53 protein-coding genes, 1 tRNA gene and 1 pseudogene (1 of these 55 running past the window's edge) are annotated in these 52,411 nt (G+C 48.2%); 45 read left to right on the top strand and 10 right to left on the bottom strand.

The window, feature by feature from the left end; translation table 11 throughout:
* Window positions 1-154: 154 nt before the first annotated feature.
* Genes A2048_01570 through A2048_01560 form a run of 3 tightly spaced genes read left to right on the top strand, consistent with a single transcriptional unit; the run spans window position 155 to window position 2,808 of the window.
* Window positions 155-682: a hypothetical protein gene (locus tag A2048_01570; GenBank protein ID OGP10474.1), complete on the top strand. Its 528-nt coding sequence runs from the start codon at window positions 155-157 to the stop codon at window positions 680-682.
* Window positions 683-731: 49 nt separating this feature from the next.
* Window positions 732-968 carry a hypothetical protein gene (locus A2048_01565; GenBank protein ID OGP10486.1) on the top strand — a complete coding sequence of 79 codons (237 nt, stop codon included), beginning with the start codon at window positions 732-734 and terminating at the stop codon, window positions 966-968.
* 10 nt (window positions 969-978) lie between these two features.
* Window positions 979-2,808: a ferrous iron transporter B gene (locus tag A2048_01560; protein OGP10473.1), complete on the top strand. Its 1,830-nt coding sequence runs from the start codon at window positions 979-981 to the stop codon at window positions 2,806-2,808.
* Between the two features lie 182 nt (window positions 2,809-2,990).
* On the opposite strand, the gene A2048_01555 is transcribed toward A2048_01560, so the two are convergent.
* Window positions 2,991-3,067, bottom strand: a tRNA-Arg gene (locus tag A2048_01555).
* A gap of 66 nt (window positions 3,068-3,133) precedes the next feature.
* On the opposite strand from A2048_01555, the gene A2048_01550 reads away from it, so the two are divergent.
* The 4 genes from A2048_01550 to A2048_01535 all read left to right on the top strand — a co-directional run bounded on the left by A2048_01550 (window position 3,134) and on the right by A2048_01535 (window position 6,784).
* Complete coding sequence (locus tag A2048_01550; GenBank protein ID OGP10472.1) at window positions 3,134-4,810, top strand: murein biosynthesis integral membrane protein MurJ; 1,677 nt, start codon at window positions 3,134-3,136, stop codon at window positions 4,808-4,810.
* An 84-nt stretch (window positions 4,811-4,894) separates the two neighbouring features.
* The gene (locus A2048_01545) at window positions 4,895-5,365 is read left to right on the top strand and encodes a hypothetical protein (GenBank protein ID OGP10471.1); all 471 of its coding nucleotides are present in this window, start codon (window positions 4,895-4,897) and stop codon (window positions 5,363-5,365) included.
* The gene (locus A2048_01540) at window positions 5,362-5,598 is read left to right on the top strand and encodes a hypothetical protein (GenBank protein ID OGP10470.1); all 237 of its coding nucleotides are present in this window, start codon (window positions 5,362-5,364) and stop codon (window positions 5,596-5,598) included. Before A2048_01545 ends, A2048_01540 begins: the two co-directional genes overlap by 4 nt.
* Window positions 5,599-5,602: 4 nt before the next feature.
* Window positions 5,603-6,784 carry a hypothetical protein gene (locus A2048_01535; GenBank protein OGP10469.1) on the top strand — a complete coding sequence of 394 codons (1,182 nt, stop codon included), beginning with the start codon at window positions 5,603-5,605 and terminating at the stop codon, window positions 6,782-6,784.
* Between the two features lie 46 nt (window positions 6,785-6,830).
* Here the strand turns inward: A2048_01535 and A2048_01530 are convergent, their stop codons facing one another.
* The 3 genes from A2048_01530 to A2048_01520 form a co-directional block, all read right to left on the bottom strand.
* A complete protein-coding gene (locus tag A2048_01530; protein OGP10468.1) occupies window positions 6,831-9,404 on the bottom strand; it encodes an ATP-dependent chaperone ClpB in 2,574 nt (857 codons plus the stop codon).
* 75 nt (window positions 9,405-9,479) lie between these two features.
* A complete protein-coding gene (locus A2048_01525) occupies window positions 9,480-10,796 on the bottom strand; it encodes a hypothetical protein (GenBank protein ID OGP10485.1) in 1,317 nt (438 codons plus the stop codon).
* A 142-nt stretch (window positions 10,797-10,938) separates the two neighbouring features.
* The gene (locus tag A2048_01520) at window positions 10,939-11,184 is read right to left on the bottom strand and encodes a hypothetical protein (GenBank protein ID OGP10484.1); all 246 of its coding nucleotides are present in this window, start codon (window positions 11,182-11,184) and stop codon (window positions 10,939-10,941) included.
* Window positions 11,185-11,516: 332 nt separating this feature from the next.
* On the opposite strand from A2048_01520, the gene A2048_01515 reads away from it, so the two are divergent.
* Together A2048_01515 and A2048_01510 are read left to right on the top strand one after the other, a co-directional pair.
* Complete coding sequence (locus A2048_01515; protein OGP10467.1) at window positions 11,517-12,299, top strand: hypothetical protein; 783 nt, start codon at window positions 11,517-11,519, stop codon at window positions 12,297-12,299.
* 50 nt (window positions 12,300-12,349) lie between these two features.
* Window positions 12,350-12,883 (top strand): hypothetical protein, encoded by a 534-nt coding sequence (locus A2048_01510; protein ID OGP10466.1) that lies wholly within the window; start codon window positions 12,350-12,352, stop codon window positions 12,881-12,883.
* 6 nt (window positions 12,884-12,889) lie between these two features.
* Here the strand turns inward: A2048_01510 and A2048_01505 are convergent, their stop codons facing one another.
* Both A2048_01505 and A2048_01500 read right to left on the bottom strand, forming a co-directional pair.
* Window positions 12,890-17,446, bottom strand: a complete 4,557-nt coding sequence (locus tag A2048_01505) for a hypothetical protein (GenBank protein OGP10465.1) — start codon at window positions 17,444-17,446, stop codon at window positions 12,890-12,892.
* 6 nt (window positions 17,447-17,452) lie between these two features.
* Window positions 17,453-18,307, bottom strand: a complete 855-nt coding sequence (locus A2048_01500) for a hypothetical protein (protein OGP10464.1) — start codon at window positions 18,305-18,307, stop codon at window positions 17,453-17,455.
* A gap of 421 nt (window positions 18,308-18,728) precedes the next feature.
* Here A2048_01500 and A2048_01495 point away from each other — a divergent pair, with 421 nt between their 5' ends.
* Entirely contained in the window at window positions 18,729-21,410 is a 2,682-nt protein-coding gene (locus tag A2048_01495) for a hypothetical protein (GenBank protein OGP10463.1), read from the top strand.
* A 132-nt stretch (window positions 21,411-21,542) separates the two neighbouring features.
* On the opposite strand, the gene A2048_01490 is transcribed toward A2048_01495, so the two are convergent.
* A complete protein-coding gene (locus A2048_01490) occupies window positions 21,543-22,754 on the bottom strand; it encodes a hypothetical protein (GenBank protein OGP10462.1) in 1,212 nt (403 codons plus the stop codon).
* A 138-nt stretch (window positions 22,755-22,892) separates the two neighbouring features.
* On the opposite strand from A2048_01490, the gene A2048_01485 reads away from it, so the two are divergent.
* Window positions 22,893-23,669 carry a hypothetical protein gene (locus A2048_01485; protein OGP10461.1) on the top strand — a complete coding sequence of 259 codons (777 nt, stop codon included), beginning with the start codon at window positions 22,893-22,895 and terminating at the stop codon, window positions 23,667-23,669.
* 57 nt (window positions 23,670-23,726) lie between these two features.
* Window positions 23,727-25,064 (top strand): hypothetical protein, encoded by a 1,338-nt coding sequence (locus tag A2048_01480; GenBank protein ID OGP10460.1) that lies wholly within the window; start codon window positions 23,727-23,729, stop codon window positions 25,062-25,064.
* Here A2048_01480 and A2048_01475 read toward each other — a convergent pair.
* Entirely contained in the window at window positions 24,977-25,606 is a 630-nt protein-coding gene (locus A2048_01475) for a carbonic anhydrase (protein ID OGP10459.1), read from the bottom strand. The two genes, A2048_01480 and A2048_01475, sit on opposite strands and share 88 nt — an antisense overlap.
* Window positions 25,607-25,697: 91 nt before the next feature.
* Window positions 25,698-26,069 (bottom strand): hypothetical protein, encoded by a 372-nt coding sequence (locus A2048_01470; protein OGP10458.1) that lies wholly within the window; start codon window positions 26,067-26,069, stop codon window positions 25,698-25,700.
* 225 nt (window positions 26,070-26,294) lie between these two features.
* Here A2048_01470 and A2048_01465 point away from each other — a divergent pair, with 225 nt between their 5' ends.
* Window positions 26,295-26,612 (top strand): hypothetical protein, encoded by a 318-nt coding sequence (locus A2048_01465; GenBank protein ID OGP10457.1) that lies wholly within the window; start codon window positions 26,295-26,297, stop codon window positions 26,610-26,612.
* A gap of 107 nt (window positions 26,613-26,719) precedes the next feature.
* Here the strand turns inward: A2048_01465 and A2048_01460 are convergent, their stop codons facing one another.
* A complete protein-coding gene (locus A2048_01460) occupies window positions 26,720-26,986 on the bottom strand; it encodes a hypothetical protein (GenBank protein ID OGP10456.1) in 267 nt (88 codons plus the stop codon).
* Between A2048_01460 and A2048_01455 the strand changes: the two genes are divergently transcribed.
* The 32 genes and pseudogenes from A2048_01455 to A2048_01300 form a co-directional block, all read left to right on the top strand.
* Complete coding sequence (locus tag A2048_01455) at window positions 26,977-27,192, top strand: hypothetical protein (protein ID OGP10455.1); 216 nt, start codon at window positions 26,977-26,979, stop codon at window positions 27,190-27,192. The two genes, A2048_01460 and A2048_01455, sit on opposite strands and share 10 nt — an antisense overlap.
* A gap of 4 nt (window positions 27,193-27,196) precedes the next feature.
* The gene (locus tag A2048_01450; GenBank protein ID OGP10454.1) at window positions 27,197-27,799 is read left to right on the top strand and encodes a hypothetical protein; all 603 of its coding nucleotides are present in this window, start codon (window positions 27,197-27,199) and stop codon (window positions 27,797-27,799) included.
* Between the two features lie 131 nt (window positions 27,800-27,930).
* Window positions 27,931-29,166: a DNA methylase gene (locus A2048_01445; GenBank protein ID OGP10483.1), complete on the top strand. Its 1,236-nt coding sequence runs from the start codon at window positions 27,931-27,933 to the stop codon at window positions 29,164-29,166.
* A 22-nt stretch (window positions 29,167-29,188) separates the two neighbouring features.
* Window positions 29,189-29,647 carry a hypothetical protein gene (locus tag A2048_01440; protein OGP10482.1) on the top strand — a complete coding sequence of 153 codons (459 nt, stop codon included), beginning with the start codon at window positions 29,189-29,191 and terminating at the stop codon, window positions 29,645-29,647.
* Window positions 29,634-31,532, top strand: a complete 1,899-nt coding sequence (locus A2048_01435; GenBank protein OGP10453.1) for a phage tail protein — start codon at window positions 29,634-29,636, stop codon at window positions 31,530-31,532. Before A2048_01440 ends, A2048_01435 begins: the two co-directional genes overlap by 14 nt.
* 6 nt (window positions 31,533-31,538) lie before the next feature.
* Window positions 31,539-31,739, top strand: a complete 201-nt coding sequence (locus tag A2048_01430; protein ID OGP10452.1) for a hypothetical protein — start codon at window positions 31,539-31,541, stop codon at window positions 31,737-31,739.
* 2 nt (window positions 31,740-31,741) lie between these two features.
* A complete protein-coding gene (locus tag A2048_01425; protein OGP10451.1) occupies window positions 31,742-33,214 on the top strand; it encodes a phage portal protein in 1,473 nt (490 codons plus the stop codon).
* Between the two features lie 108 nt (window positions 33,215-33,322).
* On the top strand, window positions 33,323-35,275 hold the full coding sequence (locus A2048_01420) for a hypothetical protein (GenBank protein OGP10481.1): 1,953 nt from the start codon (window positions 33,323-33,325) through the stop codon (window positions 35,273-35,275).
* 24 nt (window positions 35,276-35,299) lie between these two features.
* A complete protein-coding gene (locus tag A2048_01415; GenBank protein OGP10450.1) occupies window positions 35,300-35,623 on the top strand; it encodes a hypothetical protein in 324 nt (107 codons plus the stop codon).
* Between the two features lie 8 nt (window positions 35,624-35,631).
* The gene (locus A2048_01410) at window positions 35,632-35,949 is read left to right on the top strand and encodes a hypothetical protein (protein ID OGP10449.1); all 318 of its coding nucleotides are present in this window, start codon (window positions 35,632-35,634) and stop codon (window positions 35,947-35,949) included.
* Window positions 35,949-36,485, top strand: coding sequence for a hypothetical protein (locus A2048_01405; protein ID OGP10448.1), 537 nt, complete (start codon window positions 35,949-35,951; stop codon window positions 36,483-36,485). The genes A2048_01410 and A2048_01405 overlap by 1 nt, the downstream gene beginning before the upstream one ends.
* 9 nt (window positions 36,486-36,494) lie before the next feature.
* On the top strand, window positions 36,495-36,743 hold the full coding sequence (locus A2048_01400; GenBank protein OGP10447.1) for a hypothetical protein: 249 nt from the start codon (window positions 36,495-36,497) through the stop codon (window positions 36,741-36,743).
* A complete protein-coding gene (locus A2048_01395) occupies window positions 36,740-38,206 on the top strand; it encodes a hypothetical protein (protein ID OGP10446.1) in 1,467 nt (488 codons plus the stop codon). The genes A2048_01400 and A2048_01395 overlap by 4 nt, the downstream gene beginning before the upstream one ends.
* 40 nt (window positions 38,207-38,246) lie before the next feature.
* Window positions 38,247-38,615 (top strand): phage tail protein, encoded by a 369-nt coding sequence (locus tag A2048_01390; protein OGP10445.1) that lies wholly within the window; start codon window positions 38,247-38,249, stop codon window positions 38,613-38,615.
* Window positions 38,615-38,890: a hypothetical protein gene (locus A2048_01385; protein ID OGP10444.1), complete on the top strand. Its 276-nt coding sequence runs from the start codon at window positions 38,615-38,617 to the stop codon at window positions 38,888-38,890. The genes A2048_01390 and A2048_01385 overlap by 1 nt, the downstream gene beginning before the upstream one ends.
* A 93-nt stretch (window positions 38,891-38,983) precedes the next feature.
* Window positions 38,984-40,882, top strand: a complete 1,899-nt coding sequence (locus A2048_01380; protein ID OGP10443.1) for a hypothetical protein — start codon at window positions 38,984-38,986, stop codon at window positions 40,880-40,882.
* Window positions 40,882-42,144 carry a hypothetical protein gene (locus tag A2048_01375; protein OGP10442.1) on the top strand — a complete coding sequence of 421 codons (1,263 nt, stop codon included), beginning with the start codon at window positions 40,882-40,884 and terminating at the stop codon, window positions 42,142-42,144. Before A2048_01380 ends, A2048_01375 begins: the two co-directional genes overlap by 1 nt.
* Window positions 42,134-43,210: a hypothetical protein gene (locus A2048_01370; GenBank protein OGP10441.1), complete on the top strand. Its 1,077-nt coding sequence runs from the start codon at window positions 42,134-42,136 to the stop codon at window positions 43,208-43,210. Before A2048_01375 ends, A2048_01370 begins: the two co-directional genes overlap by 11 nt.
* Window positions 43,207-43,839, top strand: a complete 633-nt coding sequence (locus tag A2048_01365) for a hypothetical protein (GenBank protein ID OGP10440.1) — start codon at window positions 43,207-43,209, stop codon at window positions 43,837-43,839. The genes A2048_01370 and A2048_01365 overlap by 4 nt, the downstream gene beginning before the upstream one ends.
* 8 nt (window positions 43,840-43,847) lie before the next feature.
* Window positions 43,848-44,300, top strand: coding sequence for a hypothetical protein (locus A2048_01360; GenBank protein OGP10439.1), 453 nt, complete (start codon window positions 43,848-43,850; stop codon window positions 44,298-44,300).
* Window positions 44,287-45,339, top strand: a complete 1,053-nt coding sequence (locus tag A2048_01355; GenBank protein ID OGP10438.1) for a hypothetical protein — start codon at window positions 44,287-44,289, stop codon at window positions 45,337-45,339. Before A2048_01360 ends, A2048_01355 begins: the two co-directional genes overlap by 14 nt.
* Window positions 45,330-45,914 carry a hypothetical protein gene (locus A2048_01350; GenBank protein ID OGP10437.1) on the top strand — a complete coding sequence of 195 codons (585 nt, stop codon included), beginning with the start codon at window positions 45,330-45,332 and terminating at the stop codon, window positions 45,912-45,914. The genes A2048_01355 and A2048_01350 overlap by 10 nt, the downstream gene beginning before the upstream one ends.
* 12 nt (window positions 45,915-45,926) lie before the next feature.
* The gene (locus A2048_01345) at window positions 45,927-47,093 is read left to right on the top strand and encodes a hypothetical protein (protein OGP10436.1); all 1,167 of its coding nucleotides are present in this window, start codon (window positions 45,927-45,929) and stop codon (window positions 47,091-47,093) included.
* On the top strand, window positions 47,093-47,749 hold the full coding sequence (locus A2048_01340; protein OGP10435.1) for a hypothetical protein: 657 nt from the start codon (window positions 47,093-47,095) through the stop codon (window positions 47,747-47,749). Before A2048_01345 ends, A2048_01340 begins: the two co-directional genes overlap by 1 nt.
* A gap of 3 nt (window positions 47,750-47,752) precedes the next feature.
* A complete protein-coding gene (locus tag A2048_01335) occupies window positions 47,753-47,971 on the top strand; it encodes a hypothetical protein (GenBank protein ID OGP10434.1) in 219 nt (72 codons plus the stop codon).
* A complete protein-coding gene (locus A2048_01330; protein OGP10433.1) occupies window positions 47,968-49,527 on the top strand; it encodes a hypothetical protein in 1,560 nt (519 codons plus the stop codon). The genes A2048_01335 and A2048_01330 overlap by 4 nt, the downstream gene beginning before the upstream one ends.
* A complete protein-coding gene (locus tag A2048_01325) occupies window positions 49,502-49,762 on the top strand; it encodes a hypothetical protein (GenBank protein OGP10432.1) in 261 nt (86 codons plus the stop codon). Before A2048_01330 ends, A2048_01325 begins: the two co-directional genes overlap by 26 nt.
* Window positions 49,759-50,223 (top strand): hypothetical protein, encoded by a 465-nt coding sequence (locus A2048_01320; GenBank protein ID OGP10431.1) that lies wholly within the window; start codon window positions 49,759-49,761, stop codon window positions 50,221-50,223. The genes A2048_01325 and A2048_01320 overlap by 4 nt, the downstream gene beginning before the upstream one ends.
* A complete protein-coding gene (locus A2048_01315; GenBank protein OGP10430.1) occupies window positions 50,220-50,456 on the top strand; it encodes a hypothetical protein in 237 nt (78 codons plus the stop codon). Before A2048_01320 ends, A2048_01315 begins: the two co-directional genes overlap by 4 nt.
* Window positions 50,422-50,661, top strand: coding sequence for a hypothetical protein (locus A2048_01310; GenBank protein OGP10429.1), 240 nt, complete (start codon window positions 50,422-50,424; stop codon window positions 50,659-50,661). The genes A2048_01315 and A2048_01310 overlap by 35 nt, the downstream gene beginning before the upstream one ends.
* Window positions 50,658-50,954 (top strand): hypothetical protein, encoded by a 297-nt coding sequence (locus tag A2048_01305; protein OGP10428.1) that lies wholly within the window; start codon window positions 50,658-50,660, stop codon window positions 50,952-50,954. Before A2048_01310 ends, A2048_01305 begins: the two co-directional genes overlap by 4 nt.
* 588 nt (window positions 50,955-51,542) lie before the next feature.
* Window positions 51,543-52,411, top strand: a pseudogene (locus A2048_01300) (hypothetical protein) (it continues 400 nt past the right edge of the window).

The raw sequence follows: 52,411 nt of genomic DNA, 5'->3' as shown, positions 1-52,411 counted from the left end.
AAAAACTGGATTTACAGAACAATGAGTTCACGAAAAAATCAGAGTCTGGAAAAAATCATGAGTAAGAAAATGATTATTCCGACAGGCTCCTAGAGGAACCCAAATTCATTTTGATGACCATGATGGGGTTCTAATTGCTTCTGAGATTGGCTTTATGCCGGGTAAGTTGCATGATAATGCGCCCTACGGAAAATTTGCGCTTGGGGGGTGGGCCTATACTTCACGCTTTGATGATGTTTTCGACACGGATGCTTCTGGCAATGCTGTGCGGAGAGATGGTAATTTCGGTATTTATGGTTTTGGAGAATACACTATTTACAGGGAAAGGGATCCCACACAAGGCTTGGCACTTTTTAGTCGCCTTGGTTATGCAAATCCCGATTTGAATCAGATCAATTATTATTTGGGTGCCGGAGTTACTTACACTGGGTTAATTCCATGCCGTGATAAAGACCGGTTCGGTCTTGCTTTGGCCTCTATTTTCAATGGAGAAAAATTTAGGAAAGCCAATGCCGGAAACTCTGTAGAAAAAACGGAAATAAATCTGGAGTTGACTTATCGTGCTGTGCTTGCTCCTTGGCTGGCCCTCCAACCCGATTTTCAGTTCATCATCAATCCTGGGACTGAAGCAAGATTGGAGAATGCTTTTTTGGCCGGTGTGCGTTGGGAGCTCTCACTTTAGAATATTTAATAAAAAGGAGTTTATGATCCCCTTTGCTACACAAAAATTGATGAGCCTTTGGAACCTTAAGGAAAAGGAAATAGCGATCATTTGCGGTCTTTCTGAAAATATTCCAGACCGCTACCGGCGGCGCTTAAGAGAGTTGGGGTTTCATGTGGATGAAAAAGTGCTCTGTGTGAAACGGACTTTTGCCGGCGGGCCGCGGCTCTATCGGATTGGCAATTGCGTGTATTCGCTTGAAAGGGACATTGCGGATGCCATTGAAGTAAGAAAAGAAATCTTATGAGGAAGAATTTATGGAAGAGATTTTAATTGTTGGTAGCCCAAACTCCGGGAAAAGCCTTCTCTTTAACCGTCTGACGGGGCTTAGCCAAAAAGTGGCCAATTTTCCGGGTGTCACCGTGGAGGTGCATTCGGGAGCCGGCCGTAAAAATTCGGATATTGAATACATCGATTTCCCCGGGGCCTACAGTGTGAATACGCTTACCAAAGACGAACAGGTGGCGGTCCAGGCCATGGAAGACGCGCTAAAGAAAAAAAATGTCCGGTTGGTGATGTGTGTTCTTGATGCGACCAGACTCGAGAGAAGCCTCTTATATGGAGTGCAGGTACTTAAACGTGTGCACCAGCATGGACATAAGATGATTTTTGTTGCCAACATGCTCGATGAGTTAAAGATCAATGGGCTTAAACTAAATGCCGAAGGGCTTTCTAAAACACTGGGATGCCCTGTACTCATGCTGTCTGCCCGGACCCTTGAAGGGGTCAAGGACTTAGAGTCCTTTGTGGATGGAACAAATATCTTAAATGAAGTGGATCCAGAAATTCTGGCTCGCGACGATTTCTCGCTTACGCGTTTGGCTCATGAATTGGCAAGGCGTTTTGGGCCCAAAGGGGATGTGCTTTTAAAATCCCAATACCGGTTTGATCGTTTCCTGCTTTCCTCCACATGGGGGTTTATCGCTTTTTTTGCCATTATGTATGTTGTGTTCCAGTCCATTTTTACTTGGGCGGCGCCATTGATGGATGGCATTGAATCAGGTATCAGTTTTTTATCTGTATGGACCATCAGATTTTTGCCCGTTGGTTTTGTCTCTGATTTTATCAAAGACGCTCTCTTTGGAGGGTTGGGGGCTTTCATTGTTTTTGTGCCGCAGATTTTTGTATTGAGTTTCATTGTTGGTTTTTTGGAAGACTCCGGTTATTTGGCCAGGGCTGCTGTTTTATGCCACCGGCCTCTTCGTTTTTTTGGGCTGACAGGAAAAAGTTTTGTTCCCATGCTTTCGGGTTTTGCGTGCGCCATTCCTGGTATATATGCCGCCCGTACCATCGATTCCCCCAAAAGGCGTTTTCTCACCTATATGGCAATTCCCCTCATGGCGTGTTCAGCTAGGCTACCTGTTTATGGATTGCTCATCGCCGTTTTAATTCCTGCCAAGACATTTTTTGGAGGAATTTTTGGTTTGCAGGGGCTGGTGTTTTTTTGTCTTTATCTATTTGGGCTGGTGATGGCTCTTCTGGTGACGGGTGTTCTTTCACGTGTGGGTTATCAAAAGAAAGATGATGCCCCCTTTGTATTGGAAATGCCTCCCTACCGCATGCCCATGTGGGGCACGCTCCTACGACATAGTTGGGAAAAATCACTTGCGTTTGTAAGACGTGCGGGAGGCATTATTTTTTCGGTCACGGTGGTTGTCTGGTTTTTAGGGTATATGCCCAATCGGGGAATGAATTTGGGAGAGTCCTGGTTGGGGAGCATTGGTGTCTGGCTTGAGCCCTTGGTGCGTCCCTTGGGGTTGGATTGGATGTATGCCGTGGCGATCCTTAGCTCCTTTTTGGCGCGGGAAGTGTTTGTGGGAACCATGGGTGCCTTATTAGGAATTGCAAGGGCTGACGACGACGTAACCAGCCTTGTAGAACGCCTACAAGCCACCGGGCTTACTTTGGCCTCTGGCTTGGCCCTTCTGGTTTTTTACGCCATTGCCCTGCAATGCGTGGCCACTCTGGCCGTAATGAAGCGCGAAAGCGGATCATGGAAACTGCCCCTTCAAACTTTTTTTCTCTATACGTTTTTGGCCTACGGCGCAGCCTTGGCTGTTCACTTTATGGTGTCTTTTTTTGGGTGAGATTTTTTTAGAGAAAAAGAATGTTCTTTTGTAGATGTCGAGATTTTCGAAAGGAAAAGCCATAAAAACCTCTATTTTCTATTCTCCATTTTCTACTTTCTCGCCTTTTCGCCAGCTTAAGGGCACAGAAAATAGATAATTGAAAATGGAAAATAGAGGACGCCTTTTCTGGCGAAAAGGCGTTGCGCGCCCGGCATGATTCGAACATGCGACCACCTGATTCGTAGTCAGGTACTCTATCCAGCTGAGCTACGGGCGCTTTAAAAAGGGGGAAACGATTATCCCAAGACCCCCGCTTTGTCAAACATGATTCCCCTGCTTTACAATGAAGGGGTTTTTCTCTACATTCATCCGGGTGTCCATCCGAAAACACGCTTCCATTGCCACCATTGCCGTTATGTTCAGCCGTTTTGCCGGGCTATTGCGTGAAATGGTGTTTGCCTTTTTCTTTGGGGCGGGCCCCGTTTTAGATGCTTTTATCGCCGCTTTTCGCATTCCCAATTTATTGCGTGATTTATTTTCAGAAGGGGCGTTGTCCACCTCGTTTATCACTGTTTTTTCAAAAAAATGCGCCAAGGAAGGGGACAAACCCGCCTGGGAACTGGCCAACCAGGTCATGAGTTATATTTTGGTGGTTGTAGGGGGCTTGACTGTTTTGGGAATTATTTTTTCGCCCCTGTTTGTTCATTTGGTGGCCTCCGGTTTTACCGGTGAAAAATACACCTATACGGTTTTTTTAACCCGTTTTTTGTTTCCTTTCATTCTTTTTGTCTCCCTGGCCGCCCTTTGCATGGGCATGCTTAACACCAAGGGGAAATTTGCCCTGCCCCAGTCGGCTTCCACTTTTTTTAATATTACCTCCATCACCATTGGGTTGATAGCTTCCTATTTCTTTTCACCGGAATGGTTTCATACCGTTTGGCATTACGGGGCTGATGCGTCCAAGGGACTTGTTACGTGGAAAATGTCCACACGGGCCATGACAGGGATGGCTTTGGGAACCATGGCAGGAGGTTTGGTGCAGTGGCTTGTTCAAGTTCCTTCCCTTTATCGTTTGGGGTTTCGTTTTCGTTTTGGTTTCAGTTTTAAAAACAAGGATTTCAGAAATGTTCTTCAACTGACTCTTCCGGCTATTTTGGGTGGGGCCGCGGTTCAGATTAATGTGATGATCAATACTAATTTTGCCAGCTACTTGGTTGATGGAAGTATCTCGTGGCTTAATTATGCTTTCAGACTGATGCAGTTTCCCATTGGGGTTTTTGGGGTGGCTGTTGCCACGGCCACCACTCCTGTTTTGGCGCGCATGGTAGCGACTAAGGATACCCTTCATTTACAAAAAACCTTGGGCCAGTCCACTCAAATGGCTCTTTTTTTGTGCCTGCCTTCAGCCCTGGGGCTTATTGTTTTAGCCGAGCCCATCATGGCCCTTATTTATCAGCGGGGGCATTTTAATATCAGTGATACCCTCCAGTCAGCCCATGCTTTGCAAGCTTATGCAGTGGGGCTGGTGGCTTATGCTTTGGTCAAAATTTATCAGCCGGCTTTTTTGGCCTTTAATGATGCCAAAACCCCCATGATTATTTCGCTGGTTTCCATTGCGATTAATTTTGTGTTGAACTGGATTTTTGTATTTGTGTTGCATTGGGGGCATTGGGGGCTGGCTTTGGGGACTTCGGCTGTGGCTCTTTGGAATGCCTTCGCCTTAATCAAGATTTCGTCCAAAAATATTCCCCAGGTATGGAATAAAAACTTGTTTAAACAATTAACCAAAATTTTTATTTCTTCCTTGATTGCGGCGGTTTTTGCTTGGGGGACTTATTTCTATTTACTTCACTTAATGGGGAATTCTCGTCTGATTGACCGCTTTGTGCTCACCTTGGCCCCTATTGCCATGGCAGTAGGGATTTATGTAGTGACCTGCCTTATCTTGGGAGTGGAAGAGGCTCGTGCCATGACCACATGGACCAGTCGCAAATTCAAACCTTCCTCCAAAAATGAATAACCATTCATGTTTTATGTTGACAAAACCGTGATGAATCCTTCATTCTCCAAAAAATGAATAATCATTCATATTTTGGAGGTCCCCATGCAAGCTCTTAAACAAACACTTCAAACCTGGGCTTTTGCGCTTTTGAGAATTCCCATGATTCTTTTTTGTACGCCCAAGGTTATTTTTTTGGATGCCAACCGGTGTGAAGTTAAAATTCCCCTCAATTACCGGACACGCAATCATGTGAAGTCGATGTACTTTGGTGCGTTGGCTGTGGGGGCAGACTTGGCCGGTGGGCTCTTTGTGATGGAGGCGATTAAAGCTTCCAAGAAAAATGTGGGTTTTATCTTCAAGGATTTTAAGGCGGATTTTTTAAAACTGGCCAAGGGGGATGTGCACTTTCATTGTACAGAAGGGGCCAAGGTGAAAGCTGTTGTCAATGAGTGCCTCCGCACCAAAAAAAGGGCCAATAGAACGGTAAATATGTGGGCCACCACTCCTTCGGTCAGCGGGGATGAGCCTGTGTGTAAATTCACCCTCACTATTTCTGTAAAGGAACAAGCATGAATCAGGAAGCTTTTGGTCCTCTTTCATACATGGTGGCCCAAAAGCCCTGTATTTCGCTTTATATTAATACATCCTACGTCAGGCCAGTTCCCTGCAGCCAATCGCTGATTACAGTCGAGGTTGTGGTTAAAGAGAAAACAAAAAAATTTCTTTTTATGGATGGGGAAGCCCGCAATGCCGAAGGGAAACTTGTCGCCACAGCGACCACGCAGATGATGGTGGTGGGGGAGTAAAAAAATGATGGATCAAACTCAAGATTTTTTTCACAAAAAGGTAAAAAAGAGCGTTGCCTTGCTTCAAGAAAATATTTCAGGTTTACGGCAAACAGTCTTGCAAACAAAAAGGTTTCCTGAAGAAGTGTGGCAGGCGATGGCCCAGGTTGGGTTGATGGGCTGCCTGATTCCCAAGGAGTATGGGGGCAATCATCTGGGGCTTTTAGAGCTTGCTTGGGGAATGGAAAATTTTTCAACCTGTGCTTATGCCAGCCCCCTTCCCATGTTAACCAACATGGCCATTATTTGCCTGGTGCGCCACGGAAGTGACGAGCTCAAAAAGAAGTTTTTACCCAAACTGGCCAGCGGGGGCATTAAATCCTGTGTGGCGGCTACCGAAGAGGTGTCGGGGACCAATATGTTTCGGATTGAGACCCGTGCCGACAAAAAAGAAGGCCGCTATATCTTAAATGGTTCCAAAATTTACATATCCGGTGCCGATATTGCAGATAAAATGCTCGTCTTGGTCCGCACCAAGACAGCGGCTGAATGCCAAAAAGAAGGATTGCCAAAAACTTTTGGCCTGTCAGTTTTTTTTATTGATGTCCGGTCTTCGGGAGTCACTCTAGAAAAAATGCCCACTCGCGGGGAGGTAAGCCTTCAACAGAACATTATTCGATTCAAAGATGTAAAAATTTCTGAAGAAGACTTGATTGGCCCGCAGGATATGGGAGCCATGGTGATGTTTGATGCCATTAATGTAGAGCGTGTCTTGGGAACCGCTCTTGTTTTGGGTGTTAGCCAGCATTGTTTAGATGTGGCCACCGACTATGCAAAAAAACGCAATGTCTTTGGAGAAAAAACAATCGCCTCTTATCAGGCCATTCAACATCCCTTGGCTGAAACAAAGATAAGACAGGAAGCGTGTCGTTTGATGATGGAAAAAGCGGCCTGTTTCTTTGATGAGGCAGCTGATCCTTCCCAAGTTGGATTTTACGCCAATATGGCTAAATACTTGGGAGCCGAACTTGGCTTGAAGGCGGTAGATGCTGCCATTGAAACTTTAGGAGGAAAGGGGTTTCACGAAAACCACGATCTGATTCATCTTTGGGAACAAGCCCGCCTCTTCAAGACGGCGCCCGTGAGCAACAACATGATTTTGAACTTTATTGCCGAGCATACCCTTGGGTTGCCCCGTTCCTATTAATGACTGAAACCCTTCAAGAAGGCCCTTCAACCATTTTTAGGAAAAATTATTTAAATGTAATCTCCCCATTCTTGCCAAGCTTGACCTCAATAGTTGAACCTTCTTTGAAATTACCCGAGAGGATTTCCACCGAAAGCGGATCTTGGATGAGTTTTTGGATGGTACGTTTTAATGGGCGGGCTCCGTAAACCGGGTCATAGCCGACTTCTCCCAGATGGTCTGAAACTTCAGGGTCAATATCCAGGAAAAGATTTCTTTTTTCGAGCAGGGCTTTTAGTTTGGTTATCTGAACATCCACAATTTTCCGGATGCCAGCTTGGTCAAGGGCATTAAAGAAAACAATATCATCAATGCGGTTTAAAAATTCGGGTTTGAAGGTGGCCCTAAGCATGGTCAAAATTTCGCCCTCCACCTTCTTTTTGTCCTTGTGTTCCAAAATGGCCTGGGAACCCACATTGCTGGTCATGATGATGACCGTATTTTTGAAATCAACGGTCCGTCCCTGCCCATCGGTCAAGCGGCCGTCATCCAAAATTTGAAGGAGGATATTGAATACATCGGGGTGGGCTTTTTCAATTTCATCCAAAAGCAGTACGGAATAAGGGCGGCGGCGGACGGCTTCGGTTAAATAACCGCCTTCTTCATAACCCACATAACCCGGAGGGGCGCCAATCAAGCGGGCGACGGAATGTTTTTCCATGAATTCGGACATGTCGATGCGCACCATGGCCTGTTCATTATCGAATAAAAATTCTGCCAGCGCTTTGGCTGTTTCAGTTTTCCCTACACCGGTGGGGCCAAGAAAGATGAAGGATCCGATGGGACGGTTTAAGTCTTGCAGGCCGGCACGGGCCCTGCGTACGGCATTGGATACTTTAATGATGGCGTGATCTTGGCCAATCACACGGGCCTTCAAGCGATCTTCCATGTGTAGCAGTTTTTTGGCTTCACCTTCCAGCATTTTGGAAACAGGAATTCCCGTCCAGTGGGCCACAATTTCTGCAATGTCTTCATCACTGACTTCTTCCTTAAGCATTTTGACGTCTTTTTGAAGGGTTGCCAGTTTTTTATTTTCAGTTTCAAGTTGTTTCCCAAGCTCGTGGAGTTTTCCATATTTCAGTTCAGCGGCCTTGCTCAGATCGCCCTGGCGTTCGGCACGGTCGGCTTCAATCTTGGTTTGTTCAATGGTCTCCTTGGTTTGACGAATTTTTCCGATGGCCTCTTTTTCATTTTTCCAGTGTATTTTAAGCTTGGAGGATTGTTCCCTGAAATCGGCCAGCTCTTTTTCCAGTTTTTGTAGCCGGTCTTTGGAAGCAGCATCACTCTCCTTGGAGAGAGCCTGTTTTTCAATTTGCAGCTGGGTGATTTTACGTTCGATCTCGTCAATTTCCTGGGGCATCGAGGCAATTTCAATGCGTAGTTTGGAAGCAGCTTCGTCGATTAAATCAATGGCCTTGTCCGGCAAAAAACGGTCGGTGATATAGCGTTGAGATAAAGTGGCGGCGGCCACAATGGCTGTATCCTGAATGCGTACGCCGTGGTGCACTTCATATTTTTCCTTTAATCCACGTAGAATGGCGATGGTGTCGGCGACGGTGGGTTCACCCACAAACACCGGTTGGAAACGGCGTTCCAAGGCGGCATCTTTTTCGATGTGTTTGCGGTATTCATCCAAAGTGGTGGCCCCCACACAGTGCAGCTCGCCGCGAGCCAGTGCGGGTTTGAGCATGTTGGAGGCATCCATGGAACCTTCGGCAGAACCTGCACCCACAAGAGTGTGCAGTTCATCAATGAATAAAATGATTTCCCCGGCGGACTTGGAGATTTCCTTGAGCACGGCTTTCAAGCGGTCTTCAAATTCACCACGATATTTGGTACCGGCAATCAACGAACCCAAATCCAGGGACACGACGCGCTTGTCTTTGAGTGTTTCAGGAATATCCCCATTGGCAATGCGAATGGCCAAGCCCTCGACAATGGCTGTTTTCCCAACGCCCGGTTCCCCGATAAGCACAGGGTTGTTTTTGGTGCGGCGTGAAAGCACTTGCACCACGCGACGCACTTCCTCATCGCGGCCGATAACGGGATCCAGCTTTCCTTGTTGGGCAGCGGCGGTCAAGTCACGGGCATAGCGTTCAAGGGCCTGATATTTTTCTTCAGGGTTTTGGTCGGTTACGCGCTGATTTCCGCGCACATCAAGGAGCGCTTTAAAGATGGCGTCTTTGGTGATGTGGTTGGTTCTTAAAATATTCCCGCTTTTGGAATCTTTGTCCTCGGAAAGGGCGATCAGAAGATGCTCGGTGGAGACATAATCGTCCTTAAGACGTTCGGCTTCTTTGGTGGCTGTGTTTAAGAGAACACGAATTTTTGGGGAAATATACTCGCCAGCGCCCCCTTTGACCGAAGGAAATTTTTTAATTTCAGCTTCAACCTGGCTGAGAAGATGTGGGGGAGAAATCCCCATTTTCTGAAGAAGGGGAATGACAAGCCCGTCTTTTTGTTTAAGCAGAGCCAGCAAAACATGCTCGGGCTCTACTTGTTGGTGCTCATTTTCAAGCGCGATGTTTTGGGCATCTGCCAAGGCTTCCTGGGCTTTAATGGTTAATTTATCGGTACGCATGAATCCTCAACTTCGTTCGCTTCAAACAAGCTCAGTTAAAAAAAGATGGGTCACTGAGCGAAGTCGAAGTGACAGTTATTCTTTTCTAAAGGCAAAATAATAAACACTTCCATTTCGAACCAGATTTAATTTCACCACTTGTCCTTTTTGCACATTGGCCAATACTTTGGTTAAGTACTGCGTATTTTTGATGAGTTCACTATTGATTTCGATGACCAAATCACTGGGTTGAATGCCCGCCGAATGGGCCAGGCTCCCTGGTTTCACATCAATAACAACCACTCCCCCCGGAACACGTTGGGCTTCATTGGCGTTTAAGTCCCGTACGTACATGCCCAACACCTCGATGGTGTTTGATTTGTCCCCTGTGATGGAGGCTTGGGGGTTATCAAGTGACCCCAAAATAACCTTACGGGCATATTTCTTACCTTCGTGCATGAATCCAATTTCAACTTCGCTTTCCGGAGGTAATTTACCCACCATGGTGGGAAGCATGTGAGGATTGTCAATTTTGATACCATTAAATTCTGTAATAACGTCCCCTGGTTTGAGACCTGCCTTGTCTGCCGGCCCTCCGGGGACCGTTTCAGCAACATACACACCTGTATTTTCTGTTAGCCCCAGATGCTTCCAGTCTTCAGGGGCCAATTCCTTAAATGAAATTCCCAACCATCCGCGATCGACATGCCCACGGCTTATCAATTGAGGGATCACTTCCTTGGCCAAATTGATGGGAATGGCAAACCCAAGCCCCTGACCGCTGGCAAAGATGGCGGTGTTAATCCCCACCACTTCACCATTAATGTTAAATAAGGGGCCGCCACTGTTTCCCGGGTTGATGGAGGCATCTGTTTGGATGAAATCATCATAGGGTCCCGCTCCAATAACACGCGCCTTGGCCGAAACAATGCCTGCAGTGACTGTATGTCCAAGGCCAAAGGGGTTGCCTATGGCAATGACCCAGTTTCCCACTTCGAGGTTTTCAGAATCAGCCAGGGTTACATAAGGGTAATGATCTGTTTTGTCAGGACGCAAAACAGCAATGTCCAGGCGTGGATCACGTCCTATCAATTTGGTTTTCAATTCACGGCCGTCATCAAGCTTCACCCAGATTTCGTCGGCGCCTTCAATGACATGATTGTTGGTTAAAATATCGCCAGCTTCATTAATGATGAAGCCACTTCCCAGGCTATTCACCTTTTTTTCCTTTTGTACCACCGGCGGAGCGTTAAAGAAGGGGTTGGCCCATGGAGTTATCCGTGTTTGCATTTCTTTGGTGGTGTAAATGTTCACCACGGCCGGTTTTACTTTTTTTGTCAGGGTGGAAAAGTCATTGGGAGGATTAATGCTAAGAGCTGAAGGGATGGGGATGTTCAGCGAATCATGATAAATAGTCTGTGTTTCTTTATCATTATCTTGAGTGGGGGATGAGCGCGTAGACTGCGATTTCGGGGACGTGTCGAGATAACGGTTTCCCAAAAGATAACTGGCCAATAAGACAATTCCAAAAAGAACAAAAATTTTTTTTTTGTCGTTAAGCATTTGGTTTCCCCTTACTTTGTGCTATTTCAACATACTGCATACGTAGTTCAAAGAGAATTTGCTGCAATAAGTGGTCTTCTTCCTTGGAGAGATTTCCTTTTGTTTTTTCCTGAAGCATTCCTAAAATGTCGATGGTTTGTTTGGCCGAAGCCAGATTGACCGAAGTGGTATTGGTCACCGGGTTGGCAATGAGTCCCAGAGCCATTTGTACGGACGAAGCCAGTGAGATGACAAACATGGGAAAGTTAATTCCAGTTTCTTGGGAATATGCTTTTTGTTTTTGAAAGGAAGCATCCTTTTTGGGCTCTTCTTTAAAAGATGGGTGAGAGGGAGTTCTTTCCTCCGGGGCAGGGGGAATGTCATGACGCGACGTGCCATCAGCATTAAAAAGACGTTTATCAACCACTTTGTGGGTTGAATCTGGATTCTTTTCGTGGTTAGACATGGCTTTCTCCTAAAAAAAAGTAAGTAAAAGTAAACGATTAGTAGGGTTGAAAGGTTCTCTTGTCAAGGTTTTGAGTAAACAACCTTTTTTTGAAAAGAACGATAATAAAGAAGAGGGTGGAAATCATGAAAAAAGTTTTTTTGATTCTGTTTTTTTGTGGGTGGGTGGCGTGTGGGTCACAATCTGAAACCGCCAGTAATTCCGATGATCCTAATCTTGGTGAAGGTTCAGGGGGCGATGGGGCCAAAGCAGTGGTTGATTTTTCTTTGCGTGTGCAAACCAAGTCAACCGAGGATGAGGCACTCGATTTTGTGGTGAGCCTGCCCGATACTTTAAGCCTTCCTCTTTACATTCAGGAAAATGGGGCTGTCAGCGTGCTTGCAAAAGAAGTCCCCAAAATGGTGAAGCGTTTTAAGGCGTGCCCGGATGACCCTCGTGTGGATCGCAGCCGGTGCGATGTGGTGACTGATTTGGTGGATCATTTTGTGGAAGCCGATTTGGTGCTTGATTCATGTGGGATTGACCGTGACAACCACGCATGCGGACGAACAGATCCCACTTTTTATCGGGGCACTTTAACCAGTGATGGGAAATTGCAAATCAATAATTTGGCCATTCGTGCCCGGGTGTTTATTGTTGAAAATGGAATGACGGGGCACAATGCCACAACAAGCATGTCCGGTCTTGTGAATGTGGATCGCATCATCCTCAATCGTTTCACAACCGGTGTGGGTTCCACGGGGCTCCTTTCGGTAACAGGGGCTCCCATTCAGGAAAATACGGTTCGTTTGGTGAGTGCGGGAATTATCCCTGAGGATATTCCCACCATGGGAGGCGTGCATTTTACGGCTGTGGCCAGCCAGGCCCGGTTTGATGAAGCACCCCTTGATTTGTTGGATCAGCCATAAGTGATTTTGTTTTTTATTTCGAAGAAGGTTTCGAATAAGCTAAGGGGGAGATGCAAGTTTTTTTCATTTTTATCGATAATAAAAAAGGAAACTTTATGACCAGTCTGCGAAAAATTACAATTCTTAGCGAATATCAAAATCTTATTCGTGCTTCATTTGATTTGGGCGTACCTTTTGCGCCTGGAGAAAGTGTCTTTCAAAGCGCTGACTTAAGAGCACAACTTAAAAACCCCACTGATGTTGCTTCTGCAAGCCAAGTGACTGCGGTGAAAGGTTACTGCGAAGGTGGTGGAGATGACCAGAAACTTTGCGCGTTACAAAAAGTGATCGCACAAAAAGCTCAGTTAGCTGACTTAGCGAGAAATTGCATTGTGGCAAGAACTTCTGTGAATTCAAACCAGCAAGTGTCAGATGCAGAAGTGAATAAAGGTTTAGGCTTAGCTCATACCTTGTGGGGTTCTTTATTCAACCCTGTCAAAGCTGCACTAGAAAGTGGAAATATTGCAAGCGCTGAGCGCATGCTTGATGCTGCCATCCAAAGTGTAGCTCCAGAAAGTTGTGCAGCAACTTTAGCAAAACAATAAAGAGATTTATTGCTGGGGGTGGGGAATGGGAACATAATTTTGAAGGATAAAATTACCTGACCGATCTTCGTCGGTTGGTGTGCGATGAATGGTTTGAATAACGGAACGGGGTACTCTTCTATCCTCGTTAATCAAAAGGATACCATTAGGTGATGAATACCCGAAAGGATAAAAGTAAGGTTGATCTTCAAGCACACCTTCCACTTGATCAAAATCACCATGAGCTTGATTGGTAAGCGCATGACCAATTTCATGGGCAAGGACATCCTTGCTAAAGTCAGGAGCGTATACAAAAAGTGCTGCTGACCAATCGTCAAAAACCATCCCGGGCATTAGTGTAAAACCAACAGACATATTTAAAAAAGGGATTACAAAAGTATTTAAAATATCATCCGATCGAGGAAGGGTAGTACGAAATATATTTTTGTAAATTTCATCAGAAGAAAATGTCAAGAACATCCCATCATAATTACCATCGATGACCAATTGCATCTCTTCCCTGAGCATTTCCAGGGGAGGGTTTATGTACCTAATTTCATCCATCACCACATTAATGCATCCCTGCTGCCAGAGAATGTTTGCCGTATCAACCATCTGCTGGATTCTTGCTTGATCTAAAACAGGCCCACGAACCCCTGTATAGCTCATCACTGTACGGCCGTTAGCTTTCCCCCTATCCATAGTCGTCTGCTCGCCTTCCTGTCGAAAGGTGTCAGCAAAAGGTTCACATTCCCGTTCCATGGGGTCACATGTGCTATTGTTGTCCCTATCCGGACAATCGCACACACCATTCCCATTTCTATCTTCGAAGGTAAATTGGCCATCTCCTGCCCCCTCAAGAATGGGTGCCCCTCCCTCCTCATCTCCTACCATAACCCCATTGTCCAAAAAAAGTTCATTAAAAACAAACATTCGAAGATGAACAGTTTTGAGTTCACTTGCTAAACAAATCGGAACAATAGTCAGCTGTCTTGGTATGCCAGGAAATGGTTGATAGCGAATTTGCAGATAATCACTCACCGTTGCTTTATGAGTGCGATCATTTGGCTCATCATCCGCCACTCGTCCTGAAAAGCCATCATGAACCATAAAATTGTCATCGCTGCACTGCATGCTTACAATATCCCCTCTTCCATCACAATTCAGGAGGTTTTCTTCATAATCAACATCTAATGGGAGGACATCATAGGTTGTTAAAAGCTGTGATCGAGAAACAAAAACACCAGTACTATTCCCTGTTTCTTCAAGCGTTGTAGGTGTAAAGTCGTCAAAAATATTATTTCCTTGACCGCTTACTCTAGTGGCTATTTCCACATGCGAAGGTTCATTGGCCAAAATTCTTTCTCTTACATTAGGATCTTGATTTCTTTTGGGGTTGATTATGCGGACATAAAAACGTTCTGAATCACGATCAATAAAGTTTTGTCGTGGATCAGCCTCATTGTAAACTGAAAGTTGATTGCGGTCATTGACGAAATAAGCATGGTCCCACAAGCCAATACGAAGAGGATTGTCTCTATCTAAAGGAGGATTGCTGGCGTCAATGAGGCCAATCTCACAGTTTTCCCAGTTGGCATCACGATTTTCTGCACGTGCGACAATGCCACTGTCGTCACAGCCTATGATAGCGTTATTATCTCTATCTTTCACCACATCAACTTGGACAAGATTAAGGGGAAGAAATTTAGTTGCTAATGCAACCTGACGATTTCCTTGTGCGGCCATGAAGGAAGCCGCAAGATGCACCACTTGTTGCTGTGAAGTAACGGCAGAAAGTCCTTCTATGTAGAAGGTTGTTCCAGGGAGGTAAACTAAAGGAGGAGCCAAGGCTTGTTGTTTTTGTATGGAGGTCCAGAGTTTGACGCTTGGTGATGCGACATTTTGCAGATTGTTTTCCACATTGATATTCATCGTTCCAAGCAGCGGAGGATCTATGGTAGCTCGTAATCCTATCAGATCATTTTCATTATTGAGATTATTTTCCAAAAAATCTTTTGTCCAATTTGTATTATCATCATCATTGTTGATGTATAAAGAAAGCAGATCTAGGGAAGGGGTATCTTGGTTCGCCTGCGCTCCACCGCCTTGCTGTAGCGCGTTAGCAACTTTCGCAAAACGAATTTGATAAATTGTAAAACGAGTTTCGATGGGAATAGACTGTGGCACATTATTTTGGTCAATTACACTCGCTTCAAGAGTAAGGGTGTAAATACCAGGACTGGCAGGAGATGCATTGACCATGCCGTTCCAGCGAATGGAACCTAAATTTGGATTGGCACGGCCTTGAACCACTACTGCACCATTAAAACGAATAAAATAGTTTAAGGATTGCAACCGGCGAACATCACCTTGCAAAGAAAATCTCCCTATCTCAACAGAGATGTTTACGCCAAAATCATCACGATTGACGAAGGCAGGACTGTCGGGCCTGAAGGTTAGTGCGAAGGCAGGTACTGCCTGATCTTGGCAAGCATCCCCAATGCCATTATTGTCGCGATCTGCCCAGCCGGCATTTGCGACATTAGGACAATTGTCACAGACATCACCTCTGTGGTCGCGATCACGATCTTTTTGATCTTGGTTTGCCGTGTCTGGGCAGTTGTCACCATCATTAGGAACATTGTCATTATCGCGATCATCATTATCGTTGTCACAGGCATCGCCTCTTCCATCTTGATCCCGATCCGCTTGATCCCTATTAGAAACCTTTGGACAATTATCATTTCCATCTAATTTTGAATCATTGTCATCATCGATGTCGCAAAGATCCCCTTGTGCATCCCCATCCGTATTCACCTGCTCTGGATCTGAAGTTATGGGGCATTTGTCTGTTGCATCTAATACTCCATCGTTATCATCATCGGCGTCGCACAGGTCCCCTTGGGCATCCCCATCGGAATTTTGCTGTGGATGATATTGTCTTCCTAGGACCATTTGAATGAGATTGTTCGCCATGGCAGGACAGTTATCAACGGCAGCGTTGGTCGCTGGACAATTGGTTTGCGGCGGCCTCCGGGCAATGCCATCGCCGTCTTGGTCGGCCATTTGATTTTGGGGGTCAAGCGGGAAAGGATCAAGATTCGCGCATAGGGTATCCCCGTCACAATCATTCAAGTTATCTTGCGGACAAACGTCACAGGCATCGCCATCGCCATCATGGTCGCTATCTATTTGCTGGAGCTGAGCTGTGGGAAGTGGATTGTAGTGTTGGGGACAATTGTCACAAGCGTCATTAACGTCATCCATATCTGCATCTGCGGTATCAGCACAGAGATTGCCATGGGCATCCACATCACAGGCATCCCCTATCCCGTCATGATCACTATCCGGTTGGATAGCCGCTCGATGATGGGGAAATACTCTATTGTTAAGCATCCGGGGATTATTATGATTGGGGCAGTTATCGCAGCTTGCCCCAATTCGGTCCCCATCTGCATCCATATTTTGTTCTCCCCCTGGATTAGCCTCAAAAGGACAAGTATCCATGAGGCTACATACTCCGTCCCCATCCTCATCAATGGCTTGGTTATCCCAGGCACTGTGGCACCAAGTTTGGTCTCCTTCGGTGACATAATGGATCCCATAATTACCAGCTTCATAATCACATTCTCTCTCCGAGGCATCCTCATACCCGTTGCGTTCATAGCTATATCTTAAATCTGACTGATAATATTTATTCACCACATCTTGGAGGCAAATATCTACCTCAGGCCATTGGTTTTCATTAAATTGAACAAAGGGGGCCCCTCCAAATAGCGGAGGAACAAAAGTTCCTTCAATAATCTCTTTCTCATAATCAGCGCTATAATTTCTCTCTTCCAAACATCTTCTCATCTCACGCATCACAAACTCAGAATTAAAATACTCACTCTCAAAGACCTTGCTTACTTCTACCTCGCAAGCAGGGGAATGAACTGTCACATTCCGTCCGGAAAGAAGAGCTATGGCACTGATCACCCACTCTAAATCATTTGCGGCAGGAACATGAATAGGATCGGGCCGAGCTACGCATTCCGGTAAAAGCCATACCTCATTAGCGCGTTCTTCTGTTTCTGCACCCGGGGCGGGTACTGCTTGAGGGGGAAGAGGTGTCCCCAGAGGAGCTAATTGAAGGGAATAATCCCTCATCTTTCTCATCTCGGTTTGAAGACGACCTAAATCAGGTGACCCATCTTCATGTAAGTCGCTACAAAGGGTATTAAGATCGGAACAAGGATACTCTTTCCCATAAATACTTACGATGTTAGGCCAATACTTAACCTCATGGGCATAATTTCCACATCCACATTGAAAACTTTCTAAAGTCCTTGCCAAAGTATTAGGAGATAGATTCTCCAACTGCCAAGGTGAGAATTCAGCCTCCATTTTGCCTAAGACCTCATCGCCGCAATACCTACTCCGTACTAAATCCTCATCCGGAATTAAAAAAGGAAAAGAATAAGGTGGTCTCTCAGGATGAAGCTCTTCTACCGGTCCTCCGCATCCCACTGAAAAAATTCCCAAACTGCCCCCAGCAAGACTAAAAACGAAAATCAAAAACTGTAATAAAAAGTACCGTTTCATAAAGGATCATTTCCTCTTTAATGAAGATGAGGGTGTAGAAGAAGCCGGTGTCATCATCAACGGAGAGGGTATACTTTTTAGGGGGCAGGCTTGTTTCTCCAAAACCTTCTTTAAATAATAATTAAAATCCGAAAAAGGTTTTGGAGACGAAAAGCGAACTTTCTTTCCTTCAACAGCCATTCCAACCGGAGTAAAGCTCCTCATGGATACCCCATCTTTTTTTACGTTAAGAAGGGAGAAGGCACGGGTATGAAAATCTTCAAAGACATAAACTTGATCTAATCCCAATTCATAAAATATTTTATTATTTCTAATTTCCGGAGGGACCTCTGATAAATTTAGAGGTTTTAACGAACAGGCCTTTTGCCAAGAGTAAATTTTATTTAAATCTAAATCTTGAATAGAAACTTGATAACGGCTCTGTATTTGATTGGCGAAAGTCGTCTTTTGGCTTTCTGATGGATTATTGTTTCTACCCAAAAAAGTTTTCTTCTCTTCAAAAATCAATTGAGATGGATACTCGGCCTTGGGTGATGGCCCCCAAAACTCTCCCTCCCTTAACACCCCAAGCCTGACTGAATATTCCAAAATGGGATTTTCGATGAGCTTCCAAGAAGAAAGAATCTCATCATCGATAGTCATGGGTTTGATTTTTTTTTGCGGTTTTTTGTTGGCCACAGCTGTTACTGGTTTTTTTGACGGAATGACTATTTTATTTTGAGTGGGAGTAATCTGATTGCTTGGAATTTGACGAGCCGGTATTGTGGACCGTGGTGCAGCAATAGCTTTTGTTGGTACAGGAGTTGTAGGGCGAACTTGGGCTGTGGCACCCCAAGCCCAACTAAGAACCAAAAGTACCATGCCGATGGACCAATCTTTTTTCACAAGAGTTCTAAGCGTGCAACTTAAATGCCAAGGGGGGGATCTTTAAAAATTAAATGATTACAACTGGTTAAATGCTAAAACTTGCTTAAATCAGTCAAAATAAATATGAATTCTCCCTTTGATAAGGAAAAAATTGCCTTGGTTTATTATAGAGACTGTAATTTGGAAGGTCGTTGCCAAATATTGGCGTGCCTGATAACCCGATTGGTATTCATGTTCACTACCTAATATAGCGTAGAGGATTCTCAACTGATTCAAAATCTCGGGTGAAAATGGATTTTCGATCATGTGTTTTGTATTGTTCTGAGAATTCTAGGGGATTTGCTTGATGATCTCCCGCGTACAATTACACACAACTTTTCTCTCAAATTGCCGAAGTAAACAATAATACTTAATCATGAAATATGTCCCAACAAATGGCGCCTGGGATGCCCGGGAAGTGTGGCGGACGTTCCAAGCATTAGCCGGCCGTATCCCCCCAGCGAATCGTGAGGCAACTTTGACAGACCCCTCTGCTGAAGGGGCTGTGACGGATGTTGCATTACGCGTGGCTTTGGCCGACGGTAATGTGCATGATTTAACATCCCACGATATTCGTATTTTTGTGGCGGACTATTTAAGGGCCCAAAAACAGGGGCGTTCCCACCCTCTGACTTTTGCTCCTCCTGCTTTGGCTGCATTAACTGTGTTGAGTATTTTACAGGCAACACGCCAAGTAAATGATCATTTTATCGGGCAGTGGTTAAATATGGTTCCCGGCCCTTCAAACGGGGATATGGTAGAAGCTGATCCTGTAGGACTTTTGTTAAATAATATTACTCGTGAAATTTCTCCCCCAGATCCTCTTTCACAAGGGCTCATGTTTTTTGCAAATCTTGTTCCTCCTGTTTGGCGCGATGTTTTTTCTTACAAGGGAAAGCATAATTTTTTGGGTCATGGGGAAGTCAATGCCGATGTGCCCCTTCGTTATTTGGTAAGCCAGGCGCTTACAACAAGCCGCGCGTTAAATGAGTTTGTTGATTATAACGAAAGAAAAGGTGTTGCTCATTCTTTTGATCGAACAGGGATTCCGTTGGTCAATGCTAGACAAGAGGTGCAAGCAGTTATCAGTAGAGTCGAAGCGGCTTACGCCCAGTTTGATTCGGATCGGGCTTTTGCCGATGCCCTTCAAGAAAACCCCCAAGTTTTGGGTGATCTCAAAACCTTACTTAAATTCATTGTGGCCCATGGACATGAAACCGGGGCTGGGCGAGCCGCCGATGCCCTGATGAATTTGGATAATGGTTTGTATGTGCAAAGAGCCCTAGCTCCCAGAGCTGAAAATTTTCCCGAACATTATCAGATTGACGGTACCAACAAAGAAGAGGTGCTTGCTTTTTTGTCTCGTCTTTTGCCCCAAAACTTTGATCAAGAAATTGACCGCGAAGCCATTTGGCAAATCTGGCAGGATGCGTGGAATAATGGGGATGTCACCACCTTAAATACGCGTTTTGATCTGGATGACTGTGTGTGGGGTTTCCCCAAGGGAAGGATTCTTGATGGGGAAACCGTGAGTTTGAATCCTTTGGTTATTGCCATTGCGGCCATGGTGACACGGGATAAGCGCCCCATCGTTTTTAGAACCCATGCCTCGGCTTCCCGTATACGGGATTTTGTAAATCATCCAGAACTTGGAATTTTAAAATGGATTTTAACCTACAAGACAAATGAAGATCCTGCGGTGTCAGCTTATGATATTCAAGTGCAACGTGACACCAACCAAACTTACGAAGAATTGGCCTCATCGGATTTTAAGGCGTTGGAAGCATTGCGGGGTCATAACTACGATTTTGAAAAACTGGATCCAGAAATCCGTTTGCAGGCAGCGCTTAGTCTTATTGAGTGGCACATTAATGAAGCCTACCGGGGACAAAAGGGTTATGGGGGCAATGGTAATGGTTATATATTTTGCGATGACAAAATCGTGAATGCTGAAAACTATATTGCTTCCGGAGGGCGTGGGGCGGTGGTGATCGGCCGGCCTTTTACCGAAGAAGGTGTTGAACACAAGAAAAAGGGAACGCGTCATGTTCATCCCTCTGAAATTTTCAAGGCCATTGCCTTGATTCATCAACAAACCGAAGAAAATCCTGGGATCTTGGTTGATCTACGGTCCGCCCCGGTACGTCGTATCCAGGGTTCAGTGGGTCGGGTGTATGTGGATCATGAGTTCCGTGGTTTTTCAACGTCCTTTTCCCTGCCCACCATCAAACTTTTCGGGATTAAAAACCTGATGAGGGAAGAACTTCGTGTGCATGGGTGGCTTCCAAAACTTTTTGCCCTTCGATTACGCCTTTTAAGGAAAATGATGGGAAAAAATTATAGCCCCGACAAAACCTGGAAGGAAGTCATGAAAGAAGTCCAGGAAATCGTGGCTGAACATAAAAAAAGAATCGTTCCCATGGCCTTAAGGCCCCAACCTCCAGCAGAAGACGAGGAACAGGGCGCAGAAGTTCACTCCTTGGTTCCCTATGAACCAGCGGCCCAGAATTTTGTGGCTCGGATGACCCAACGTTTGCCTCGGAGATTTTGGAGGTTGTTAAAGGCGCTTAATCCTTGGCCACTGGCCCAACCCACCGTTCAAGAAACGGATCTGGCCACTCTGGCCCATGTATGGGGTGCTTTAGAAGTAATCCCGGACGGTTTGCATTGGGTTCTTGATGCCCATGAAACAACCGATGTGCAACCAACCATGATTAACAGAAAACCGCGGGCTGTTTCGATGGTTCATTTTAATGGGGAGGGAGAAAAGCGTTCGATTCAAAACATGCTTGATGCTTCTATGGATATTTTGGCTCTGGGAGGAACGGGATTTTTGTTTGCTGAAAACTTAGATGATGTGCATGCGGCCGCTCGTTATTTGGGTCAACAGAGAAAAAAAGTGGATATGGTGGCTTATTCCAAAACTCCTTTTGATACGCCAAAGAAACATGTAAGTCCCAAGGCGGCCCCACATAGGATTGCCCGTTATATGGTTTCCCCTGTAAAACTCAATGGGGGCTCAGCCAAAGTTTTTCCACTTGTTTTCCGCCGTATTTAAATGTTGATCCTTCGACTCAAACTCGGCCCCTTGGGGCCGAAATAAAAAAACGGATCAACCCTGAGCGATCCGCTTAAGGCGGAGAGTCGAAGGGTCGCTCAGGATGAAACTCGGGGGGCAGTTGTTCATAGCTTAGACGAGTTTTCCGATAAAAATCACGCGCATGGCGTCAGACAAGACGCGATCTACTTCATTAAGAGTTACAAATAATATTTTTGAGAAAGAAAATTTTTTCAAGAAACTGTAGGCACTTCCCAAATCATGGGGGGTCGGTGTGGTCCCGAGGATGGGAATCACGCCAAGGTGGTACCTATTCTTATCGGCATTGATCTGGATGGCAAGCGGTACATGAGCCCCTCCGCGGTTTCTATATTGAAAAAACTCCGCTTTGAGTTCTGTTTTGTAAATGAATTGCACCCTGAAATTGGCGAAGCAAAACCGCAGTAAATCATGGAGCTCATGGCTTTGCCCTTCCGATAAAAAGCTCGCTTCACCCTGGTCTTCCAAAAAAACGATGGGTTTTGTTTCGGTTCCCCGGGTTTTAAGCGTTCGAATCAGGAACATGGATTCCAAGGAGATTAATAGCTTTTTAGTTGTGGGGACCGAAATTCTCGATTGACGCGATAAATTAGTTAAGTCCAGGGGCAGCCCTTGCATTTTAGCGAGCGTAGCCAAAAGCAGCCGTAAGGTGGCATAAGGAAGCGTGGTTTGGACGATGAGTTTGAGATCGCGCTCCAGCATGGTGTTGAGTTGCGTTTCAAACTTTTGCTCGCGGATGGCAAGGTCGCATACGGAGAAAACCCCAGGGAGTCCCCCTTTTTGAAGGTACTCGGAATAGGCTTTGTGGGAAAAATATTTTGGGGATTTAAGGTCAAGACCGATAGTCTTGGCTTTCGCGATTTTCACCAAGGAGTCCGGCATGTCGTGCTCATGGAGCTCGCTCAAATCCATGGGTAAAAGGTCCCAGGCGATCATGCGGCCGGTGAGGGATTCTTTGATGGCCTTGCGGCTTGAAAATCTGACGGATCCGGTGAGTAAAAATTGTCCGGGCTTGGGATGTGTCCTGATACGCTCCTTCAACGCCGGGAACAAAGGCGGAGCCAACTGGCATTCATCGATAACAAAAGGCGTTTTTCCCATCTCATGGCCTTTTAAAAAACCTTCAGGGTCCCGGTTGGCGTAATCGAGGGCTAGTGCTTGGTCAAAAGTGCTGTATTGCCCGGCCAATTGGGCGACCAGCGTGGTTTTGCCCACTTGCCGATGGCCAAAGACGCCCGTGATGGGAGAATAGCGTAATGTCTTTTGGAGGAGCGGGGTAAGATGTCTATGGCGCGTATGAGGCATGGTTGGGAGATTAACATACCCTTGTAAAAATAGAAAAGGGGTTTTTTGTTTTTACAATGGTACATGAAGCCTTACTGTTATTTTTCCATCAGTATTTAAATACTGACATTGTAACTTTGTTTTGCTACTTCCCTTTTCATGACTTGGAAAAAAGAGCTATGTGTTGCCATTGATGTGGCCCTTAAAGCGGGGGAGATCATTGCCAAATATTATCAAACCGGGGTGGCTGTTCATCACAAATCAGCCGAACAACCTGTCACTATTGCTGATCGCGAAGCTGATGCCATCATAAAAAAAATAGTTTTATCGGCATTTCCAAATGACGGATGGTTTTCGGAAGAAACAACCGATAATGCCCAACGTCTTTCCAAAAGACGTGTGTGGATTGTGGACCCGCTTGATGGAACCAAGGAATTTATCGGGGGTGTTCCTGAATTTGCGGTTTCCATCGCTTTGGTCGAAAATGCCCGGCCCGTTGTGGGGGTTGTTTATAATCCGGCCACAAGCGAACTTTTTTATGCGTCAAAAAAGGGCGGAGCCTTTTTTGGGGAAAAGAGAATCCATGTTTCGGATGAAAAAGATTTTAAAAAATCCAGAATCCTGGCCAGCCGTTCTGAATTGGGTCGCGGGGAATGGAAAAAACATGAAGGCCGGTTTCAGATAGTTCCTTCGGGGGGCATGGCCTTTAAAATGGTGCAAGTGGCTTGCGCCCGGGCGGATGCCAGTTTTAGTTTGCAGCCCAAAACGGAATGGGATTTTGCCGCAGGCCTTTTGATTGTGGAGGAAGCGGGTGGGGTTGTTTCTCAAATTGATGGAAGTCGTTTTGTATTCAACAAAAAAGATCCCCTGGCCACCGGCATTGTTCATTCCAACCCCTTTTTATATTCAAACATCATGGATCTGATAAAAACGTAGGGGCGTATCCTGCCTGAGGCAGGCACGGCGTGATACGCCCCTATGAAAGGCCACCCTATGTTTTCCCCCGAACTTTTAATGCCCGCAGGCAATCTTGAAAAGCTTCAATATGCTTTTGCTTATGGGGCCGATGCGGTTTATGCCGGGATGCCGCAGTTTTCACTGCGTGCCCGTGAAAATGGTTTTAGGGAAGAAACCATTTTTGAAGGGGCGGCCTATGCGCATCAAAGGGGGAAAAAATTTTATCTGACGGCCAATATTCTGGGGCACAACCGGAAGATCCATCTTTTCCTTAAAAAAATGGATGAACTGATCAAGGCCGCACCGGATGCGCTTATCATGGCTGATCCGGGTTTGGTAAGTCTGGTCAAAGAACGGCACCCGCATGTCCCCATTCATCTTTCAGTGCAAGCCAATGTCATGAACTGGGCGGCCGTTAAATTTTGGCACAAGGTGGGGGTGAGCCGTATTATTCTTTCACGTGAATTGTCCATTGAAGAAATCAAGGAAATCAAAAATCAGGTTCCCGAAATGGAGTTGGAGGCTTTTGTCCACGGAGCCATTTGCATTGCCCATTCGGGCCGGTGCCTCCTTTCCAATTATTTTGGGCATCGCGATGCCAACCAGGGTTTGTGCACCAATGCCTGCCGCTGGCCTTATAAATTGTATGCAAAGCCGCAACTAGAAGAAGAAGACCCTCAAAATCGTCTGGAATTGTTGGCTGATTTTTATCTGGAAGAAAAAGAACGCCCCGGCCAGATGATGCGTATTGATGAAGATGAACATGGAACCTATATCATGAATGCCCGCGATTTGATGGCCATCGAACATTTAAAAGACATGTGGGAGGCCGGTATTGATTCCTTCAAAATTGAGGGGCGAACCAAGTCGGTTTATTATTTGGCCATTACCACTAAAACCTATCGTCGCGCCATCGATGACATGATGGCGGGGAAGGCGTTGAATGAGGACTTAATCCGCGATTTAAACAAAATTCACAACCGTGGTTATACCCCCGGTTTTTTGGTGGAAAAAACAGACAGCTCTCTACAACGATATGAATCGGGCATTACAGATATTTATTCCCAGGAATTTGGGGGAATGATTTTGGCTAGCCGCCCCGGAAGCTTGTTTGTCGCCCCCCGGAACAAATTAAGTTGTGGGGACAAGCTTGAAGTCATCACGCCGGAAAATAGTTTCCATTTTACCATCAATGCCATTCGCGATGAGGCCGGGCATTCTTTGGAGGCCATTCACGGGGGCAAGCTCCCTGCCTGGATTATGGGGGATGTTCCTGAGATTTCTTCCTATGCCCTTGTGTCCAAAGTTTGTGCATCTTCTACAGAAGAAATGCACAAATCGAGGCTTTTAATCAGTCCGTCATGCAGATCATAGACGACACCATGAACGGATAGCGGTTGGCCTTCCTTCCACGCCTTACGGACAGTTTCAGTGTGGCATGCGTTTCGAACCTGTTGATGAATATTCAGTTCGCATAATTTGCTGAGACGTTGATCAAAATCAGGAATGTTTTCAAGTTGGGCCTTGTTGCGCTTTGAAAGATCTTTGATGGGGGCAAGCCATTTGTCAATCAATCCCAGTTTTTTATTTTCAAGGGCCCCCTGAACGCCGCCGCAACCATAATGTCCGCACACAATGATGTTTTTTACCTTTAAAAACTCCACGGCAAATTGAATGACAGAAAGGCAGTTTAAATCGGAAGGAATTATTTGGTTGGCGATATTGCGATGAACAAAAACTTCGCCCGGGTTTAACCCCACAATCGTATTCGCCGGCACCCGCGCATCCGAGCACCCGATCCACAAATATTGGGGATTTTGAATCCCCACCAGGTCCTGGAAGAAATGAGGATTTTCCCTAATGCATTGCTTGGCCCAGGATTTATTATTGGCAAGAAGTCGATCGATGGGTTTCATTTTTTTGTGTCCTCGTAGTGAGAAGTAATCCTATGGGCATTTCAGGAATTAATCCAATTATGGGCAAATTCTTCGGCTTTGTCTTGAGCGATCATATATCTTTTCTCAAATCCTCCACCGACTTCACCAAATTCGTGAGCATTTTGGCGATGACATCGAGTTGTTCATAATAGCCGGAATATTGGATGTCGTTGATTAAATTTTTTCGGTGTAAAACTTGTATGATCGGAACACATTCGAAGGTAGATCCGCGAGCGATCCAGAAAAATTGGCGTTTTTCACCTTTGTGCCATCGGCCATTGCCTTCGGCGATGTTGAGGGGGATCGATAAGGCAGCGCGAGAGAGTTGGTCGATCAATGAGTAAGAGGTTTTGCCTTTAAGTGATTCACAGAGGGACTCAATGGCTTCGACCCAGTCTAGAGCTTTTTGATAGACTTCCAAATTTTCAAACTGAAATGGCATTTCTTAAACCTCTATTTTCTCGACTTTTCGCCAACTTCAAAGCACAGAAACACAGAAAATAGATAATTGAAAATGGAAAATAGAGGACGACTTTTCTGGCGAAAAGTCGTTGCGCTCCCGACTGGACGATTTTAGAACTGCGTGCGCCGAGCTGGCGTTAGCAGCCTAACTATCATATCGCCACTTTGTGTCAATTACTCCTGCTTTTACAAGGGGATGACACACATGGCAATCCAAGCAGCAAAGATTTCTGAAAGAGACATCACACGATCCATCCGCGATTACCTGACCATCCGAAAGGTTTTCCACTGGAAGGTTTTTCAGTCCCTCGGGGCGACCCCCGGCATTTCCGACATTCTTGGTATCCTTCCCTGCCGATGTGAGTGCGGTCGCAAGTACGGGCAGATGTTGGCAATTGAAGTCAAGACAGCCAAAGGCCAGCTTTCCGAACCACAGGAAAATTTCCTCCACAATGCAGAACAGGCCGGCGCTCTTACCATCGTGGCACGCGGGGTGACGGACCTGATTGAGAGGGGGATATGACCGCCCCCTTCATTACTCTAGTTTGTGGGAATTGCCGAAAACCATTTTCGGTCAGCCTCGCCCTTTACCGACAGAGCGTTGAAAGAAACTCCCCTCGCAGCTTTTGTTCAAGGCATTGCAGCGGCGCCGTAAGGCGGCGAATGCCGATAAAAATCAAATTCCGTCAATGGGCTGATTTTGAGGAAAAACTGCGGAGGGATATTTTGATTTCCCGGCCGGTGATCACGCTCAGCCAGATGTCCCCTGAAAAACAAGAGGAGATGAGGCGACTGTATAGTCGGCCAAGAGAGCAAGAAATCGATTGAAATGGATTTTATAGGTCTCACAATTATTTTTATACCGAACCACGTTATCAGGAGGGCAAATGCCGGCATCAAGACTTCTTCGAAAGGTAACGATTGAAGGTCGCGAGCTCGTAAATCTCGCCGCTCAAAAAGCGGGAGGCCTCGAGAAACTCGCCCAAGCAATCAACTACCGATACGATTCGCTCGTTTCCATCCGAAATGCAGGACTCTTAAGCCGGAAGCTGGAGAAAATTCTCTACGCTTATCTTCAACTAGATCAAAAAGAGGCGGCTTAATATCGTGGCTATCCGCATCCAAGCTAAACTCAACCGGCCTGAGCTCTTAAGATTCATGAACGCTATTGATGAGAAGACTCTTCGAAAGGTTGTCTCGCGTTCGCTTAACCGGACCGGCATCACTATTCGGAAGGAAGCCGCGCAACGGATTCAGAAAAAAATTAAACTTCCCTCCAAAGATATCAAAGACGCTCTTCCCATCCGGAACAAACCCAAGGCCAGCGAGCCCATTGATTCACAGGAGTTCACCATTGCTGCCAGCGCAAAGGGTATTTCCTTAAGCAAGTTCAAACCCCAACAAGTCGCCGCGGGTGTCAGCGTTAATATCACGGGCAAACGACAGGTCATCAGACACGCTTTTCTTATGAAAAAGAGAACGGAGAGCGGACGCTACCCTGTCATGAGGCGCGTTAAAGTGCGTGATCCCAACACCCAATCAAGACGCAGCGATAAGGGGGCGGAGCTGCCCATTGAGAAGCAGGCTTACAAAAGTATCGCGAGCATTCTGCCTGAGATCACGGATCAACTCGCTCCCATTGCCGAGGAGCGCTTCGCAACCGAGTTTGAGCGCAATTACAAATACCTCACCCAGCGAGGTGGCTCATGAAATCACGGGTCCTTCCCCGCCAAGATACAGTGCGGGTGGCCAAAGGCGCAGAATTTCGCCAGCGACAGGGAGAATTTTGACTTGTGGAAAAGCCAAATAAATCAAGAGTCAGTGACTCGCAGGTTCAGGAAATTATCGCCTGCAAGAAGATCGAGGTCGTGGAGATTAAAAAGCTCCGAATCAACGAGCGGAATGCCCGTCTTCACAGCGACGATCAGATTCGCCAGTTGATGAAGAGCATCGAGAAGTTCGGATTTACCGTTCCGATCTTGATCGACGAAAAGAAAATGGTGATCGCCGGCCACGGACGTCTCGAGGCTTTGAAAAGACTTGGGCACAGAAAGGCGCCGGCCATCCTCCTCAATCACTTAACCGAAAACGAAAAGCGAGCCTACGTCCTGGCCGACAATCAGATTCCTATGCTGGCGGACTGGGATCTCACCCTCTTGAAGGAGGAATTGGATTTTCTGAATCAGGAGGGTTTTGAACTTGAGGACATCGGCTTCGGGAATGAAGAGGTTCAAAATATTTTCGAGACGGAAGAAAAGGAATGGAAGAAAGGATTAACCAATGAGAACGACATCCCTGATCCTCCCAGCAAACCTAAAACCAAGCTGGGCGATATTTACCAATTGGGTTCTCACCGATTGATGTGTGGAGATGCAACCAATACCGGCCAGGTCGAGAAACTCTTAGGTGGCCTCAAGCCAGTGTTGATGGTGACCGATCCCCCTTACGGTGTGAACTACGAACCAGAATGGCGCAATGAAGCCGCGGAGAAAGGCAAGATCGCCTACGCCGCCCGCGCTCTGGGAAAAGTTGAGAACGATGATCGGGTTGATTGGACCGAAGCGATCCGCCTCTTTGATGGCGATGTCGCTTACGTCTGGCATGCCGGAGTTTACGCTGCCCAAGTTGCCGATAGCCTTATGCGGGCCGGCTACGAAATTCGCTCGCAGATCATCTGGGCCAAGCAAGGCTTGGTTATTTCCCGAGGTCATTATCACTGGCAACATGAACCCTGCTGGTACGCGGTCAAAAAAGGAAAGACCGGTCACTGGTCGGGGGACCGGAAACAAACCACTCTATGGCAGATCGCGAACCGCAATCCCCGTGGTGGCGAAATCGAGGATGCCAACACCGACCACCGCACCCAGAAGCCGGTTGAATGCATGCGCCGGCCGATCGTGAACAATACGAAGCGCGGAGAATCCGTTTATGATCCCTTTCTTGGAAGCGGCACATCATTGATTGCGGCCGAGAGCACAGGAAGAGTTTGCTACGGGATGGAGATCGATCCCCGCTACTGCGACATGATCGTCAAACGCTGGGAAGATTTCGTCGGAAAGAAGGCACAGTATGCCTAAAAAATCTCCCGACGGAAATTTGATGTCGATTTCAGCTTACGCGAGACATCGCAAGGTCTCGCTTGCGGCTGTCCAAGATGCCTTGAAGCGTGGACGGATCCGGTTTTCCGATTCTAATGGAAAATGGATCAACCCTGTTCATGCCGACAGGGACTGGTCCCAAAATACAGATCTCTCTAAGGTAAGAGACGATAACGAATCGACCAAAGGTTATGCCACGGCTCGGGCGGCCCGCGAGCATTACCTCGCCCGCCTGGCCAAACTCGAATTTGAGGAGAAAAGCGGAAAGCTCGTTGATGCCGAGAAAATGAAAAGAGATGCTTTTGAGATCGCCCGCACGGTCCGCGATCATATTTTGAATATCCCCGACCGGATCAGCGCGGAACTGGTCGGCATCACCGATCAGCCCACCATGCACGCTGTCCTGACACGCGAGCTCAATACCGCCCTCCGGGAGCTTTGCGACCATGAATCAAGATGACTGTTACCGAGAAGGTTTTTATGGCGGCTTCAGGCCCGATCCAATCCTGACGGTCAGCGAGTGGGCTGATACTTACCGCATGCTCTCACAGAGGGCCTCCGCCGAACCGGGGAAATGGAGAACGGAGAGGACACCCTATCTCAAAGAGATCATGGATTCACTTTCTGCGATGAGTCCTGTTCAGTCTGTCACCTTGATAAAAGGCGCTCAATTGGGAGGAACTGAAGCCGGCAGTAATTGGATCGGCTACATCATCGATCACGCGCCGGGGCCAGTGCTCGCCGTCCAGCCGACTGTCGAAATGGCCAAGAGAAATTCGAAGCAAAGAATCGAGCCTCTGATCCAGGAATCTCAAAGACTCCGGGAAAAAGTAAAATCCCCCCGTTCGCGCGATTCGGGAAATACAATTCTGGCAAAAGAGTTTCCGGGAGGACTTCTTGTCATGACCGGTGCCAACTCCGCCGTGGGACTTCGTTCACTTCCTGCCCGTTATCTTTTTCTGGATGAGATTGATGCCTATCCCGGCGACGTCGACGGTGAAGGAGATCCGGTATCTCTGGCCGAAGCGCGTGCGAGAACCTTTGCGCGGAGAAAAATCTTCAAGGTTTCCACACCTACTATCGAAGGCAGGTCGCGTATCCAGTCCTCTTACGAGGCTTCCGATCAAAGAAAGTACGAAGTCCCTTGCCCGCATTGCAGTTTTTTTCAGGAACTCATCTGGCCCCGAGTCAAATGGGAGAAAGGCAAAATCAGCACGGCTCACTATATTTGCGCCGGTTGCGAACAAGCGATCGGAGAACATCACAAGACGTCCATGCTTTCCAAAGGAAGATGGGTCGCCAAGAATACCAATCCGAATCCAAGGCACGTCGGTTTTCATCTGAACAGTCTTTATTCTCCCGTCGGTTGGTTTTCCTGGGCCGATGCTGCCGAACTATGGGAATTGGCCCAAAAGAATCCGGATCGGCTGAGAAGCTTTGTGAATACGGTCTTGGGAGAAACCTGGAAAGAAAAAGGAGATGCTCCGGAGTGGCAAAGAATTTTTGAACGACGTGAATCTCATGAGTTTAACCGAGTGCCCGCAGGTGGAATTTTTATCACCGCGGGAGTTGATGTGCAAAAAGATCGCCTTGAATGTGAAATCGTCGCATGGGGTGAAGATAGGCAAAGCTGGTCGATCGATTATCGGGTTGTTCCGGGAGACACCAACGAAGAGTCACCTTGGAATGAACTCTTCGGTTTCTTAAATGAGCAATTCACGTGTGAGACAGGCGGCGCACTTCCAATCCGGATGATGGCGATCGACTCCGGCTACAATACTCAAATTGTCTACAACCAGGTCCGCAAACATCCGATCAACCGCGTGATCGCGGTCAAGGGATCCGACTTTTCCCAAATGGTCATCAGTTCACCTTCTACCGTCGATGTAGATTTCAAAGGCCGGAAGATCCGACGCGGCGTGAAAGTCTGGACCGTCGGGAGCGGCATCGTAAAGACGGAACTTTACGGCTGGCTCCGCCTGGACAAGCCTACTACGGAAGGCGAACCTTATCTCGCCGGTTATTGTCACTTCCCCGAATACGACGAACACTATTTCAAAATGCTGACCGCCGAGCAGATGGTTGTCCGAGTCACCAAGAGTGGCGGCCGGCGGTATGAATGGGAAAAAATTCGGGAAAGAAACGAGGCTCTTGATTGCCGAATCTATGCCCGCGCAGCAGCGGCCCTTTCCGGCCTGGACCGTTTCACAAAAGATCAATGGCAGGTGTTGAAAAATCAAAGATCGATTGAAATAGGAAAAACTCGTCCTCAGAATCCTTCGCAGGACCATCAGAAGAAAAGAAAGGCTTCTCCTTTTTTAAAACAAGACCGGTCTTTCTGGTGAAACGATATGGCATTCACTCAAGCTCAAATCGATGCATTGGAAAAGGCGATTGCCGAAGGCACAACCCGCGTCAAATATCAGGACCGCGAAGTGACCTACCGCTCTCTTGAGGAGATGATGCAGATCCTGAACATGATGAAAAAATCTCTGGGACTCACCTCCGGGCAGATCAAGGTGATCAAACCGGAATTCGACAAAGGGCTTTGATAATGTCCGAAAAACATTGGATCGATCGCCTCATTTCCTATTTCAACCCCAAAGCCGGGGCAAAACGGGCGCGTTATCGGGCCGTTGAAGATCTATTTCAGAGTCCATCAAAACGTCGCTACGAAGCAGCAAGTATTGGAAGAAGGACCAAGGGATGGAACGCGTTGGATACCGGCCCCAACGCCGAGGTCAAACCTGCTTTGAACCGACTTCGCGCACGCTCGCGCGATCTGGTGAGGAATAACTCCTACGCGAGCCGAGCAATCCAAGTGATTTCCTCCAACGTGGTCGGCACGGGCATCATCCCACAGCCCAAGAATAAAAAAATCGACGAGCTCTGGAGTTCTTGGGGCGACACTCTTCAGTGTGACTCCGAGGGACAAAATAATTTTTACGGGATCCAAGCCTTGGCTCTGCGCGAAATCACGGAGGCCGGTGAGGTGTTGATCCGTAAAATCATGCGCCGGAATTCAGACGGATTCCAAGTGCCCCTTCAATTGCAGGTGATCGAAGCGGACTTTCTCTATGACTTGACCGATCGGGCAATTCCGGGCGGCGGTTTCCTCAAACAAGGGATCGAATTTGATTCTCGAGGAAACCGGGTGGCCTATCATCTCTACCGGCAACACCCTGGCGAGACGAGTTTTCCGGGAAACAATTTTGAAAGTGTTCGTATTCCGGCAAACGAGATTCTGCACATCTACCGGAAAGACAGGGCCGGACAGATCCGAGGTGTTCCGTGGGGATCGCCTGCACTGCTAAAACTCCGTGATTTTGACGACTATGACGACGCCCAATTGATCCGCCAGAAAATCGCCGCATGTTTCGCCGCTTTTGTGATGGATAAAGAAGCTTCGGATGGCCCCGGAACTGAGAGTGATGTCTTGGATAAAAAACTCGAGCCGGGTTTGATCTATGATCTTCCTCCCGGAAAAGAAATCACCTTCGGCAATCCTCCGGCGGTGGGCCTAGAATATGAACCCTACGCGGCCGTCACTCTTCGGGCCATCGCAACTGGATACGGTGTCACTTACGAATCGCTTACTCAGGATTATTCCCGGGTCAATTTTTCCAGCGGCCGTATGGGATGGATCGAGTTTCATCGGAATGTGGAGCAATGGCGTTGGAACATGCTGATTCCCAATCTTTGCGAGCCGGTCTGGGACTGGTTTGTAGAGGCGGCCGAGCTTGCTGGCCACGTTTCGGTGAACCGCGTCAAGAAAGCAACGTGGACTCCTCCGAAACGAGAGATGATCGATCCCGTCAAAGAGACGGAGGCCCAGGTCACGGCTATCCGCGGAGGCTTGAAGACGCTATCTGAAGCGATCCGGGAACAAGGAAACGATCCGGAAAAGCAGATGGAAGAAATGGCGCACGACAATGACCTGCTCGATCAGTACAAGCTGAAACTCGATTCGGACCCACGGAATTCCACTCCGTCCCAAAAAAATCCCACTCCAAACAATAATCCATAAAAATCGATTGCAACCCCGTTTCTCGTCCTCATGATGAACGTCAAAGAGGAACAACTCTTTCAAGGTTTTTAAACCATGCGGCGCGAGAATACTTTGAAGAAAACTCAAATCAATCTTCCCCCTCTCTTTTTTCGCGGAGGCTTTGAGCCGGAGACGCTGGACGCTGAAAAGCGCACCATCATGCTCCGCTGGTCGACCGGCGAGAAAGTTTTGCGCGGCGGTTTTTTCACAGACCCCTTTTACGAAGAGCTCTCTTTGAGTCCTGATTCGGTTCGTATGAACCGGCTCAAGAACGGAGCACCTCTTCTCAATACTCACTCCAATCAAAATGTCCTGGATCAGATCGGCGTCGTTGAAGACGCGTGGTTAGAGAATGGCAGCGGCTTTGCGCGCGTCCGCTTCAGCGAGCGTGCCGATGTAGCTCCCATCTTTCAAGACGTGAAAGCGGGCATCATCCGCAATGTCTCAGTGGGGTATCGCGTTTATCGCTTTCAAGATGTTTCAGGAGAAAATGACAAACTAAAAACGTTCCGAGCAACCGATTGGGAACCAATGGAACTTTCGATGGTGCCTGTTGGAGCTGATTCGGGAGCATCGGTCCGATCCCATGAAAAGGATTTAAACGCGTGCGAGGTCGTGGAGCGCACGGAGGAAAATAAAAATGAGGAGACACTTATGAAAGACCAGAACCAGCCCCAAAGGGGCGTTGAGGGGGAGGCTCTGCGGGCTTTGCCCGTGGAGGGGGCGACGCGAGCCCCTATAGTCAACCCGGAAGCGATCCGAAAGGAAACGCTCGAGCAAGAGCGTAAAAGAACTTCCGAGATCACCCAGCTTACCCGAAAATTCGGGATGGAAGAGGCGTTCTCCCGGAAGCTGATCGAAAGCGATGTGCCTGTCGATGAAGCCCGCCGGCAGATCCTCGATAAACTCGCCGAACGAAGCGACCAGAACAAAATTTTAAATCAAGTGAGTGGCATCGAAGTCACTCGTGACGAAGCAGATGTTCGTCGCGCTGGGGCCGTCGAAGCTCTGATGCATCGGTACGATCCCAAGGTCAATCAGTTGACCGAGAAGGCTCATCCCTTTGCAGGTATGAGTCTCCTGCGTCTTGCCGAAGAAATGCTTTTGAGGAATCACCAAAAAGTTTCAGGTCTTTCCAAGATGGAACTGACCAAGCGGGCTTTTTTATCCACGAGTGATTTTCCCGAAATTCTTTCGGCAGTCGCCAACAAAACACTCCGCCAGGCTTATGATATGGCACCCCAGACCTTCCGGCCTTTTGTCCGTCAGGTCTTCAATGCAGATTTCAAACCGGTTTCCCGGGTCCAACTGAGTGAAGCTCCGAAACTCGAAAAAGTAAATCAGAGCGGCGAATTCAAATACGGATCCATGAGCGATTCGGCCGAGAAGTACAACCTGGCCACCTTCGGAAAGATCATCGCGATCAACCGCCAGGTGATCATTGATGATGACTTGGAAGCCATGACTCGGATCCCGGCATTATTCGGTCGTTCCGCGGCCGATCTCGAGAGCGATCTGGTTTACGGTGTCATCACTGGCAACGCAGCAATGTCCGACGGCATCACTCTTTTTCATGCCAACCACAGCAACTTGGGTGTACCAGCGGCTCCCGGAGAAGCTGGATTTGGAGAAGCTCGCGAGAAAATGCGAACCCAGACCGGCCTTCAAAAAGGAAAAGATAAACAGTTTTTGAATGTCACAGCCCGCTATCTGATTGTGCCGGCGGCTTTGGAGACTGCGTCTCAGAAGCAATTGACCGCGATCACAGCCAACGTCGCAAATTCGGTGAATGTTTTTTCCGGGGCTTACGTCCTCATCACCGAACCGCGTCTGGATGCTGATTCGAAAAGGACCTGGTACATGGCGGCTGACCCTTCACAGATCGACACGATCGAGATCGCCTACCTGCAGGGGCAGGCCGGTGTTTACACAGAAACCGAACAAGGTTTCGATATCGACGGGATCAAGATCAAGGCAAGGCTCGATGTTGGGGTAAAGGCAATAGACCATCGTGGTCTTTTCAAAAACCCCGGCGTGTAATTTTAAAAGAGGAGGAGAAAATTTATGCAAAATTTTGTGCAAGAAGGAAACACGATCACGGTTGCATCACCGGCTATCGTCAAAAGCGGAGACGGTGTTTTGGTTCAAAACACATTCGGTATCGCAGCCTTTGACGCGAATCTGGGGGATCCGCTGGAAATCGTTTTGGAGGGAGTTTTCATCCTTCCAAAAGCCGCAGCAATGATCCCTCAAGGGGTAAAGGTCTTTTGGGATGATGTGGCAAAGAACGTGAACCCTGTCGCGGGAAATCTGGAGATAGGGATTGCCACAGCCGATTCGCCAGCTGTTGAATTCACCGTGAATGTTCGGCTGAACGGTTCTTTCTAAGATGAATTATGTCCTGGCTAGAAACATGCGGTCTTGTTCTGGGCAACTGTTTGACCACGTTCGGAGAGGACGTCGTTTACACACCTCAGGGACAAGCCGCCGTCAATATGACGGGGATTTTCGATGAGCTCTACGAGGGTGTTGATCCGAACACCAACGCGATCATCACTTCCCGGCAACCTATTCTGGGAATCCGGGATTCCGATCTCGGACAAACGCCCAGACAGGACGACCAGGTTCTCGTGAGAGGAATTTTGTATCGCGTGAAGGAAGTAGAAACTGACGGGCAAGGCGGAAGCAGACTGTATCTGCATAAGGTGGGCTGATGCATCCAAGAAAACAGATTCGAGACAAAGTGGTTTCGCTCCTCATCGGAAAAACAGATGCGGCGAACAATATCTTTCCCTCAAGAGTGAGGCCCATTGAAGAGCAAATGCTCCCGACTGTTCAAGTCTACGCGAACTCGGAGAGTACGGAAATCTGGCAGGAGGCTCCAAGGGAGTATGAGCGAAAGCTTTCCCTGTCAGTCCAGATAACGGCCAAGGCCGACGACAGTCTGGAAGATGTGCTCGATGCAATCGCGATCCAGGTCGAAGATGTTTTGAGACAGGACCATACGCTCGGAGAATTATGCAGAGACGTGATTTTATCGGGAACCGAACTCACGCTGAATCAAAACGGCGACACGCTGATTGGCTCCTGCAACATCACTTATGACATTTTGTATTACACCCAGGCGGTCGCGGATCGGATTCCTGAGAACGGGTACAACGATTTGAACACGATGGATATTAAATATCATACACCGACGACTCCTCAGAATCAGAATGATGCCGAGGATGTTTTGGATTTGTCGCAATAAGGGGGTTTCATGGAGATCAAATTTTTAAAGCCGGCCCCGGGCGTGAAAATACGGGATCCCAGGACAAAAGAATTCCTGCCCATCGATGGCCGCAGGGTCGAAATGACTGTTTATTGGAACCGCCGGATTCAAGACGGAACAGTGGTGGCTGTCGAAAATCAGATGGCCTTTCCGAAAACTGAAAAACTCACGATTGAAAAGTCCCCGGCTGACAAGTCTACGACCGACACATCTTCGAAGAGAGGAAGTGATCTATGACCATTTCATTCAACCAGATTCCTAATGATCGCCGTGTCCCGTTTGTCTACATCGAATTCGACAACACGCGGGCGGTGACTGGCCCACAGACGCAACCCTACAAGATTCTTCATATCGGCCAAAAGATCGCCGCAGGTAGCAAGCCGGTCTTGGTTCCCGTACAAATAACCAGCGTGGATCAGGCTGCGGACTATTTCGGGAATGGATCCATCCTCCACCGCATGCTGAAAGGTCATTTCGATAACAACACATCGACGGAGGTCTGGGCGCTTCCTTTGAATGATGACCAAGCGGCCGTCAAGGCGACTGGAACTTTACTTTTCGCGGGTCCCGCGACGGAATCCGGAACCCTCTATGTTTACATTGGCGGTGACAGAATCAAAGTTGGCATTACCTCCGGAGATACCGGCCCTCAAATCGCGACCGCTTTGAAAGCGGCCCTTGATGCGGCGACCTATCTTCCGATTACGGCAACCATCAATAACGATACTGTCACGGTAACGGCCAAAAACGGTGGTGATACCGGCAATTTTATCGACCTTCGCCACAGCTATTATGACGGAGAAAAAATTCCCTCGGGAGTGACGCTGACAATTACCCCGATGGCTGCTGGAGCCGGTAATCCCGATGTCGACGGAGCGTTCACCGCAATCGGCTCCGAGCAATACAACGTGATTGTCGTTCCCTATACCGATCAATCGAACCTGACCAAGATTGATACCGAACTTTCGGATCGTTGGGGACCGATCACCCAGAACGATGGATTTGCTGTCACCGTTTCGAATGTCGATTACGCAAGCCTGGTGGCTTTGGGAAACGGACAAAATTCGGAACATCTCTCGATCGCGGGAACTCCGAAGTTTCCAACCCTCCCGTGGCAAATCGCCGGTGCGCTGGGTGCCATCGTCGCCTATTACGGCTCCATCGATCCGGCCAGACCCTTTCAAACCCTTGCCTTAAACGGTGTCCTTCCTCCGCAGGTGGGAGAAAGACTCACCGACGATGAAAGGAATCTCCTTCTCTACGACGGGATTTCCACGCTCTTGATCGACGCCGGCGGCAAGGCACGGATCGAACGCATGATTACGACCTACAAAACAAATGCTTTCGGTGCTGCCGACACTTCTTATCTCGATCTGACTACGATCCTCACGCTTTCTTACCTCCGTTATGATTTGAGAAATTATATTTTGAGAAAATACCCGCGCCACAAACTGGCCAATGACGGGACAAGATTTGGTCCCGGTCAGGCCATCGTGACACCCAAGCTGATGAAGGCTGAGATCATCGCCAAATTCAGGGAATGGGAAGGCATCGGACTTGTCGAAGACATCACGCAGTTTAAAAATGATCTTATTGTTGAGAGAAACCAGGGCGATCCAAATCGTCTGGATGTTCTCCTGCCGCCCAATATCGTGAATCAGTTGATCGTGACGGCGGCCCAGATTGGATTCGTCTTATAAAACGGATCCACAAGTGGATCCTTGGTAAGGAGGAGGATTTATGGCCCAGAGACGTGCAGGAATTATTTTTCTGAAGATTGACGGTGAGCAGTTTGATGCCAAGGGAAGTTTCACTTACGGCATGGGAAAACCGAATCGGGAATCGATCATGGGTTCCGATGGATTCCACGGCTACAAAGAAATGCCGCAGGCAGCCTTCATCGAGGGCGAGATCACTGACAGCAAGGATTTGGACGTCGATAAACTTGCGGCCATTACCGATTCAACGATTACGCTCGAGCTGGCCAACAGCAAAGTCGTGGTCTTGAGGAACGCTTTTTCAACAAACAAGGATGGTCTCTCGGGTCAGACGGAAGAAGGCAATATTCCCGTCCGTTTCGAAGGGGCCAGTGCCGAGGAGGTACGTTAATGGAAACCAAGGAACTCAAACTCAAGGCACCCATCCAGTTCGGATCCGATAAGATCGAATCTCTCACCTTCCGAGAAGCGAAGGCCAAAGATTTTCGGGACATGCCCATTACACCGAAAGTCGGGGATCTTTTAAATGTCGCAGCGAAACTCTCGGGGCAACCACCTTCCGTGATTGATCTACTCTCTCCGGGTGACATGACGGAGGTCTTGACACTCATGGGGGAATTTATGGGGCCTGGGCCAGCGACTGGCGAGAGTGCCTCGGCTCCTTAGCCTACGCCTTCCATTTTCCTCCCTCTGAACTCTGGGAGATGGATATCGCGGAGATCCTCTTCTGGATGGATCGACTGAAGGAGGTTCTACCACGTGGCCGGTGAAACATTCAAACTCGGGTTAGTTCTCAAGGCTTTCGACGGCGTCACCGGACCTCTCCGGAAAATCAACGCCTCCCTCGAGCAATTTCAAAAACCGATACGGAAATTTGAAGGACAACTAGGCGCGCTTGTTCAAAGCACCGGTCTAGGACGCTTGGGTGAATCTTTCGCTGGTATCGGAAGAGCCACTTCGAATCTCGGAAGCGCGGTCACTTCACTCGCTGGAAAATTCGCGCTGTTAGGAAGCATCGCCGGGGCCGCCTTAACCAAGGTCATTTATGATACTGTCGAGACAGCAAGTCATCTCATCGATCTCAGAAATGCCACGGGAGCCGGCGTCGAATCGATTCAAACCCTGGGTTACGCCTTCGAGCAGTCGGGGGGAAACGCCGAGGATTTCCAGGCCGGCCTCGTTAAGTTCGCAAAAAATTTAGGCGATGCCCGAAGGCATGCGGGACCTCTCTTTCAGATTCTTCAAAAATACGACCGGCCTCTTCTCGATAAGATGCTCAAGACTAAGGATACCGGTGAAGCCTTACGGCTCTTTATCAATCGAATCTCGCAGGCAAAAACAGATACGGGAAGGCTGGCCCTCGCCACAGCCGCCGTCGGAAAAACCTCGAACAAGGCGCTGGCCTCTCTTGCCAAGGATGGCGCTGAAAATCTCAAGATGCTTGAGAAACAGACGCCGGGACTTATTTCGGAAGAGGATGCGGCACGGGCTGAAAGTTTCGGGGATGTCCTTCACCGTCTCTCACGACAATTAGGAGCAATGTCTCTTCCCATTGTCAGCGCCTTGATCCCGTCCCTGGATAGTCTTTCCCGGAAGCTCACTGATTTTCTGCACGGCAAAGAAGAAGCAATCCGGGCATGGGCGCATGATTTCGGAGAAAAACTTCCCGGCCGTCTAGAGGCCATTGGCAAAGCCTTTCAGGGCTTGTGGCAGAAACTTCTCCCGATCCGGAAGGCATTTTCCTGGATCATTGAAGATTCAGACAGGCTGCAAATCGCATTGGGAGTTTTGGCCGTACTCATCAGCTCAAAAGTCTTACTCGCCTTGGGAGGCTTGGTCCAAGCACTCGTGATGTTTGGCTACACTCTGCTTACGAATCCTATCGGCTGGTTTATTCTCGCGTTAGGCGCCCTCATCGGAATCGGTTGGTTGGTCGTCAGGAACTGGGAGAAGATTAAAGATTTTTTTGTCACCTTGTGGAACTCGCCGGCCGGCGCTGTTTTCAGAATGTTTTCCCCGCTCTGGTGGTTGATTCAAGCAGGCATTTATCTCGTGAAAAATTGGGATCAAGTGAAAGAGTTTTTCACCTCTCTCTGGAACGGCCCTGTGGGAGCCATCTTCAGGATGTTCTCTCCGATCGGCATGCTGATCACGGCCGGACAATTTCTCGCCAAACATTGGGAGAAAGTAAAAGACGTCTTTTCAAAAATCGTGGATCTCCTGAAAGAAATGTCTGGGTACTCGTCTCTCAAAAGATTTCTTGGTTTCGGTAAAGACGGAACCAAGATCACCGGCTTCAAAGAGTTCTTCGAACAAGAAGCCGAAGCGAAAAAGAACTTATTCGATGAACTGACAAGCGCAGCGGAACCTTTTTCTCCGCCAAAAACTTTGAACCTTCCTCAAGTTTCCGATGAAGGATTTTTGAAAAGCCTGTCTCAAATGTCGGATGTTGGAGCGCCCGGAGCGGTTCGGATGGGACCAGCTCTTCTCCCTTCTACAAACCCGGCGGACAACAGGACGGCGACGAGAATCGTAGCGAACAAATCCGAAGTGACGGTCAAGTTTGAAAATCTCCCCAAGGGGACACGAGTCGAGAGAGATCCGAGAGGCGAAGTGCCTCTCAACTTAAGTCTCGGTTATTCAATGGCGGGTGACTAATGGGATGGAGAGAAAGCTTACGCAAAGGTTCGTTCCGGGGCATCCCGTTTTTCGTGGATTCCTCTTCAGCCGGTTTTGGCCGGAGGAACGTGCTGCACGAATATCCCCTTCGGGATATCCCTTATGCCGAGGATTTGGGCCGCGCCCAGAAAGAATTCACGGTCGAAGCCTATGTGATCGGCAATGACTATCTGCGGGAAAGGGACTCCCTCATCTCCGCTTGTGAACGTCCCGGTCGGGGCGAATTGATTCATCCGTATTACGGATCCATTTTCGTTGTCGTTTCAGGAAAGATCAGGGTGTCGGAATCCACGTCCGAGGGTGGGGTTGCAAGGTTTTCCATCCCCTTTGTCGAAGCCGGAGAGCGTATTTTCCCCTCTGCTCGGAATGATATTTTCTCACGCATTGCCAATGCGAGGGATAATTTATTATCCAAGGCCCAAGCCGCGTTTGATCTCGCCTATCAGGTTCTCGAATTCCCACAATTTGTCCTGAATACGGCCAAGGAGACGGTGCGGGCCTTGTCCGATACGTTCACGGGAATCAAAGGGTCCATCGAAGGAACCTTTGCCGAGTTTTATCATTCCGCAAAACAAATTGCGGAGGACATCGATGATCTGATCCCCGATGCTGGGAAACTCTCGCCCGCAATTCTTGGAACCATTTCGAAGATCAGCACCATCTCTGAGGATCCTCGGGAGGTCATCGAGGCCTATAAAATTCTGATGAACTTTGGCGGCAAGGATTTTGGAGGAAAAGACATCCCAAATCAACCTGCCAGCAATCAACTTGATCCACCCGTCATCCCGGCCCTCGTCGCAGCCTTGGGCGGGACGGCAACCCGGGTTCGAGAAAAACAAAACCTGGATGCAATTGTCGGTCTTGTCAAACAGGCAGCAATCGCTTGGGTTGCTCCGATTGCAGCTCAAGCCGCTTATCCTTCACTTCAAGATGCCATCACCGCGCGGGACGAAATTCTGACTGTGATCGATCAACAAATGGAAGCAGAAGAGATCGACGATGATACCTATCAGGCCCTGCACGATGTAAGAAAAACCTTGAGCGAGGCCCTTCCTCCGCCTACCGAAGATCTTCCGAGCGTTGTTCCTTACCAAAATATTCAAACCAGACCGTCACTTGTCCTGGCTTATGACCTCTACGAAAAACTGGATCGTGAAACGGATATTGTTGAGCGCAACCAAGTCGAGCATCCCGGTTTTGTTCCCGGTGGCATCACGCTGGAGGTGATCCGTGATCGTTGAGGCAAGCCTCCCTGATGTTTCTCTTTTTGTGAACGGCCAGAAGTACGAAGGCTGGACTGAGGCTTCGGTCAAACGCTCCGTCAAAGCAATCGCCGGCGAGTTCAACCTGTCGGTGACCGATAATTGGGGCGGAACGGGATCGGTTTTCTTCATCAGCATCGGGGATGAGGCGCAGGTCAAGATCGGAGATGATGTTCTGGTCACGGGTTTTATCGAAGAAATTCAAAATTCCATCGATGCCTCCGGCCACACAGTGAGCGTCTCCGGAAGAGATAAAAGCGCGGACCTGGTGGACTGTTCCGCCATCTATAAAAGTGGCGAAATTAAAAATGCCGATCTTCTAAAAATTGCCCAGCTCCTCACCGAGCCTTTTGGTTTGTCCGTCCGGGCGGAAACTGATGTTGGAGCACCATTTCCGGGGTTTGTCATCAAGACCGGAGAAACCGTCTTTGAGGCTATGGATCGAGCCGCGAGGTTGCGAGGCGTTCTCTTTTCAAGTGATGGATTGGGAAATATCGTCATTACGAAGTTGGGGAAGAATAAAACCCAGACCTCGCTTATTGAAAGTCAAAACGTCAAACAGGCGAACCTTTCGCTGGATACCAAGGAGCGGTTCTCAGAGTATTTTGTGAAAGCTCAAATGAAAGGAACCGATCAGACACATGGCAAGCATGTCTCCCAAGTTAAAGGGGATGCCTCTGACCCAGTCATTAAACGATATCGCCCCCTGGTGATCATCGCCGAGCAACAGGCAAATTTAGCCGAGTCTAAAAAGAGAGCCCAATGGGAGGCCGCGGTCCGGGCCGCCAATGCCTCCAAAGTTTCCGTCACGGTTCAAGGATTCGAACAGAATGAAAGCGGTCCTCTCTGGCAAGTAAATGAGATCGTCTACTTCGAATCAAAAACTCTGGGCCTTAAACAGGAATTATTAATCGCGGATATCGAGTGGAAGATTTCCGGATCAAGCGGCCGCGAAACGGTCATGACTTTACAGAAGCCGGATGCCTTCATCCCCAAGCCTAAGGTGGAAAAAAAGAACGATCCTGTGGGGGAATACGAATTATGAAAGAGTTCCGCAAAATATTGGAACCTCTGAAGCGCCGAATTCTCATGTCTATCTCGCGCGCCGTGATCGAGACGATCAAAGATGATCAGGGGATCCAGAGCATGCAGGCGAGTTTGTTGGCCGATGAAGTTCAGGACGACATGGAGCGGTTTCAAAATTACGGCCTTACTTCACATCCTCCCAAAGGCTCTGAGGGCATCGCTGTTTTTCCGGGAGGTGACCGGTCCCACGGTCTTTTGATTGTGGTGGATAACCGGAAATACCGATTGAAAGGCCTTCAGGAAGGAGAAGTCGCTCTGTATTCCGACGAAGGCGATTACATCAAACTGAAGCGGGGAAATCAGATTGAGATCGTCACGCACACGCTGACGGTCAACGCCACCTCCGCGGTGAATATCACAACCCCCTCGTTCAATGTCACGGCACCGAACTCAAATTTCATCGGCAATGTCGGCATCGCGGGTGGGCTTGCGATGTTGAACTCAAACGGCGGCAGCGGAGACATCAATGCGTCCGGTCAGGTTTCCGACCACACAGGATCAATGGATCAGATGAGGGGAATTTATAACGGGCATAACCATAGCGATCCTCAAGGCGGAACAACCGGAGGACCAAATCAATCAATGTAAGGGCCATTATGTCAGACATCAAACTTGATACCCAAGACGGTCTTTCCTTCGACATTACGATGGAGAGCAACGACCTGAAATTGGATGATAGCCTCAAAACGGCAGTCATCATCAGCCTTTTCACAGACCACCGCGTGGTTGTCGATGAGTTACCCGCCGGCGAGAAAGACCGGAGGGGCTGGTGGGCCGACGCCTTGAATGACGACAAAGACCAGATCGGTTCCAAGCTATGGACATTGAAGCGGGAGAAAATCACCCAAGATCTCCTGGACCGGGCCAAACGGTATTGCGAAGAGGCCCTGCAATGGCTCATTGACGACCAGATCGCCCAAGACATCACTGTGTTTGTGGAAAGAGCAGGTCTCTACCAAATCTCGATTGCAATGGAAATTAAGCGTCCTCACGATGACCGTATCAGGTACCGCTACGGTTTTATCTGGGGAAGCAATGGGATTCAATAGACCAACACTTCAGGATATCAACGATCGGATCAAAACCGATCTGGAGACAAGGCTATCGACCGCTGGGGCTTTTTTACGGCGCTCGGTTATTCTTGTCGTCGGCCGCGTGCTGGCCGGTTCCTCACATCTTCTCCACGGGCATCTAGATTTCATCTCCAAGCAGGTCCTCCCTGACTCCGCCATAAAATCCTATCTCGAACGATGGGCTTCCATCTGGGGCATCAAGAAAAAACCGGCCACATTTGCGAGCGGAATAATCATCTTAACCGGAACCAATGGAAGCCTCATTCCGCAACTCACACTTTTTGTCCGGAATGATGGTGTTCAATACGAATCTCAGGCCGATGCGACAATCGCCAATGGAACAGCCAATGTCAGCGTTCAAGCACTTGTTGCTGGATCCAATGGCGAAGCTGATCCCGACGTCGAGCTCACACTCGTTTCGCCGATTGCCGGAGTCGATTCCACAGGGCTTGTGGATCCGACGGGCTTAACCGGGGGAAATGATGAAGAGACGACAGAAGAATTAAGAGGCCGCTTGTTGGAACGGATTCAGGAACCTCCTCTCGGAGGAGCTGATCAAGATTACAGACTCTGGGCCAAGAGCGTCCCCGGTGTAACCCGTGTCTGGGTTTATGAAGAATACCTGGGACCAGGAACCGTCGCCGTTACCTTCGTGAGGGATAATGATAATCCCATTATTCCCGACCCCTCGGAAGTTCAAGAAGTCGCCGATTATATTCAAACCGTCCGGCCGGTGACCGCCCACGTCATTGTCTTTGCCCCGATTCCAGATCCGATTGATTTCACGATTTCCATTTTCCCGGACACGCCGGAAATCAGAACGGCCATCGAGGCGGAATTAACCGACATGGTTTACCGGGAAGCGGAACCGGGAGGAACGATTCTTTTGAGTCACATGAATGAGGCGGTCTCGATCGCCAAGGGCGAGGTGGATCATACCATCAGTGCCCCCGTCGCCGATTTCGTAAGCCCGATTGGCCACCTACCTCAGATGGGGGTGATCACATGGGTTTAAGCCTTAAGGATTATCAGAACCAAGTTTCCAGACTTCTTCCAACCGGAGAGGCATGGAATCGGAATGAAGGATCAACGTGGCAAAAACTCGTCAACGCTTTTGCCGATGAACTTTTCCGGATCGAGAATCGCACCCAGGATCTTTTAAACGAAGCTGATCCTCGCTCAACTTACGAGATGTTGGAGGATTGGGAAAGAGCTGTTGGTCTTCCCGATGAGTGTACGGGGCTGGCAAATACGCTGCAGGAACGGCGCGACCAGATCGTTTCCAAACTCGTGAAACGAGGAAACCAGAGCATCCAGTTCTTCAAGGATTTGGCTGCTCCACTTGGCTACCCGATTGAGATCGAGGAGTACGACCAGTTTCATGTCGAGGATCCGGTTGGTGGGCCGCTCTATGGCGTCGATTGGATGCATGCCTTCGGGGTGATTGCTCCGTTGCAGACCATCCGGCCCTTCCGCGTGAACAGCCACACGGTGGGCGAAAGATTGGTGGAATTCGGAGACGACATTTTGGAGTGCATTATCAATCACGCCAAGCCGTCTCATGCAGTGGTTTTGTTCATCTATCAATAGTGAGGAAGAAAAATGTTTAGGATTGATTCTCAAGGAACAGTACCCGCTCTTCCGGCCCCGGATGCACCCGGCCAATTAGCGGGCTTTTTCTCAAAAGGAAATCCCGCGGTGGGACAGAAGGCGACTGTTGTTTCCGCCGACTGGGCCAACGCGATGCAGGAAGAGATTTGCTTTGTCATTGAGCAGGCCGGAATCCAACTTAACCAGCAGGGGAAAAATAATCACACGCAGCTTAACGCAGCCATTACGACTATGATCGGTGTCGTTGCCCCCGCGCCTCATACGCATGACACTTCAGATATTGTCAGCGGCACCTTTGCCGACGCGCGAATTGCTTCCTCCAATGTCACGCAACACCAAGCCAACCTCATCCTCGATGCCGCCCAAACTACTTCTGGTGTCTTCGCAGATGCCCGGATCCCGAATCTCGATACTTCCAAGATTACGTCGGGGACATTCGCCGATGCCAGGATCGCTCAATCGAATATCACGCAACACAATGCAGCCTTGGATCATGGTGTTCTGCAAGGCTTGGGGGATGATGACCATACTCAGTACGCTCACTTGAATAAAGGTGGTCAGGGCTTCGGTCAGAAGCTGCAACATCCGTCGACAGGCGGGGGAGATCCGGGAACAACCATCGCAACAAAGGACTATGTGGACGCCAACGCCGGAGTGACCGACCACGGGGCGCTCTCAGGCTTAGGCGACGACGACCATACCCAATATCTTCATTTGAATAAGGGCGGACAGACTTTGAACCAGAATCTGGCGTGCGCTGGTGGAGTCACGATCGACGGTATCAATATCAACATTCATACTCATTCATTCTCTCTGGGTAGAACATTCGGTGTCTATGGCAAGCAAACGCAAAACATTGAGACAGACGATATCCTCACCATCGGAGGCTTTACCGCTTCGGACATGCCCGTATGGGGAATCTGTCAAATCGACATGACTCAAGGGGGCGGTGGATTTGATAGTGACAACAAGGCGTGGATCGGAGGTCCCGGACAACAGGTCTTCGGCGGAAATGAGGCCCCGACGGTGCCTTCCTACAATGGTGGAACGAGCAACTGGGAATTCCGAGTCCGGCAAAGGGCAGGCAATGAAAGCATCGTGTGCGCCTATAATCGCAGTGTCATCGAGTGCAGTGACACTACAGGAGGGCCAAGCTAATGGCGAAATCCACCTATTTTTTCGACAGGATAACAAATCAGATTATCGGTTCCCATGTACATGCCGAAAAGGATCCGAATGGATCGATCATACCTGCGGATTCGGACATCTCAAACATGTGGGAGAGCATCCGTCAGGGAACCATGTGGCCCCATCTTTTGGAAAAAGTGACAGATCAGAACCCGGCAAACATGGACTATGTGGTCTCTGAAGAAATATCACGCGGGTACAACGAATATAAACCTTCAAAACTAGACTCTGCCGACCAACTCGAACGCCGATCCTATTTTTGTCTCGAAATTGTTCCTCACGAGAAATTGATCAAGTCCGAAGAAAAAGAACGTTGCTGCATGCACGAGGTGAACACCGAAGGCGGAGTTACTCTGGATATGCAGGTCTGCGTGAAAACGACTCAGGAGGACTGTGTCGATCACGTAAAGGACAAGAACGTGAAGAGTATCGAATGCGAGGCTTTGGTCGAATGTAATTTCGGGCGGCTTATCCCCAGAGACGGTCGCGTGCAGATGAAAAACAGCAAGGCGAATTTCCAATGGTATCTGCCGGATGACACTTCCAAGGAACCAGCGCGCTGTTACGTGAAGGATCCTTCCGGGGAAATCCTGATTTCAAAAAGCCTTCAGGTTCGATGCTGCTAAAAAATGATGGGAGAAAAAATGTCTGAAGAAAAAATAGAAACACCGAAAGTAGTCAGAATTGATTTCAGCGTGGAAGAAATCGCGGAAATTACTGGTCTGATCGACATGGCTGTCAAGGCGCGCGGGCTTTCCTATGCACCGATCGCCTTGTTCCTGAATAATAAATTTCAGAGTGCTTTAAATCCCAGCACGGGCAAGCCGAAAGAAACGGAGAAGTTATGAAGAAACTTCTTTTATCTATTATTTTCATCCCAGCGCTGGCCTTTGCTGAGCCACAGGTTCTGCCCAACCTTTCCAGCCAACCAGACTATTTAACTCCCCAGGTTATCGCCGGTGTAAATCCCAACGGAGAGGCAATACCCATTCACCTAGATATGATGGGCAATCTTGCTCTCACCTGTAGTGGTGGAGGTGGCAGCGGAAACGTTTCTGGTCCCAGCAGTTCGACTCACAATGCCGTGGTCAGATTTGATGGTCCTGACGGACAGCATATTCAGAACAGCGGTGTCATCCTCAACGGCGGCAATGATCTATCAGGGGTTCACGATCTTACGATAGACGGCACTCTGAGTTTAGGGGAATCGGGCATCACACAATCTTCTCTTTTCTTTTCGACAGTGAATAACCCACATGCAACTGTTCTGACTGCCCCTTCATCGGGGGTCATTCATCTTGTCAATGAAGCTAACAAGGGGTTTGATTGGTTTGGATCATTCATCCCTCCACCCCTTGGTGGTCCTATCCTCGTTTTTCACTCAAAGAATCAGGTCAGAAATGAATTCACCGCAATGGGATTCGTGGAGGGAGCGGACACGAAGCGTTTCGGCTTCATTTTGGGTGAGGGAGATGACCTCAATGGTGTGCAGAAGTCAGACGCAGGTGTCAGTTTCATGGTCAAGGCGGGTGATGGAGGAACTCTTCTCCCGGGAGGAAAAGGCGGAGATGTCAATCTCCAAACGGGATTCGCCAGTGTCGGTAATAACAACGGCGGCGACATCAAATTGAGATTTGCGAATGGATCCGGAACAGGACAGCAAGGCACCATCACCACTGAATGGGGTGATATGCGGTTCAAGAACGCACCGTTCGGGGTTTTCAGAATCGAGGATGATTCGTCAAATGCTGCTTTAACCCTCGATCATGACGGATCGAATGCCATTTACTCGACGACAACAGGTTCCCATCATTTTCAACAAGACATTGATGTAACCGGTAAAATTGGGGTCGGAACAAACAATCCGACCGCAAACCTTCATATCGTCACACCTTTCGGATCGATCCCAAGCAAGATCGTTGTCGAGCAAAATGGCGGAAGCATTCTTCAACTCAAAGGAGAAGGCTCAGCGGCCGCAGTCGGAAGCGAGAACTCTTATCCTCTCGATATCACTACTAACAACTTTTCTCGGATCCGGATCCTGCCTGACGGCAAGGTAGGAGTGGGCACAAGCTCACCCAATTCCACACTGGATATAAATGGAAGCCAGAGCGTCAGAAGAGTTTCTGTCAGCACCGATTACACCGTGCAAGATGACGATTATTATATCGGGGTTATTAACACGGCATCCCCGATAATCATCAATATTCCTCCGGCAACAATGGTTGGCTCCGGAAAAGTTTATCGCGTCAAGGACGAGAGTGGTGGTGCAAGCGTGGCCAATCCCATTACCATCGACCCCAACGGACCCCAGACAATTGATGGAGCCTCAACGAACGTCATTAATTCAGGCTACGGAAAGATCAGTCTTATTTCGGATGGGTCTAATTGGTTCACTTTTTAAGATCGGAGATTTTCGCATGAACGGTTTCTGGACACGATGGATGATGATTGTCTCGCTGGTGATCGCGGTCGGCGGTGTGGTTGCGGCTCATTTCAACGGAATCGCAGCAGCCAAATCCTACACGGATAACATGTACGGAAAGATCGATGAAAAGGTCGATCGGATCTACGAAAAACTGAAAGACGTCGAGTCCGATGTCGCTGTGATCAAGTCTTCCGTGGAGAAAAAGAAATGATCCCTTCGGAAAACATTCCGCCAATTATTGAACCGCCTTGGCTAGAAATTGCCCGAGAAGAAATCGGTGTTTGTGAAATTCCCGGCTCAAAAAATAATCCGCGGATCATAGAGTATGGCCAAGCAACGGTGCTGAAGGCAACGAACGATGAAACCCCTTGGTGCTCCGCCTTCGTCAACTGGTGCTTTGCCCAAGTGGGTATCGAAGGCACTCGCTCGGCGGCCGCCCGCTCTTGGATTCATTGGGGCGATGAAATCAAGGAGCCTGTGTTGGGATGTGTCTGTGTTTTGAAAAGAGGCCTCTCACTATGGCAAGGGCACGTTGGCTTCTTTATCGGGAAGGTTCCCACTAATCACATCCAGCTACTCGGGGGAAATCAAGGGAACACCGTCAGGATTGAGGCGTTTCCTGCAAATCGCGTCCTCTCGTATCGGATACCTACAGAAAGGAAAGTCGCATGATGGTCGAATTTGAAAAAAGGATCTTTCATTTGAATCAAGAAATCTCGGCGCTCAAATCTTCTGGGCACAATGCATCGGAGCAAGTGGCCCGGCTTGAGGGAGCACTCGAAGAAGCCGAACGACTCTATGGATTTTATAAAAACCAAATGATGGTTCAAGGAGGGGGACATGAAAAAAACGCTTCTGCTAACGCCAATAATGCTCCTGACGCTGATAACAGCGGCCAGGGCTGACCCTTTCCGGATCAGCTCACCGGCCGATCTGGAACAATGTCTGACCTATTTCACCCAGGGGACTTGGTGGAATTGGATCGGCGGGGGTCTAACGATCGTCGCTCTCCTTTTCACCTTCGTCTTCAAAAAAACATTGCCCCAGGTCGTGATGGATATCGCCAAGGCCTTTATTCAAAAGGGTCAGACGGATAAACCTCCTCAATGAATCTCCTCCTCTCCATAGGGAGGGCAATTTCGGCGCTTTTCTTTACGGTTGTCGGCTGGCTTTTGAGCAAACTCAAGACGGCCAACGAAAGAGCGAAAACGGCCGAAGAGGACGTTCGGGAATTGGCCAAGGCATCCCAGGCTCAAGCCGAAAGGGAGCGATCCCATGAAAAGAGAGTTGAAGAGATTGCCTCTGATAATCTGTCTGACGACCGCGTTAGCGAGCTGCTGTCCACTTACCCTCCCGAGAATACCCAGACCACCCGCACCCAGCCTCCGCAAAGTCGAAATTAGAGGATGCCATAAAGTGGAAGACGGCCGGATCTTCTGTCTCGTCGAGAGAAAGTCCCTCCTTCAAAACGACGAGGCGCTCAAGAACTACATTGAGGAACTGCTGAGATTACCGGCCTTTCAGGATAACCCGTAGGTAATTTCCGTAAAAAAATTGGATTTACCTAACATCACAAATTACTTGAAGAAAATTGAATGTTATGACTTAATGCATTAACTAATGTATTCGATCCGTAAAAAATTGCAGGTTGTCGGGATAGTCCTCATAGCCGTTTTTGCGTTTGCTGCTTTGGAATTGCATACCGGTCACGATGCGAATACGAAGGCCGCAGCCAATCATTGTTGTGTCCAATGTTGTCCTTCCCACCATCTAGCCCCTGCACCAGAATACCAAGTCTCCGTCGGCGCTTTAACATCAGTCAGCCGCTTTGTTTCTTATCATTCCCCGTTTTACTCGACTCTTTTCCTTTCAAGAATAGACCGTCCTCCGATCGTCTAACCTTTCCCATTCTTCATCGATAAATACAGGACCTCTATTTTTAAGAGGCGTGTCTGGTCTACATTTACGGTTTTCTAACGAGGCAGGCTTTTATGAGAAAAATATTGATGCCGGCTCGGGTTCTTGCCACAGCCGGAATCGCTTTTTTAGTAATTATAGTGAACACATCTCTGTCTCATGCTGAGGATATGTGTCTTGTCCGCACTTCTCAGGATATTCTCGATTGTGTTCTCCAAAAGCATCCTGATGTGATCAACGCCCAAGCGGAAAAATTCCGCGACGAAAAACTCGTTAATATTGCCAAACAACGCCCCAATCCAGAATTGGAAAGCCGCATTTTGGGTGGACAAACTGCCGATGATACCAATCTGAATACGGAGACTTCTCTTTTGCACACGTTGGAGCTTGGCGGAAAACGGAAATATCGGATCGGTCAAGCAAAAGTGCTCGCTGAGAAGTCAGGTGTCCAGGTAAAGAGAAACCAGGAGGAAGTGGCTCTTCAAACCGTCTTAACCCTCTATCGGCTCCGGCAGATCAAATCAGAACTTGGCCGGGCCGATGAAACCCTGGCGACGTTTAATAAGATCCTTTCCACATTCAAGTCCCGACCCAAACTACCTCCAGAACAGGAGGTCTCCCAATCCTCTTTTAGTCTTGCCCGGGAGGACTATAAGCTCAAGAAGATATCGCTGCTCCAAGAACAAGCCAATCTCGTTGCCTGGCTGGAGGTGGCAACGGGAGTGAGTGAACAAAGTATTCTGCGGCATCTGCCCTCATCCAAAACCAAATGGCCTCAACTTGAAAAATCGACGGAGCATGCCCAGCCTTCTAATGCCACCCTTGAAGGAGCACGTACTGAAAAAAAGCTCAGCGAAGCCAATGTCTCCATCGCGAAATCCAATGCCTGGCCCGATTTAAAAATTGGTCCGAGCTTCGACACCGAAACGCTGGATAACGGCGG

This window comes from Deltaproteobacteria bacterium GWA2_45_12, assembly GCA_001797365.1.
Classification (GTDB): Bacteria; UBA10199; UBA10199; order UBA10199; family UBA10199; genus UBA10199.
The sequence above is the reverse complement of the archived record's forward strand: the minus strand, read 5'-3'. Positions and strand labels throughout refer to the sequence as shown.

Coding starts and splice junctions, on each gene's coding strand:
- A2048_01570 (OGP10474.1), top strand. CDS start 155: ATGCCGGGTAAGTTGCATGATAATGCGCCCTACGGAAAATTTGCGCTT.
- A2048_01565 (OGP10486.1), top strand. CDS start 732: ATGAGCCTTTGGAACCTTAAGGAAAAGGAAATAGCGATCATTTGCGGT.
- A2048_01560 (OGP10473.1), top strand. CDS start 979: ATGGAAGAGATTTTAATTGTTGGTAGCCCAAACTCCGGGAAAAGCCTT.
- A2048_01550 (OGP10472.1), top strand. CDS start 3,134: ATGAAGGGGTTTTTCTCTACATTCATCCGGGTGTCCATCCGAAAACAC.
- A2048_01545 (OGP10471.1), top strand. CDS start 4,895: ATGCAAGCTCTTAAACAAACACTTCAAACCTGGGCTTTTGCGCTTTTG.
- A2048_01540 (OGP10470.1), top strand. CDS start 5,362: ATGAATCAGGAAGCTTTTGGTCCTCTTTCATACATGGTGGCCCAAAAG.
- A2048_01535 (OGP10469.1), top strand. CDS start 5,603: ATGATGGATCAAACTCAAGATTTTTTTCACAAAAAGGTAAAAAAGAGC.
- A2048_01530 (OGP10468.1), bottom strand. CDS start 9,404: ATGCGTACCGATAAATTAACCATTAAAGCCCAGGAAGCCTTGGCAGAT.
- A2048_01520 (OGP10484.1), bottom strand. CDS start 11,184: ATGTTTGTCATCTCACTGGCTTCGTCCGTACAAATGGCTCTGGGACTC.
- A2048_01515 (OGP10467.1), top strand. CDS start 11,517: ATGAAAAAAGTTTTTTTGATTCTGTTTTTTTGTGGGTGGGTGGCGTGT.
- A2048_01510 (OGP10466.1), top strand. CDS start 12,350: ATGCAAGTTTTTTTCATTTTTATCGATAATAAAAAAGGAAACTTTATG.
- A2048_01505 (OGP10465.1), bottom strand. CDS start 17,446: ATGAAACGGTACTTTTTATTACAGTTTTTGATTTTCGTTTTTAGTCTT.
- A2048_01500 (OGP10464.1), bottom strand. CDS start 18,307: ATGGTACTTTTGGTTCTTAGTTGGGCTTGGGGTGCCACAGCCCAAGTT.
- A2048_01495 (OGP10463.1), top strand. CDS start 18,729: ATGAAATATGTCCCAACAAATGGCGCCTGGGATGCCCGGGAAGTGTGG.
- A2048_01490 (OGP10462.1), bottom strand. CDS start 22,754: ATGCCTCATACGCGCCATAGACATCTTACCCCGCTCCTCCAAAAGACA.
- A2048_01485 (OGP10461.1), top strand. CDS start 22,893: ATGACTTGGAAAAAAGAGCTATGTGTTGCCATTGATGTGGCCCTTAAA.
- A2048_01480 (OGP10460.1), top strand. CDS start 23,727: ATGTTTTCCCCCGAACTTTTAATGCCCGCAGGCAATCTTGAAAAGCTT.
- A2048_01475 (OGP10459.1), bottom strand. CDS start 25,606: ATGAAACCCATCGATCGACTTCTTGCCAATAATAAATCCTGGGCCAAG.
- A2048_01470 (OGP10458.1), bottom strand. CDS start 26,069: ATGCCATTTCAGTTTGAAAATTTGGAAGTCTATCAAAAAGCTCTAGAC.
- A2048_01465 (OGP10457.1), top strand. CDS start 26,295: ATGGCAATCCAAGCAGCAAAGATTTCTGAAAGAGACATCACACGATCC.
- A2048_01455 (OGP10455.1), top strand. CDS start 26,977: ATGCCGGCATCAAGACTTCTTCGAAAGGTAACGATTGAAGGTCGCGAG.
- A2048_01460 (OGP10456.1), bottom strand. CDS start 26,986: ATGCCGGCATTTGCCCTCCTGATAACGTGGTTCGGTATAAAAATAATT.
- A2048_01440 (OGP10482.1), top strand. CDS start 29,189: ATGTCGATTTCAGCTTACGCGAGACATCGCAAGGTCTCGCTTGCGGCT.
- A2048_01435 (OGP10453.1), top strand. CDS start 29,634: ATGAATCAAGATGACTGTTACCGAGAAGGTTTTTATGGCGGCTTCAGG.
- A2048_01430 (OGP10452.1), top strand. CDS start 31,539: ATGGCATTCACTCAAGCTCAAATCGATGCATTGGAAAAGGCGATTGCC.
- A2048_01425 (OGP10451.1), top strand. CDS start 31,742: ATGTCCGAAAAACATTGGATCGATCGCCTCATTTCCTATTTCAACCCC.
- A2048_01415 (OGP10450.1), top strand. CDS start 35,300: ATGCAAAATTTTGTGCAAGAAGGAAACACGATCACGGTTGCATCACCG.
- A2048_01410 (OGP10449.1), top strand. CDS start 35,632: ATGTCCTGGCTAGAAACATGCGGTCTTGTTCTGGGCAACTGTTTGACC.
- A2048_01405 (OGP10448.1), top strand. CDS start 35,949: ATGCATCCAAGAAAACAGATTCGAGACAAAGTGGTTTCGCTCCTCATC.
- A2048_01400 (OGP10447.1), top strand. CDS start 36,495: ATGGAGATCAAATTTTTAAAGCCGGCCCCGGGCGTGAAAATACGGGAT.
- A2048_01395 (OGP10446.1), top strand. CDS start 36,740: ATGACCATTTCATTCAACCAGATTCCTAATGATCGCCGTGTCCCGTTT.
- A2048_01390 (OGP10445.1), top strand. CDS start 38,247: ATGGCCCAGAGACGTGCAGGAATTATTTTTCTGAAGATTGACGGTGAG.
- A2048_01385 (OGP10444.1), top strand. CDS start 38,615: ATGGAAACCAAGGAACTCAAACTCAAGGCACCCATCCAGTTCGGATCC.
- A2048_01375 (OGP10442.1), top strand. CDS start 40,882: ATGGGATGGAGAGAAAGCTTACGCAAAGGTTCGTTCCGGGGCATCCCG.
- A2048_01365 (OGP10440.1), top strand. CDS start 43,207: ATGAAAGAGTTCCGCAAAATATTGGAACCTCTGAAGCGCCGAATTCTC.
- A2048_01360 (OGP10439.1), top strand. CDS start 43,848: ATGTCAGACATCAAACTTGATACCCAAGACGGTCTTTCCTTCGACATT.
- A2048_01355 (OGP10438.1), top strand. CDS start 44,287: ATGGGATTCAATAGACCAACACTTCAGGATATCAACGATCGGATCAAA.
- A2048_01350 (OGP10437.1), top strand. CDS start 45,330: ATGGGTTTAAGCCTTAAGGATTATCAGAACCAAGTTTCCAGACTTCTT.
- A2048_01345 (OGP10436.1), top strand. CDS start 45,927: ATGTTTAGGATTGATTCTCAAGGAACAGTACCCGCTCTTCCGGCCCCG.
- A2048_01340 (OGP10435.1), top strand. CDS start 47,093: ATGGCGAAATCCACCTATTTTTTCGACAGGATAACAAATCAGATTATC.
- A2048_01335 (OGP10434.1), top strand. CDS start 47,753: ATGATGGGAGAAAAAATGTCTGAAGAAAAAATAGAAACACCGAAAGTA.
- A2048_01330 (OGP10433.1), top strand. CDS start 47,968: ATGAAGAAACTTCTTTTATCTATTATTTTCATCCCAGCGCTGGCCTTT.
- A2048_01325 (OGP10432.1), top strand. CDS start 49,502: ATGGGTCTAATTGGTTCACTTTTTAAGATCGGAGATTTTCGCATGAAC.
- A2048_01320 (OGP10431.1), top strand. CDS start 49,759: ATGATCCCTTCGGAAAACATTCCGCCAATTATTGAACCGCCTTGGCTA.
- A2048_01315 (OGP10430.1), top strand. CDS start 50,220: ATGATGGTCGAATTTGAAAAAAGGATCTTTCATTTGAATCAAGAAATC.
- A2048_01310 (OGP10429.1), top strand. CDS start 50,422: ATGCTCCTGACGCTGATAACAGCGGCCAGGGCTGACCCTTTCCGGATC.
- A2048_01305 (OGP10428.1), top strand. CDS start 50,658: ATGAATCTCCTCCTCTCCATAGGGAGGGCAATTTCGGCGCTTTTCTTT.